At 66.5% G+C, this 57,671-nt stretch carries 44 protein-coding genes (1 of these 44 cut by a window edge); 33 read left to right on the top strand and 11 right to left on the bottom strand.

The features are described 5' to 3' along the window. Window positions 1-135: 135 nt before the first annotated feature. The 3 genes from B9Y82_RS14685 to fdnG are packed head-to-tail and all read right to left on the bottom strand — an operon-like array spanning window position 136 to window position 4,776. On the bottom strand, window positions 136-783 hold the full coding sequence (locus B9Y82_RS14685) for a formate dehydrogenase subunit gamma (RefSeq protein WP_100473796.1): 648 nt from the start codon (window positions 781-783) through the stop codon (window positions 136-138). After that, a complete protein-coding gene (gene fdxH, locus B9Y82_RS14680) occupies window positions 780-1,697 on the bottom strand; it encodes a formate dehydrogenase subunit beta (protein WP_100473795.1) in 918 nt (305 codons plus the stop codon). Before fdxH ends, B9Y82_RS14685 begins: the two co-directional genes overlap by 4 nt. A gap of 10 nt (window positions 1,698-1,707) precedes the next feature. After that, window positions 1,708-4,776 (bottom strand): formate dehydrogenase-N subunit alpha, encoded by a 3,069-nt coding sequence (gene fdnG / locus B9Y82_RS14675; protein WP_157804643.1) that lies wholly within the window; start codon window positions 4,774-4,776, stop codon window positions 1,708-1,710. Between the two features lie 290 nt (window positions 4,777-5,066). On the opposite strand from fdnG, the gene gmk reads away from it, so the two are divergent. From gmk to recG, 5 genes are all read left to right on the top strand, one after another. Then, entirely contained in the window at window positions 5,067-5,732 is a 666-nt protein-coding gene (gmk, locus tag B9Y82_RS14665; RefSeq protein WP_032956072.1) for a guanylate kinase, read from the top strand. A gap of 110 nt (window positions 5,733-5,842) precedes the next feature. Beyond that, complete coding sequence (gene rpoZ, locus B9Y82_RS14660) at window positions 5,843-6,142, top strand: DNA-directed RNA polymerase subunit omega (RefSeq protein WP_005410877.1); 300 nt, start codon at window positions 5,843-5,845, stop codon at window positions 6,140-6,142. 106 nt (window positions 6,143-6,248) lie between these two features. Then, complete coding sequence (locus B9Y82_RS14655) at window positions 6,249-8,411, top strand: RelA/SpoT family protein (RefSeq protein ID WP_100473792.1); 2,163 nt, start codon at window positions 6,249-6,251, stop codon at window positions 8,409-8,411. 147 nt (window positions 8,412-8,558) lie between these two features. Next, window positions 8,559-8,945 carry a RidA family protein gene (locus B9Y82_RS14650; protein ID WP_049461736.1) on the top strand — a complete coding sequence of 129 codons (387 nt, stop codon included), beginning with the start codon at window positions 8,559-8,561 and terminating at the stop codon, window positions 8,943-8,945. A gap of 7 nt (window positions 8,946-8,952) precedes the next feature. Continuing rightward, the gene (gene recG / locus B9Y82_RS14645) at window positions 8,953-11,064 is read left to right on the top strand and encodes an ATP-dependent DNA helicase RecG (protein ID WP_100473791.1); all 2,112 of its coding nucleotides are present in this window, start codon (window positions 8,953-8,955) and stop codon (window positions 11,062-11,064) included. Between the two features lie 115 nt (window positions 11,065-11,179). On the opposite strand, the gene B9Y82_RS14640 is transcribed toward recG, so the two are convergent. Beyond that, on the bottom strand, window positions 11,180-12,508 hold the full coding sequence (locus B9Y82_RS14640; RefSeq protein WP_100473790.1) for a Fic family protein: 1,329 nt from the start codon (window positions 12,506-12,508) through the stop codon (window positions 11,180-11,182). A gap of 225 nt (window positions 12,509-12,733) precedes the next feature. On the opposite strand from B9Y82_RS14640, the gene B9Y82_RS14635 reads away from it, so the two are divergent. The 10 genes from B9Y82_RS14635 to B9Y82_RS14590 all read left to right on the top strand — a co-directional run bounded on the left by B9Y82_RS14635 (window position 12,734) and on the right by B9Y82_RS14590 (window position 27,037). After that, on the top strand, window positions 12,734-13,672 hold the full coding sequence (locus tag B9Y82_RS14635) for a nucleoside hydrolase (protein WP_100473789.1): 939 nt from the start codon (window positions 12,734-12,736) through the stop codon (window positions 13,670-13,672). An 88-nt stretch (window positions 13,673-13,760) separates the two neighbouring features. Continuing rightward, window positions 13,761-14,003, top strand: coding sequence for a type B 50S ribosomal protein L31 (locus tag B9Y82_RS14630; protein ID WP_100473788.1), 243 nt, complete (start codon window positions 13,761-13,763; stop codon window positions 14,001-14,003). A gap of 296 nt (window positions 14,004-14,299) precedes the next feature. Then, entirely contained in the window at window positions 14,300-15,577 is a 1,278-nt protein-coding gene (locus B9Y82_RS14625; RefSeq protein WP_014038331.1) for a citrate synthase, read from the top strand. Window positions 15,578-15,835: 258 nt separating this feature from the next. After that, window positions 15,836-16,198, top strand: a complete 363-nt coding sequence (locus B9Y82_RS14620; protein ID WP_100475242.1) for a NirD/YgiW/YdeI family stress tolerance protein — start codon at window positions 15,836-15,838, stop codon at window positions 16,196-16,198. 343 nt (window positions 16,199-16,541) lie between these two features. After that, complete coding sequence (locus tag B9Y82_RS14615; protein WP_100473787.1) at window positions 16,542-17,051, top strand: CS1 type fimbrial major subunit; 510 nt, start codon at window positions 16,542-16,544, stop codon at window positions 17,049-17,051. 51 nt (window positions 17,052-17,102) lie between these two features. Next, the gene (locus B9Y82_RS14610; protein ID WP_100473786.1) at window positions 17,103-19,832 is read left to right on the top strand and encodes a TcfC E-set like domain-containing protein; all 2,730 of its coding nucleotides are present in this window, start codon (window positions 17,103-17,105) and stop codon (window positions 19,830-19,832) included. Further along, window positions 19,829-20,974, top strand: coding sequence for a CfaE/CblD family pilus tip adhesin (locus B9Y82_RS14605; RefSeq protein ID WP_100473785.1), 1,146 nt, complete (start codon window positions 19,829-19,831; stop codon window positions 20,972-20,974). The genes B9Y82_RS14610 and B9Y82_RS14605 overlap by 4 nt, the downstream gene beginning before the upstream one ends. A gap of 18 nt (window positions 20,975-20,992) precedes the next feature. After that, a complete protein-coding gene (locus tag B9Y82_RS14600) occupies window positions 20,993-21,700 on the top strand; it encodes a pilus assembly protein (protein WP_100473784.1) in 708 nt (235 codons plus the stop codon). Between the two features lie 60 nt (window positions 21,701-21,760). After that, on the top strand, window positions 21,761-26,224 hold the full coding sequence (locus B9Y82_RS14595; RefSeq protein ID WP_100473783.1) for an ESPR-type extended signal peptide-containing protein: 4,464 nt from the start codon (window positions 21,761-21,763) through the stop codon (window positions 26,222-26,224). Between the two features lie 69 nt (window positions 26,225-26,293). After that, entirely contained in the window at window positions 26,294-27,037 is a 744-nt protein-coding gene (locus tag B9Y82_RS14590; RefSeq protein ID WP_100473782.1) for a hypothetical protein, read from the top strand. A gap of 101 nt (window positions 27,038-27,138) precedes the next feature. Here the strand turns inward: B9Y82_RS14590 and B9Y82_RS14585 are convergent, their stop codons facing one another. After that, window positions 27,139-27,783, bottom strand: a complete 645-nt coding sequence (locus B9Y82_RS14585) for a hypothetical protein (RefSeq protein WP_100473781.1) — start codon at window positions 27,781-27,783, stop codon at window positions 27,139-27,141. A 109-nt stretch (window positions 27,784-27,892) separates the two neighbouring features. After that, complete coding sequence (locus tag B9Y82_RS14580; RefSeq protein ID WP_100473780.1) at window positions 27,893-30,304, bottom strand: penicillin-binding protein 1A; 2,412 nt, start codon at window positions 30,302-30,304, stop codon at window positions 27,893-27,895. A gap of 219 nt (window positions 30,305-30,523) precedes the next feature. Here B9Y82_RS14580 and B9Y82_RS14575 point away from each other — a divergent pair, with 219 nt between their 5' ends. The 13 genes from B9Y82_RS14575 (at window position 30,524) to tkt (ending at window position 46,352) form a co-directional block, all read left to right on the top strand. Further along, window positions 30,524-31,582 carry a pilus assembly protein PilM gene (locus tag B9Y82_RS14575; RefSeq protein WP_014038321.1) on the top strand — a complete coding sequence of 353 codons (1,059 nt, stop codon included), beginning with the start codon at window positions 30,524-30,526 and terminating at the stop codon, window positions 31,580-31,582. Then, the gene (locus B9Y82_RS14570; protein ID WP_100473779.1) at window positions 31,582-32,454 is read left to right on the top strand and encodes a PilN domain-containing protein; all 873 of its coding nucleotides are present in this window, start codon (window positions 31,582-31,584) and stop codon (window positions 32,452-32,454) included. Before B9Y82_RS14575 ends, B9Y82_RS14570 begins: the two co-directional genes overlap by 1 nt. Further along, window positions 32,451-33,107 carry a type 4a pilus biogenesis protein PilO gene (locus B9Y82_RS14565; protein WP_100473778.1) on the top strand — a complete coding sequence of 219 codons (657 nt, stop codon included), beginning with the start codon at window positions 32,451-32,453 and terminating at the stop codon, window positions 33,105-33,107. Before B9Y82_RS14570 ends, B9Y82_RS14565 begins: the two co-directional genes overlap by 4 nt. Continuing rightward, window positions 33,107-33,640 carry a pilus assembly protein PilP gene (locus B9Y82_RS14560; RefSeq protein WP_005418914.1) on the top strand — a complete coding sequence of 178 codons (534 nt, stop codon included), beginning with the start codon at window positions 33,107-33,109 and terminating at the stop codon, window positions 33,638-33,640. The genes B9Y82_RS14565 and B9Y82_RS14560 overlap by 1 nt, the downstream gene beginning before the upstream one ends. A 21-nt stretch (window positions 33,641-33,661) precedes the next feature. Next, entirely contained in the window at window positions 33,662-35,632 is a 1,971-nt protein-coding gene (locus B9Y82_RS14555; RefSeq protein ID WP_100473777.1) for a type IV pilus secretin PilQ, read from the top strand. Window positions 35,633-35,804: 172 nt separating this feature from the next. After that, window positions 35,805-36,830, top strand: coding sequence for an AAA family ATPase (locus tag B9Y82_RS14550; RefSeq protein WP_100473776.1), 1,026 nt, complete (start codon window positions 35,805-35,807; stop codon window positions 36,828-36,830). An 8-nt stretch (window positions 36,831-36,838) separates the two neighbouring features. After that, window positions 36,839-37,768 carry a DUF58 domain-containing protein gene (locus tag B9Y82_RS14545; protein ID WP_100473775.1) on the top strand — a complete coding sequence of 310 codons (930 nt, stop codon included), beginning with the start codon at window positions 36,839-36,841 and terminating at the stop codon, window positions 37,766-37,768. After that, on the top strand, window positions 37,765-38,214 hold the full coding sequence (locus B9Y82_RS14540) for a DUF4381 family protein (protein ID WP_100473774.1): 450 nt from the start codon (window positions 37,765-37,767) through the stop codon (window positions 38,212-38,214). Before B9Y82_RS14545 ends, B9Y82_RS14540 begins: the two co-directional genes overlap by 4 nt. Beyond that, entirely contained in the window at window positions 38,211-39,215 is a 1,005-nt protein-coding gene (locus B9Y82_RS14535; RefSeq protein ID WP_100473773.1) for a vWA domain-containing protein, read from the top strand. Before B9Y82_RS14540 ends, B9Y82_RS14535 begins: the two co-directional genes overlap by 4 nt. Further along, window positions 39,212-41,050: a VWA domain-containing protein gene (locus B9Y82_RS14530; protein WP_100473772.1), complete on the top strand. Its 1,839-nt coding sequence runs from the start codon at window positions 39,212-39,214 to the stop codon at window positions 41,048-41,050. The genes B9Y82_RS14535 and B9Y82_RS14530 overlap by 4 nt, the downstream gene beginning before the upstream one ends. Next, a complete protein-coding gene (locus B9Y82_RS14525) occupies window positions 41,047-42,762 on the top strand; it encodes a BatD family protein (protein WP_100473771.1) in 1,716 nt (571 codons plus the stop codon). Before B9Y82_RS14530 ends, B9Y82_RS14525 begins: the two co-directional genes overlap by 4 nt. A 57-nt stretch (window positions 42,763-42,819) precedes the next feature. Next, complete coding sequence (locus tag B9Y82_RS14520; protein WP_100473770.1) at window positions 42,820-44,139, top strand: dicarboxylate/amino acid:cation symporter; 1,320 nt, start codon at window positions 42,820-42,822, stop codon at window positions 44,137-44,139. 215 nt (window positions 44,140-44,354) lie between these two features. Next, window positions 44,355-46,352: a transketolase gene (gene tkt / locus B9Y82_RS14515; RefSeq protein WP_100473769.1), complete on the top strand. Its 1,998-nt coding sequence runs from the start codon at window positions 44,355-44,357 to the stop codon at window positions 46,350-46,352. Between the two features lie 145 nt (window positions 46,353-46,497). Here tkt and B9Y82_RS14510 read toward each other — a convergent pair whose 3' ends face one another. Together B9Y82_RS14510 and B9Y82_RS14505 are read right to left on the bottom strand one after the other, a co-directional pair. Next, entirely contained in the window at window positions 46,498-48,450 is a 1,953-nt protein-coding gene (locus B9Y82_RS14510) for an acetyl-CoA hydrolase/transferase C-terminal domain-containing protein (protein WP_100473768.1), read from the bottom strand. 35 nt (window positions 48,451-48,485) lie between these two features. Beyond that, entirely contained in the window at window positions 48,486-49,043 is a 558-nt protein-coding gene (locus B9Y82_RS14505) for a flavin reductase family protein (RefSeq protein WP_100473767.1), read from the bottom strand. A gap of 118 nt (window positions 49,044-49,161) precedes the next feature. Between B9Y82_RS14505 and B9Y82_RS14500 the strand changes: the two genes are divergently transcribed. From B9Y82_RS14500 to B9Y82_RS14490, 3 genes are read left to right on the top strand one after another with little or no spacing between them, the layout of a single operon-like run. Beyond that, window positions 49,162-49,527, top strand: coding sequence for a BlaI/MecI/CopY family transcriptional regulator (locus tag B9Y82_RS14500; RefSeq protein WP_010484077.1), 366 nt, complete (start codon window positions 49,162-49,164; stop codon window positions 49,525-49,527). Further along, window positions 49,520-50,722 (top strand): M56 family metallopeptidase, encoded by a 1,203-nt coding sequence (locus B9Y82_RS14495; RefSeq protein ID WP_100473766.1) that lies wholly within the window; start codon window positions 49,520-49,522, stop codon window positions 50,720-50,722. Before B9Y82_RS14500 ends, B9Y82_RS14495 begins: the two co-directional genes overlap by 8 nt. After that, complete coding sequence (locus B9Y82_RS14490; protein WP_100473765.1) at window positions 50,719-51,282, top strand: hypothetical protein; 564 nt, start codon at window positions 50,719-50,721, stop codon at window positions 51,280-51,282. Before B9Y82_RS14495 ends, B9Y82_RS14490 begins: the two co-directional genes overlap by 4 nt. 56 nt (window positions 51,283-51,338) lie before the next feature. Here B9Y82_RS14490 and B9Y82_RS14485 read toward each other — a convergent pair whose 3' ends face one another. The 3 genes from B9Y82_RS14485 to B9Y82_RS14470 form a co-directional block, all read right to left on the bottom strand. Continuing rightward, the gene (locus B9Y82_RS14485) at window positions 51,339-52,139 is read right to left on the bottom strand and encodes an MBL fold metallo-hydrolase (protein WP_100473764.1); all 801 of its coding nucleotides are present in this window, start codon (window positions 52,137-52,139) and stop codon (window positions 51,339-51,341) included. Between the two features lie 11 nt (window positions 52,140-52,150). Continuing rightward, window positions 52,151-52,969 carry a S1/P1 nuclease gene (locus tag B9Y82_RS14480; protein WP_100473763.1) on the bottom strand — a complete coding sequence of 273 codons (819 nt, stop codon included), beginning with the start codon at window positions 52,967-52,969 and terminating at the stop codon, window positions 52,151-52,153. Window positions 52,970-53,525: 556 nt separating this feature from the next. Beyond that, on the bottom strand, window positions 53,526-54,155 hold the full coding sequence (locus tag B9Y82_RS14470; RefSeq protein ID WP_100473761.1) for an OmpW/AlkL family protein: 630 nt from the start codon (window positions 54,153-54,155) through the stop codon (window positions 53,526-53,528). Window positions 54,156-54,348: 193 nt separating this feature from the next. Here B9Y82_RS14470 and gap point away from each other — a divergent pair, with 193 nt between their 5' ends. Beyond that, the gene (gap, locus tag B9Y82_RS14465; RefSeq protein ID WP_005414333.1) at window positions 54,349-55,353 is read left to right on the top strand and encodes a type I glyceraldehyde-3-phosphate dehydrogenase; all 1,005 of its coding nucleotides are present in this window, start codon (window positions 54,349-54,351) and stop codon (window positions 55,351-55,353) included. 125 nt (window positions 55,354-55,478) lie between these two features. Then, window positions 55,479-57,671, top strand: the 5' portion of a protein-coding gene (locus tag B9Y82_RS14460) for a DUF2339 domain-containing protein (RefSeq protein WP_100473760.1). It continues 495 nt past the right edge of the window; 2,193 of the gene's 2,688 nt are visible here — the first part of the coding sequence; the start codon lies at window positions 55,479-55,481; its stop codon lies off the right edge, out of view.

The raw sequence follows: 57,671 nt of genomic DNA, 5'->3' as shown, positions 1-57,671 counted from the left end.
CATGGATGCGGCGACCGAGCTTACATGGATGTACTTGCAGCGCCCCCCGCAACCTGACCCACCCCGCCATCCCACGGATAGCCGCTGTTGCTGTTGCCTTGGCTCGAGGCGGGTGCAGGGCCGCAGGCCCTGCCGCTAACCCTGTTCCCGTCGTCCGCGCAGGATGTCCCGGAACCACTGCCGGTGATGCTTGTACGCCCACCCGTAGGTCACCTTGCCCTGGGTCATTGCCCGCACAGACCCCTTGATCCAGATCGCCGCATAGATGTGCACCACGATCGCGCAGACCAGCACCCAGCCGAACAGCGCATGGGCAAGTACCGAGAAGCGGATCACCCCGATCGGGAAGAAGTGGCTGAAGTACTGCCGCCAGATCACGAAGCCGGTCAGCAGCAGTGCCGACAGGCAACCAATGATCGCCCAGAACAGCAGTTTCTGGCCGGCATTGAAGCGGCCCACCGGCGGCAGCCTCTCGTCCTCGTTGCGCAGCACATCGCGCATGCCGCGCATCCACTTGCCATCATCGGCGGTCGGCAGGTTGTCGCGCCACATGCGGAACGCCAGCAACGTAAAGCCGATCACCATGGCCAAGCCGATGAACGGGTGCAGGATGCGCGTCCACGGTCCGCCACCGAACAGCTGGGTCAACGGGAACAGGGCAGGGTGGAACAACGCCAGCCCGGACAGCGCCGTCAGCACGAAGCAGATCGCCACGATCCAGTGGTTGATGCGGGTCGGCGCGCGGTAGCGGATGATCTGCCGCGGGTGCGGGGCGTACTTCATGGCCGCTGCTCCTCTTCGATCTGCTTCGCCTCGTGTTCGGCTTCCTCTTCTTCCTCGTCATTGACCGTGTTGCGGCCGATGCCGATGTAATGCAGGAAGCCGGCGAAGGCGGTGGCGGCGATCGCCAGCACGCCCAGTGGCTTGGCCACGCCCTTCCAGACTTCCACCATCGGGCTGATGCGCGGGTCCTTGGGCAGGTCGGCGTACAGCTCGGGCTTGTCCACATGCTGCAGCACGTACATCACGTGGGTGCCGCCCACACCCTGCGGGTCGTACAGGCCGGCGTTCTCGTAGCCGCGCGATTTCAGGTCTTCCACGCGGCCGGCGGCATGCTCGGTCATCGCCTGCTTGCTGCCGAAGGTGATCGCACCGGTCGGGCAGGTCTTCACGCAGGCCGGTTCCTGGCCTACCGCCACCCGGTCCGAACATAGCGTGCACTTGTAGGCCTTGTGGTCCTTCTTGGAGATGCGCGGCACGTCGAACGGGCAACCGGTCACGCAGTAGCCGCAGCCGATGCAGTTCTCTTCCTGGAAGTCGACGATGCCGTTGGCGTACTGGATGATCGCGCCCGGCGACGGGCAGGCCTTCAGGCAGCCCGGGTCGCTGCAGTGCATGCAGCCTTCCTTGCGGATCAGCCATTCCAGCTTGCCCTTCTCGTCCTCGTACTCGCGGAACTTCATCACCGTCCACGACTGTTCGCTCAGGTCGGGAGGGTTGTCATAGCTGCCGACGCAGCTGCCGACCTCGTCGCGCAGGTCGTTCCATTCCATGCAGGCGACCTGGCAGGCCTTGCAGCCGATGCACTTGCTCACATCGATCAGCTTGGCGACCTGGCCGGTGTGCGCACCGCGCGCCTCCGGCGAGGGCGTGGTGGTGGCCGAGCGGCGGATGATGTCCAGCGATTGCAGTGACATGGCGTGTCTCCTACACCTTCTCGACCTTGACCAGGATGCACTTCGATTCGGGCGTCTGCGAGTTGCCGTCACCGATGGCGTTGGTCAGCGTATTGGCGATGTATCCGGGCTTGGCCGCACCGAGGAAGCCCCAGTGGATCGGCACGCCCACCTGGTGCACGGTCCGGCCATCGATCTGCAGTGCCTTGATGCGCTTGGTCACCATCGCCACCGCTTCGATGTGGCCACGCTTGGAGCTGACCCGCACGCGGCTGCCGTTGTTGATGCCGAGCTCGTCGGCCAACGCCGCGCCGATCTCGACGAACTGCTCGGGCTGGATGATGGCGTTGAGCTTGCCGTGCTTGGTCCAGAAGTGGAAATGCTCGGTCAGGCGGTAGGTGGTGGCCACATGCGGGAACTCGTCCGGCGAACCGATCTGTGCACGATCGCTGGCGAACACCCGTGCCGCCGGATTATTCAGCGTCAGTGCCTGGCCGGGGCTGAGCGGGTTGCTGCGCAGCGGTGTATCGAAGGGCTCGTAGTGCTCCGGGAACGGTCCCTCGGCCATGCCGGCCTTGGCGAAGAAGCGGGCGATGCCTTCCGGGTTCATGATGAACGGGCCCATCCCGCCGGCCGGATCTTCATCGGCCTTGAAGTCCGGCACGTCCACACTGCCCCAGTTCTTGCCGTTCCAGGCCAGCAGCGTGCGGCGCGGATCGAACGGCTGGCCAGCCACGTCGCACGAAGCGCGGTTGTACATCACCCGGCGGTTGGCCGGCCACGCCCAGGCCCAGCCCAGCGTGTTGCCGATACCGGTGGGGTCGCTGTTGTCACGCCGCGCCATCATGTTGCCGGTCGGGCCCCAGGCGCCGATGTAGATCCAGCAGCCAGAGGAGGTGCTGCCGTCGTCGCGCAGGTCGCCGAATGCGGCCAGCTGCTCGCCGGCCTTGCGCACCAGCTTGGTCGGATCCTTCGGATCGAACACGTCGGCCAGCGCCTTGCCGTTGTATTCCATCGCCAGTTCTTCCGGCGTCGGCAGTTCCGGGTTGGAATACTTCCAGGCCAGGTCGCGCACCGGCTCCCACCATGCACCACCGTCCTTCTCGTACATCGCTTTGATGCGATGGAACAGCTCGGACATGATCTCGATGTCACTGCGCGCTTCGCCCGGCGGATTGGCGCCCTTCCAGTGCCATTGCAGCCAGCGCGAGGAATTCACCACCGCGCCGTTCTCCTCGGCGAAGGAGGTGGTCGGCAGGCGGAATACTTCGGTCTGGATCGTACTCGGATCGACGTCGTTCAACGCACCGTGGTTCTGCCAGAAAGCGATGGTCTCGGTTTCCAGCGGGTCCATGCTGACCATGAACTTCAGCTTGGAGAACGCGCTGATCAGCTTGCCCTTGTTCGGCGCCGAGGCCAGCGGATTGAAGCCCTGGCAGATGTAGCCATGGATCTTGCCCTCGTTCATCAGTTCGTACGCCTGCAGCATGTCGTACGGCTTGTCGAGCTTGGGCAGGTGGTCGAAGCACCAGTTGTTGTCGGCGGTGGCCGCGTCGCCCCACCACGACTTCATCAGGCTGACGTGGAACTTCGGGTAGTTCTGCCAGAACGACATCTGGTTGGCGCGCAGCGGCTTCTGCGTGCGCTTGGCGATGTAGGCGTCGTAGTCCTGCTCGTCCTGTTTCGGCAGCGTCAGGTAGCCGGGCAGCAGGTCGGACATCAGGCCGATGTCGGTCAGGCCCTGGATGTTGGAATGCCCGCGCAGCGCGTTCATGCCGCCACCGGCCACGCCGATGTTGCCCAGCAGCAGCTGCACCATGGTGCCGGCACGCACGTTCTGCGCGCCCACCGAATGCTGCGTCCAGCCGAGCGCGTACAGGATGGTCATCGCCTTGTCCTTGCCGGCGGTGGAGGCGATCATGTCCCACACCTGGCGGATGCTGTCGGCCGGCGTGCCGCAGATGCGTTCGACCATCTCCACGGTATAGCGCGCGTAGTGCTGCTTGAGCAGGTTGTAGACGCAGCGCGGGTCCTTCAGCGTCGGGTCGCTGCGCACGAAGCCATCGTCACCGTAGGCATAGTCCCAGCTGGAACGGTCGTAGCTGCGCTTTTCCTCGTTGTAGCCCGAATACAGGCCGTCGTTGAAAGCGAACTCGTCCTTCACCAGGAACGACATGTCGGTGTAGTTCAGCACGTACTCGTGCTGGATGCGGTCCTCGGTCAGCAGGTAGTTGATCAGGCCGCCCAGGAACACGATGTCGGTGCCGGTACGGATCGGCGCGTACACGTCGGCCACCGCGGCCGAGCGGTTGAAGCGCGGATCGACCACGATCAGCCGGGCCTTGTTGTGTGCCTTGGCCTCGGTCACCCATTTGAACCCGCATGGGTGTGCCTCGGCGGCATTGCCACCCATGATCAGGATCAGGTCGGCATTCTTGATGTCGACCCAGTGATTCGTCATCGCACCACGGCCTAGCGTCGGGGCAAGACCTGCCACCGTCGGGCCGTGTCAGACACGTGCCTGGTTGTCGAATGCCAACATGCCGAGGGAGCGCACGACCTTGTGGGTCAGCACCGCGGTTTCATTGCTGGTGGCCGAGGCCGCCAGCATGCCGGTGGTCAGCCAGCGGTTGACCGTCTGCCCGGCCTCGTTCTTCTGCACGAAGTTTGCATCGCGGTCTTCCTTCATCAGCCGCGCGATGCGGTCCAGCGCATCGTCCCAGCTCAGCCGCTTCCACTCGTTCGAGCCCGGCGCGCGGTACTCGGGGTAGAGCAGGCGCGACTTGCTGTGAATGATGTCGGCCAGGCCGGCACCCTTCGGGCACAGCGTGCCGCGGTTGACCGGGTGGTCCGGGTCGCCCTCGATATGGAAGATGCTCGGCTCGGCGTTCTTGGCACCGTCGCCGAGGCTGTACATCAGGATGCCGCAGGCCACCGAACAGTACGTACAGGTGTTGCGGGTCTCGGTCGCGCGGGTCAGCTTGTACTGCCGAACCTCCGCGAGCGCGACGCCGGGCGCGAAGCCCATCAGTGCCAGGCTGGAGCCGACCAGGGTTGTCCCGGTCACTTTCAGGAACTGGCGGCGGCTCATCGATGGCATGCCGTTCTCCTGGGATGGCGGGGAGGCGCAGGCCTCCGGGCTGTCGTTGGGTACGGCCCGGTTATAGCACAGGCCCCCGGATGCCCATGTGGCACAAGGCCCGGCGCCTGCCGGGAGGGCGCGCAACGGGGTTGCTCTGGTAAAGTTGCGTGCCCGCACCCCGGGGAAGCGTCTGCCGGGCCTGGTTCCAGGATGTTCCGCGCAGCTCCCGCCGTCCTGGCGCGATCCTCCGCGCCGGATCTGGAACACCGAGGAAAAATTTTGCGAAATCAACCCGTTGGATCCCCCGCATGAGCGCTCCGTCGAAGCCGTCGGACGCCGTTGCGCGCGGCACGCTGTACATCGTTGCCGCGCCGTCCGGCGCCGGCAAGAGCAGCATCGTCAACGCCACCCTGGCGCGTGACCCGCAGATCGCCCTGTCGATCTCCTTCACCTCGCGCGCGATGCGCCCGGGTGAAGTGAACGGCCAGCACTACCATTTCGTCTCTGCGGAGAGGTTCGAGGAAATGATCGCCGCCGGCGACTTCTTCGAGCATGCCTGGGTGCACGGCGACTGGAAGGGCACCGCCCGCCAGTCGGTGGAGCCGCAGCTGGCTGCCGGCCAGGACGTGCTGCTGGAAATCGACTGGCAGGGCGCGCAGCAGGTGCGCCAGCTGGTGCCGGGCACGGTCACCGTGTTCATCCTGCCGCCGTCCAAGCAGGCCCTGCAGGACCGCATGCGCAAGCGCGGCCAGGACAGCGAGGCGGTCATCGCCCAGCGCCTTGGCGCGGCCCGCGACGAGATGCTGCACTTCAATGAGTTCGACTACGTCATCGTCAACGAGGTCTTCGACACCGCCGTCGATGAGCTGTGCGCCATCTTCACCGCCAGCCGCCTGCGCCGGGAGGCCCAGAAGGTCCGCCACGCCGGCCTGATCCAGGCCCTGCTGACCCCCGATCCGGGTGCAACTGACTGATTCCAAAAGAATCGGGTGGGGGTTGGCTTGATTTTGTCCAGCCCCTGCCGGTACACTTCGCCCCCTTTCCCTCATTCGACTGAGCGGCCGACCGGTCGCCGGGAGCCCGTATGGCCCGCATCACCGTAGAAGATTGCCTGGAAGTCGTTAACAACCGTTTCGAACTGGTCATGATGGCTTCCAAGCGTGCCCGCCAGCTCGCCAACGGCGTGCAGGCCACGCTGGACAACAGCGAGACCGAGGACAAGCCGACCGTGCTGGCGCTGCGCGAAATCGCCGCCCGCAAGATCGACAACGCGCTGATCGACGAAGTCGAGAAGGCCGAGCGTGAGCGCGCCGAGCGCGAAGCGCTGGAGTGGGCCGCCGCAGAAGTGGTCGCCGACGAAGACATGTCCAAGAACGACGATTGATCGCATCGATCAACGTAATCGTTGGATGTGCCGAACAGCCCGCCCCGTGCGGGCTGTTTCGCATTCAGGATTTGCCGTAAACGTCGCGCTGGAATAGGCTGCGGGCATGAACCCAGGCCCCACTGCCAAGGTCGCCGCAGCCCCCACTGCCGCCGTACCCGACTACGTCCTCCAGCTTGAACGCGCCGCCCATTACCTGCCGCCGGAACAGCTGCCGCTGTTGCGCCGTGCCTGGGAAGTCGGAGCCTCCGCGCACGCTGGGCAGACGCGCAAGTCGGGCGAGCCCTATATCACCCATCCGGTGGCCGTGGCCCAGGTGCTGGCCGAGCTCGGCCTGGACGTGGAAGCGCTGATCGCCGCGATCCTGCACGACACCATCGAAGACACGCCGCTGACCCGCGAGGCATTGGCCGCCGAGTTCGGCGAAGCCGTGGCCGAACTGGTCGACGGCGTCACCAAGCTGGACAAGCTGAAGTTCCGCGACCGCCAGGAGGCGGCCGCCGAGAGCTTCCGCAAGATGCTGCTGGCGATGTCGCGCGACCTGCGCGTGATCATGATCAAGCTGGCCGATCGCCTGCACAACATGCGCACGCTGGGCGCGCAGAGCCGCGAGGCACGCGGCCGCATTGCCCGCGAGACGCTGGAGATCTACGCGCCCATCGCCCAGCGCCTGGGCATGAGCCTGGTCAAGAGCGAGCTGCAGAACCTCGGTTTCAAGGCGCTGTACCCGTGGCGCCACGCCATCATCGAAAAACACATCCGCAGCCAGCCGGTGGTGCGCCGCGAGGCGATGGCGCAGGTGGAGGTGCAGTTGTCGCAACGCTTGGCCAAGGAGGGGATCGAGCATCGGCTGATCAGCCGCATCAAGACCCCGTGGAGCATCTACAACAAGATGCGCGACGAGAACAAGACCTTCGACCAGGTGATGGATGTGTTCGGCTTCCGCCTGGTGGTGCGCAGCGTACCCAGCTGCTACCACGCGCTGGGTTCGGTGCATGCCACCTTCAAGCCGCTGGATGGCCGCTTCCGCGATTTCATCGCCATTCCCAAGGCCAACGGTTACCAGTCGCTGCACACCGTGCTGTTCGGGCCGTATGGCTCGCCGATCGAAGTGCAGATCCGTACCGAGGAGATGGACCTGATCGCCGAGCGCGGCGTGGCCGCGCACTGGACCTACAAGTTCGGTGGCGATTCGCCCAACAGTGCGCAGAGCCGCGCGCACGCCTGGATCGTCGAGCTGATCGACTCGCAGCGCGCCGCCGGTTCCTCGCTGGAATTCCTCGACAACGTCAAGGTCGACCTGTTCCCGGACGAGGTCTACCTGTTCACGCCGAAGGGCAAGATCCTGGCCCTGCCGCGCAACTCGACCGCGCTCGATTTCGCCTACGCCGTGCATACCGACGTCGGCAACATGGCGGTGGCCTCGCGCGTGGACAAGAAACTGGTGCCACTGCGCACCAAGCTGGTATCGGGCCAGTCGGTGGAGATCATCACCGCGCGCTCGGCCACGCCGAAACCGCAGTGGCTGGAATTCGTGGTCACCAGCAAGGCGCGCACCGCCATCCGCCACCAGCTCAAGCAGCTGGAGCACGAAGACGCCGTGCAGCTGGGCCACCGCATGCTCGACCGGGCGCTGGAAGCGATGGATTCGTCGCTGGAGCGGCTGCCGAAGGGGCGCCTGGATGCGTTCCTGGTCGAACACCGCTTCCCCCGCCTGGAGGCGCTGCTGGCCGAGGTCGCGCTCGGCAACTGGATGCCGACCCAGGCCGCGCAGGCGTTGATGGCCTACGCCGAACTGCGGGGCGGCCCGCATTCGCGCCACCACTCGCAGGAAAAGATCCTGATCAACGGTAGCGAGCGCGGCGTGGTCACCTTCGCCGGCTGCTGCCAGCCGATTCCCGGCGACGAGATCATGGGCTACCACACCGCCGGCAAGGGCATCGTGGTACACCGCATGGACTGCCCGAACCTGGCCGAGCTGCGCAAGTCGCCCGAGCGCTGGGTGCCGATCGGCTGGGACACCACCGTCTCCGGCGATTACGACACCTCGCTGGTGGTGGAAGTGGAGAACGGCACCGGCGTGCTGGCGCAGCTGGCCGCCGCCATCGCGCAGAGCCATTCCAACATCGAGCGCGTGGACTACCTGGACCGCGATTTCAACGCCGCCGTGCTGGCGTTCAACATCCAGGTACGCGATCGCAACCACCTGGCCGAGGTCATGCGCCGCCTGCGCCGCCTGTCGGTCGTGCAGTCGGTGCGCCGCCAGTAGGTCCACGCCAGGCGTGGATGATGTCCCGCGCACACGACGCATGGGATCGGATCCATTTCCCGCCGGGAAACGGATCCGATCCCAGCCGATACCGCCCCCACCCGGTACAATCACCGCTCTGTTTTCCCCCAAGCACCGGAGCGTCCCATGTCCCGCCAGATCATCAACACCGAAAAGGCTCCCGCCGCCATCGGCCCGTACTCGCAGGCCGTGCGCGCCGGCAACACTGTGTACTTCTCCGGCCAGATCCCGCTCGACCCGGCCACCGGCGATGTCGTTGGCGCTGGTGACGTCGAAGCACAGGCCCGCCGCGCCTTCGACAACCTCAAGGCCGTGGCCGAAGCCGCTGGCGGCTCGCTGGACAAGGTCGTGCGCCTGGGCCTGTACCTGACCGACCTGGGCGAGTTCGCCAAGGTCAACGCGGTCATGCAGGACTACTTCCAGGCGCCGTATCCGGCCCGTTCCACCATCGAAGTCTCCGGCCTGCCGAAGGGCGCCAACTTCGAGGTCGACGCGGTGATGGTCATCGACTGACCGCCACGTGGCACGCAAGGCGGCGGTCACCCCGGTCCTGTCACCGTCCGGCGAAGCATCCCTGGCGATGCTTGCGGGCGTGGGCCCGGCCGTGGCCGCCAAACTGCAGGCGCGTGGCCTGGCCACCCTGCAGGATCTCTGGCTTCATCTGCCGCTGCGCTATGAAGACCGGACCCGGCTGACCCGCATCGAAGACCTGCGCAACGGCGTGCCGGCGCAGGTGGAAGGGCGGGTGGTCGCGGTCGAGCGTGGCATGCGTTACCGGCCGATGCTGAAGGTCGCGGTGGAGGACGAAGGGCAGGGCACCCTGGTGCTGCGCTTCTTCCATTTCCGCCAGCAGCAGGTCGGCCAGTTCGCGGTCGGCAACCGGCTGCGCTGCTTCGGCACCCCCAAGCCCGGTCATCTTGGCCTGGAAATCGTCCATCCCAGCTACCAGGTGCTGGGCCGCAACGACGATCCCGAACTCGGCGACCGCCTCGACCCGGTGTACCCCACCGTCGAAGGCGTGGGCCCGATGACGATGCGCAAGCTGATCGGCCAGGCCCTGGATCGCCTGCCCGAGGAAAGCACGCTGGAACTGCTGCCCAGCGGCTGGCTGGATGGCCTCGGCCTGCCGTCGCTGCGCAGTGCGTTGCTGACCGTACACCGTCCGCCGCCGGATGCCGATCTGGCCGCGTTGGCAGCAGGCACGCACCCGGCGCAGCGTCGCCTGGCGATGGAAGAACTGCTGGCCCATCACCTCAGCCTGCGTCGCCAGCGCATTGCCTTGCAGGCGCACCATGCGCCTCCGCTGGCCGGCCCCGGCACGCTGGCCAAGGCGCTGCTGAAGCAGCTGCCGTTCGCGCTGACCGGCGCGCAGGAGCGCGTGTTCAAGCAGATCCGCGAGGACCTGGCGCGGCCCAGCCCGATGCTGCGGCTGGTGCAGGGCGATGTCGGCTCCGGCAAGACCGTGGTGGCCGCACTGGCCGCGATGCTGGCGGTGGAGCAGGGCAAGCAGGTCGCATTGGCCGCCCCCACCGAACTGCTGGGCGAGCAACATCTCAACAACCTGCGTGGCTGGCTGGAACCGCTGGGCGTGCGCATCGCCTGGCTGGCCGGCAAGGTCACCGGCAAGGCGCGCGCCAAGGTGATGGAACAGGTCGCCAACGGCGAAGCGCAGGTGGTGGTCGGTACCCATGCACTGATGCAGGAAGCGGTTGTATTCCAGGATCTGGCCCTGGCCATCGTCGATGAGCAGCACCGCTTCGGCGTGCACCAGCGGCTGGCCCTGCGCGACAAGGGCGCGGGCGGCAACAGTGTGCCGCACCAGCTGGTGATGACCGCCACGCCGATTCCGCGCACGCTGGCGATGTCCGAATACGCGGATCTGGATGTCTCGGCCATCGACGAACTGCCGCCAGGCCGCACGCCGGTGCAGACCGTCGCACTCAACAATGACCGCCGTCCGGAGCTGATCGAACGCATCGCGCTGGCCTGCCAGGAAGGGCGGCAGGTGTACTGGGTGTGCACGCTCATCGAGGAAAGCGAGGAGCTGGATGCAACGCCCGCGCAGGCCACCTTCGAATCGCTGCAGGCGCTGCTGCCGGGCGTGCGCGTTGGGCTGGTGCATGGCCGCCTGAAGGCCGCGGAGAAGCTGGCGACGATGGTGGCGTTCAAGGCCGGCGACATCGACCTGCTGGTCGCCACCACCGTCATTGAAGTGGGCGTGGACGTGCCGAATGCCTCGTTGATGGTGATCGAGAACGCCGAGCGCCTGGGCCTGGCCCAGCTGCACCAGCTGCGCGGCCGCGTCGGCCGTGGTTCGGCGGTGTCGCGCTGCGTGCTGCTGTACCAGGCGCCGCTCTCGCAGATGGCGCGCGAGCGCCTGCAGACCATGCGCGAAACCAACGATGGTTTCGTCATCGCCGAGAAGGATCTGGAGCTGCGTGGCCCGGGTGAACTGCTGGGTACGCGCCAGACCGGCCTGGCCGGTTTCCGCATTGCCGACCTGGCCCGCGACGCCGGCCTGCTGCCCGGCGTGCACGCGCTGGCCGAGCGCCTGCTGGACCAGCAACCCGCGCTGGCCGACCGCGTGGTGCAGCGCTGGATCGGCACGGCCGTGCGCTACGCCTCGGCGTAAGTGAGGTGTCAGATCCCTTTGCACTGCAAAGGGCTCTGACCCCATGTCCCGGCGCTCATCCACGCCGCATGGGTGGGTGTGGACCTTGATCCATACATCCACGCATGGCGTGGATCTACAGCGCCAAACGTTCCGACAGGCCGGGAAGCACGAGATACTCGGAGGCCTTCCCGACGCGCTCTTTGCTGACAAGCCCAGACGCCACCAATCCATTCAGATCCTTCAACGCGGTCGGATAGGTAATGGTGTGTGCCGCCTGGTGGCTGGCGACGGTGTAGGTCCGGTCAGGATCCTTCAGCGCGTTGGCCAGCAAGGCGCGCTGACGATGATTGAGCTGCACGCCGCCAAGCCGGGCGGTTCGCAACATGCGTCGCGCTGCCTGATCCTCTGCATGCTTCCTGGCGATGTAGGCATGCAAGCCCTGGATCGATTGCTCAATGACCTCCAGTTGTTGCGCCACGAAGTAGCCAAGATCCCGATTGTCACTTTCGGTGTAGAGGTAGGCCCGCATGTACTTGCCTGGGGACTTCTTCAGCACGCTGGAAATGGAGAAATACTCAGTCATCCAGTACCCGGCATTCATCATCGCCCAGTAAAACAGTGCGCGCGCCGTACGGCCATTGCCATCCACGAAAGGATGGTCGTAGCCAATCTGGAAATGCAGTGCGATGGCTTTGGCGACAGGATGGATGAACGGTGTGCTTTCCTCATTGATGAACGTGCACAGCCGCTCGATCCGCGCAGGCACTTCCTCGGCCGGAGGAGGGATGTGCAGCAGCGTAGGTGGTGAGCCGCGATCGAAGATCGCAACGTTGTCTTCGGCGGTTCTGAAACGCCCGCTGTCGGTGGGTAGCTCCAGTGTGCCGTCGGTGAGGATGCTGTGCAGCTCCAGAATCTCGCCGGGAGTGATCGGGCGTATGCCGCGCTCGCGGATCACGTTCATTGCCACGTAGTTGTTGTAGATCATGCGCTCGGACTGGTCGCGCGGCGCACGGCCCGTGCTGAGCATTTCCTTCGCCACGGCCCGTGTGGTCGAGGCGCCCTCCAACTGCGATGAGGTCATCGCTTCCTCAATCAGCGAGCGGATCAGGAACCGTCCTTGGCCGCTGGCGGCATCCACACCCTTCACCGAGCCTGCGGCCTCCCGGTCGATGTAATGCAGGTGCCGCTGCATCGAATCGGTGAGTGCGAGCTTGAAGGGTTGCTGCGTCTTGTCCAGCAACAGCGGTAGCGGCTTCAGCAATGCTGCGCGCGTCCACGTGATGCCCAGCCACCACTGCTCCGCGTTCAGGCCCGCCGGTGGCGCTCTGTGGCGGACTCTGTCCCAATGCTCATAGGCGCCGTTCACCTCGGGCCCGATCCGGGCGTCCAGGATGGTACCGAGGGTCTCCATGTACTTCCGGGTGAGGGTTGCCAGATCGGGAGCTGGCGCGGGCAGCTTCATGGTTGTTTTCTATAAAATGTGCATAACTTTTTATAGCAAATGATGTTGGGCGCTCCAAGCGACCCGGAACTAAAATCTGTTCATGTTCGTGAGTGCGCTGGCCAGGGCGTTGGTGGGGGCAACGGATCCAACCCTCTCCCCCACATCTTTGCCGCTGGGGCAGGCCGGTATTGCAACGGTCATCATCCCGGTCCACACTTCGTTGCCGATCTGAAGACGGCAACGATGACCCACAAGATCCCCCTGTTGATCGACACCGACCCCGGTGTGGACGACGCCCTGGCCCTGCTGATGGCCTTTGCCGATGAACGGCACGATGTGGTCGCCCTGACCATCGCCGCCGGCAATGTCGGCCTGCAGTACACCGTCCGCAACGCCCTCAAGCTCTGCGATATCGTTGGCCGCGCCGACGTGCCGGTGTTTGCCGGAAGCCCGGATCCGCTGCTGCATCCCTCCGTCGACGCTGCCCACGTGCATGGCCGTGATGGCTATGGCGACGTGGACCTGCCGCCGCCGAGCCGCCAAGCTGAAGCCGAGCACGCTGCGCTGGCCATCCTGCGCCTGTCGCACGAGCATGCCGGCGAACTGATGCTGGTGATGCTTGGCCCGCTGACCAACCTGGCGCTGGCACTGAAGCTGGACCCGACCCTGCCCCAGCGCATCAAGCGCATCGTGGTGATGGGCGGGGCGGTCACCTGCCACGGCAACATCACCCCGGCGGCCGAATTCAACATCGCCTTCGATCCGGAAGCGGCGCACGTGGTGTTCACCTCGTTCAAGCACCTGCTCGTGTCGGACTGGGAGGCTACCGTCGCCCACGGCCTGCCGCTGGAAGAAGCCGAGAAGTGGCTGCAGGCCGACTCCGATCGCGCCCGCTTCTATGAGCTGATCTCGCGCAAGACCCGTGCCCTGTCCGAAGACAGCAAGGGCGGCCGCTGGTACACCGCCGATGCGGTTGCCATGGCCTGGGCGCTGAACCCGGAAGGGCAGTTGCAGGTCGAATCGCGGCCGCTGAACGTGGAGCTGAACGGCACGTTCAGCCGCGGCGCCACCATCGTCGACTGGAACCGCCAGACCGGCCAGCCGGACAACTGCGATCTGCTGATGGCCTACGACCAGCAGCGTTTCGAGGCCCTGGTACGCCACGCCCTGGGCGCGAACTGAAGCCGATCGACCGGCACCGGTTGCCCCGGGCGGCAACCGGTGCTTATAATGCCGCTCTTGACCACCAGCCCATTTACGGTGTGAGCCCATGAAGGCCGATATCCATCCGAACTACCGCGACGTCGTCTTCCATGACGTCACCTCCGATTTCAAGTTCCTGACCCGCTCGACCATGGGCACGAAGGAAATCATCCAGTGGGAAGACGGCAACGAATACCCGCTGGTCAAGGTTGAAATTTCCTCTGCTTCGCACCCGTTCTACACGGGCAAGCACAAGGTCATCGACACCTCGGGCCGTATCGACAAGTTCCAGAAGCGCTACGCGCGCTGATCTGTCGATCCCGCTTCGAACCGACGGCCGCGCTCTGCGCGGCCGTTTGTTTTTCCCCGACGCCTACCCAACGGGCGTTTGGATGGGCGGAACACTGCGTTCGTATGACAACGCTTTTGCCGATCCGGGCCGCTTGCTGGCCGGGTTCTGGCCGCCTGCCGTCTACGACTTCTGTCTAGCGCCGGGCAAATGCTGCTGTGCGATAATGGCGTGATCCACGACACAGGTCGTGGACGTCATTCACGTGCCTGACCAATGCGCTTGGGCAGGCGCCTTCCCATGAAGGAGCGCACACAGTGTCCGATCTTGATCAGGTCACGCTCAACGCCGGCGATAAGTCGGTCGTTCTGCCCGTCATCAAACCCACCCTTGGCAACGACTGCGTCGACATCGCGAAGCTGACCAAGGAAACGGGGTTCTTCACCTACGATTCCGGCTTCACCGCGACGGCCAGCTGCAAGTCCGCCATCACCTACATCGACGGCGACAAGGGCGTGCTGCTGTACCGCGGCTACCCGATCGAACAGCTGTCGGAAAAGTCGAGCTACGTCGAAGTGGCCTACCTGCTGATCAACGGCGAGCGCCCGAGCGCCGAGCAGCTGAAGGCCTTCACCGATGAGCTGACCGCCGAAGCCAACGTCGATGATTCGATCAACACCCTGATCGGCAGCTTCGCCAAGGATGCCCACCCGATGGCCATCCTGGCGGCCGCGATCGCGCAGCTGTCGGCCATCTACCACGACTCGCTGGACCTGTCCGACGCAGAACAGCGCCGCCAGGCCGCCGTGCGCCTGATCGCCAAGGTGCCGACCCTGTCGGCGCTGATCTACCGCCACGGCAAGGGCCTGCCGGCCAACAAGCCGGACACCTCGCTGGACTACGTCAGCCGCTTCCTGAAGCAGACCTTCGAGTCGGCTGACGGCCAGTACGATCTGAACCCGGATGTGGTCAAGGCGCTGGACCTGCTGTTCATCCTGCACGCCGACCACGAGCAGAACGCCTCGACCTCGACCGTGCGCCTGGTCGGCTCGACCGGCGCCAACCCGTACGCGTCGGTCGCCGCTGGCGTCACCGCGCTGTGGGGTCCGGCCCACGGCGGTGCCAACGAAGCCGTGCTGAAGATGCTGGAAGAGATCGGCAGCGCCGACAACGTCGAGTCCGCCGTGGTCAAGGCCAAGGACAAGACCTCCGGCTTCCGCCTGATGGGCTTCGGCCACCGCGTCTACAAGAACTTCGACCCGCGCGCCAAGGTCATCGGCGAGATGACCAGCAAGGTGCTCAAGCAGCTGGGCGTGCAGGACCCGCTGCTGGACGTGGCCGTGAAGCTGGAACAGGCCGCGCTGCAGGACGAGTACTTCGTTGCCCGCAAGCTGTACCCGAACGTCGATTTCTACAGCGGCATCATCTACAAGGCGCTGCAGATCCCGACCGAAATGTTCACCGTCATGTTCGCCCTGGGCCGTACCTCCGGCTGGGTCTCGCATTGGCTGGAACAGCAGGTTGATCCGGAAATGAAGATCGGCCGCCCGCGCCAGGTCTACACCGGCAGCGACGTGCGCGACTACCAGGGCTGATCGCCCCGCGTAGGTTGTGCCAAGAACGCCCCGCATCCGCGGGGCGTTTTTTTTGGGGGAGCGGACCTGACAGGTGCGGACCGTGGGACCGCACGATCCTCTGGGGTCGAGCACGGACTCGCCGCTGCACGCGCGCGCTTCAGGATCTGAATGCTTTCTGACAATGAATGTCGCTTTCACATCTTTTCGGATCTATTGCATAGGCATCACATCCGAGGCGATAGAACCTGCGGGTACCACTCAACCATGGAGAACACCATGAACCGACTGCTTGCCGTTGCCCTCATCGCCACGCCGCTGGCCGTGCTGAGCCCGCAGGTGTCCGCGCAGTACACCGGCCCAGGCGCAGGAACCGCTGTCAGTACCGTCAACGACGCGCGCGCCCAGCGCGACGACCACCCGGTGGTGCTGCGTGGCAACCTCGTCACCAAGCTTGGTCACGAGCGCTACCAGTTCCGCGATGCGAGCGGCCAGATCGAAGTGGAGATCGACGACGAAGACATGCCGCCGCAGGCCGTCGGTGCCGATACCGTGGTCGAGCTGCGTGGCAAGGTCGATACGCATCGGTTCAAGCCGACCGACATTGATGTTGATCACGTTACCGTGGTGCCCGCGGGCTGAGGCTCGCTTGTGGTGGCGACATGGCGTGAGTCGAGCCACGCTCGACTCACGCGCCAAGCGCGTATCAGAAGAGCAGCCGACTAACAGTCGACTCTACAAAAGCAAGGCAATGAGGTTTCTTGCATTCCACAAATGAGGGGAATTGCATAACTCTCAAACGTTGAACGCCCTCAAGGATTCTCCTTAACGTTCAGTGTTTTAGGAAAGCTTGAATGGTCTGCATAGCAAGGGGTTTCTAACATTCTCTCCGTCGCCCGCACCCATCCCCGCGGGCGGCGCTTCCCTCCCTTTTCTCCTTGGGGAGGGGAGCTTTCATATTCCCCCTTGTCCGAGAGAGACAACAATGCACGCCATTCTCAAGAAGGCCGCGCTCGCTGCAGCGCTGGCCACGGCTTCGCTGTCCGCGCATGCCGTGGAAACCAAGATCTCCGTCTACGCCGACGTCGACCCGACCCTGGCCCTGCTGCGTGATGACGGTACTCCGCTGCCGGATATGGTCACCCTGACCCACGACCCGCTGCGCGGGCTGATCCCGGATACCCAGCGTGTGCGTATCCATTCCAATGATGAGAAGGCCGACATCGAGGCCCGTATCGACGGCCCATTCGTCCTGGCCAACGAGACCGGCACCGTCACCATCCCGATGACCGTCAGCCTGAACAATCGCACGCTGGATGCCACTGCGATCGAGTACAAGGCGGCTGATCTGTTCACGGGTGCTGGCTCTACCCCGGGCGCCTCGATTTCGATGCCGTTGACCATCGCCCAGACTACCCCGGCGCCGATCACCACCAAGGGCCGCTACGGCGGCATCGTCAGCGTCGTGCTGAACCAGAAGGCCACCACGCCTTAATTCCCGCGCCGGCCCGCACGCCGGGCCGGCTGCTTTTCCAGCGGTACCCCCATGACATCACACGCCCCCGCCATCACCCGGCTGGCGGTCGCGCTCGCCCTGGCGTTGTCCACTCCACTGGTGGCCGCACGCGGCGTCCCGCCCGGCTTCGAGGATCTGGTCGAAGGCCAGACTGAACAACTCGACATCCAGCTGTTCGGCCGCTCGGCCGGGCTGTCGCCGGTGCGCGTGACCCTGGAGCACGTACAGCTGGAAGATCCCGCCCGCGTACTGCAGGCGCTGGACCTGCCCGCCGAGGCGCAGGCCGCGCTGCTGCCCGCATTGTCACAGCCCATGCCGCGCAACAGCCACCTGGCCTGCCGCTACGGTGGCGCCACCGCCGGCTGCGGTTATCTCGATCCACCGGAAGACCCCGCCGCCGTGCGCGCGCTGTACGACGAAGGCGAGGGCGCGCTGCGCCTGTTCGTCGCCCGCCAGTGGATTCCCGGCAAGCCGGCCGCCGAGCGCTTCCACCGCGTCAGCGCCAACGCCGAGAACGCCTTCCTGCACCAGCAGGTGATCAATGTGAGTGGCAGCCGCGACTACCAGACGCTGTCCGCGCGAGGCACCGGCGTGCTGGGCCTGTTTGATCGCGGGCATGTCTCCGCCGAATGGAACTTCAACCAGCAGCGCTACCGCAGCCGCGGCAGTGACAGCGCCTTCGAGTTCGACAACGTCTATTACCGCCACGACCTGGGGCAGGCGCATTATCTGCAGGCCGGGCGCATGGATCGCCGCAACCTGTCCAGCCCACAGGGCGGCACCTTCAGTTTCAGCATGCTGCCGCTGGACCGCTTCCAGGGCCTGCGAGTGGGCACCACCCAGGCCTACGTGGACGCTGATGCTGCCGTGCAGGCCACGCCGCTGACAGTACTGCTGGCGCGCGACGCACGCGTGGATGCCTACGACGGCACGCGCCTGCTGCAGACCTTCTACCTGCAGGCCGGCATCAACCAGATCGACACCCGCAACTTCCCGTTCGGCAACTACAACATCACCCTGCGCATCTACGAAGATGGCGTGCTGGTGCGCAGCGAAGACGCGCCGTTCGACAAGGGCGGCGACTGGACCAACAGCCAGTGGCAGTGGTTCGTGCAGGGCGGCAAGCGCAGCGAGCGCCGCAGTGATCGCTTCGATGGCGAACGCGTGGCGGTGGCTGGCATGCGTGTGCCGCTGGGCCGCGACGTGGCGGTGGTGGCCGGCGCTGCCGACCTCGGCGGCTTCCGCTACGGCGAACTGCGCGTGGACCTGCGCCGCCTGTACGCCACCCAGGAACTGCGCGCCAGCTTTGGCGGCATGCGCGGCAGCGATGGCAGCACCGGCCAGCAACACCAGCTGTCGTACCGCCGCACCGCGTCCTGGAACATCTACCAGCAGCGCATGCGCGGCAAGGCCTGCCAGTTCGAGGCCGACGCGCGCGACCAGTTGGGTTGCACCAACTCGCTCAGCGCCTCGATGGCGCTGCCGCTGGCCGGTGGCAGTGCCTATGTGGGCTACACGCGGCGCCAGACCTGGCGCGCAGGACGGATCCTGCCGGGCGCAGAAGACGATCCGCTGGCCGGGCTGGACCCGTTGCTGCCGCCGCCGGCACCGTGGCAGCGGCGCGAGCCGCAGCTCAGCCGCACCTGGCAGGCCAGCTTCAGCCGCAGCCATCGCTGGCAGGATTTCAGCGTCTCCACGCGCCTGGGCGTGTGGCAGCAGCGTGCCAGCGACAGCCTGCGCGGGAGTGATCAACGCGACCGTGGCATCTACTTCAACCTGAGCCTGACCCGCCTGCTGCGCGGCACCGCCGGCAGCGGCCAGCGCCGCTACAGCGTGGACGTGCGCCAGCCGCAGCATCAGCGCCCAGACATCAATTACAGCGTCGGCCACAGCCTGCGCCAGGACGTGGACGCGCAGTACCGCGAGCTGTCGGCCGAACTGCGCGCCAACAACAGCGACCGCTACAGCGCCACGCTCAGCGGCCAGCTGCAGAACAGCCTGGGCCAGAGCGGCGCCACGCTGGCGCACTACCAGCAGCGCGGCCGCAGCGAGACCGCCTACAGCGGCATGCACAGCTCCGGTTTCGCACTGGGCAAGCGCGGCTTCTACTGGAGCGGCAGCAGCGGTGCCGACGCCGGCCTGGCCGTGCAGGTGGCCGACACCGATGACGTCGACTTGCGCGGCGTGGCGGCCGAACTGCAGGTGGGCGGCCTGCGCCGCCAGCGCCTGCAGATCGGCGAGCGCCGATTGCTGCCGCTGTCGTCGTACCAGTCGCACCGCGCCGAAGTACAGGATGCCAGCACGCTGGACAGCATCGCCGCCATCCGCGTGACTGGCGTGGGCGGTGCACGCCCAATGTTCCTCAGCCCCGGCCGCCTGATGCGCATGCCGGTGCCGATCGAGGTGACCTACACCTTCATCGGCAACGCCAAGGATCTTGCCGGAGCGCCGCTGGGCGGCGCCCGCATCCTCAACGCGCCGGTGCCCGGCACCAGCGCCAACGGCGGCTTCGTTGCCGACTTCCCGCGTCGCGAGACAACGCTGTACCTGCTGCAGGACGACCGCCTGCTGCACTGCCCGCTGCAGGTGCGCGAGCGCCGCCAGGTGGTGCTGCTGGTCGGTGCCGTGCACTGCGAGCCGCTGGCCGTGGCCCAGCTGCCGCCGCAGATCCGCCAGCAGGCCCGCGTGACCCGCCTGCTGCAGGAACGCGCGTTGATTGCCGCCACGCCCCAGACCGCTGCTGCAGGAGGAACGCCATGAACCGGCGTGTGTTGTTGGTGTTGATGCTGATGTGTGCGCTGGTGGTGTTGGCGCCCAGGGCGTGGGCGCAGTGGCCGCCGGAAACGCACCCGACGGATCAGAGCAGGGACATCGTGATGTCGTGGGATCGCTCGGCGGTGCCGGGTGATGTGGAGCTGTGGGCGCCGCGGACGGTGTTGGGGTTCAGCCACGACCTCGCGCTGAAGTATGGGCAGATCCATGTGGTTTGTGGGTCTGCTTCTGATGCTGAGTTTGGGCGGTGTCCAACAGTAGGCGAGCCCTCCCTTGCATCCGGAGCATCTGAAGTTGTGCTGCGTCTTGCAGAGCGCAGGACGGGGCTGATTGCGGAAGTCCGTGCAATTGGAAGCATGCGGAGAGTCATGTCAGGACGGATATGCACTGGTGACTTCTGGCACGACCGGGTGCGCCCCTTAGACTCAGCATTCTGGTTTCGATGCGGCGTAGGGGGAGGCGCAGATGATCCGCTTGGAACCGGCGTCGAGCTGATCCTGCCTCAGCGCGAGATCTCGCGGCTCGTCGCTGGCCACTGGAAGGCTACGATGCGCCTGAACATCAAAGCCGACCCTGCCGCAGCACCAGTAGCCACAGCCACCTTCAATTTCGATTTCACCGTCACCGACTACGACGCGATATCGATCTACTTCCCCGGCTTCGACGGCGTTGCACCGCTGGTCAACATGGACCTGCGCTACGACCCCATTCGCAAGGTCGTCGCCGGGCGCAAGGACGTGGACATGTGCCTCTACGACGGCGTGGGTTCGCAGAGCGAATTCCTCGGCGTCACCGTGCGCGACAGCGGGCCGCGCCCACCGCCGGGGCGCGACTTCGCGGTCTGGCATCAGGACGGCGGCAGCGACGACACCCAGCGCCTCGACTACCAGGTCGGCCTGAACTACGGCGGCAACCTGCTGGCGATGAAGCACGGCGAAGAACAGCTGCTGCGCGGCATCGACAGCGCGCAACTGCGCATGGTGCTGCTACCCGGCATCAGCCAACCCGTGTACTGCGTGCCCACGCCACTGACGCTGGAAACGCCGCCCACACCCATCGCCAGCAAACGCCCCGGTCTCTACGAGGGCGAGCTCACGGTAGAGCTGCGCGTGCCGACCGCCAAACCCTGATCACCACGGAGGCTCATCATGAAGAAGCTGCTGTTCTGCCTGCTGCCGCTGAGCGCACTGCTGGCCCCACCGGCACAGGCCAATCTGTCCATTCATCCGATGCGCGCAGCGGTGGATGCCAAGCACGGCACGCAGATTCGCGTGTATTCGCAATCCACCCAACCGCAATACGTGCAGGCGCGCCTGTTGCGCATCTCCAACCCGGCACAGGTGGGTGAAGAAGAGATCGAAGTAGAGGCCGCCGATGCGGCGATTGCCATCACGCCCGGCAAGTTCGCGCTCAGCGGCGGCAGCAATCGCCTGATCCGGGTGATTCCGCTGCAGACCGTCGAAAAAGAGGCGGCCTACCGCATCTACTTCGAGGGGGTGAAGGGCCCCGACGGCACGATCCTGGAAGGCGACGAGCAGGCGGCGCAGGCCAACGTCGGCGTCAGCCTGGTCTGGGGCGCGCTGGTGAACGTGGTGCCTGCCAAAGGCCACGTGGATCTGAAACTACAGGGCAACACCCTGCGCAATACCGGCACGCTGCGGGTGGGCATTACCGGTGCTGCCGAATGCAACGCCGGTGGCGCGTGCACGCCGCGCGAGCTGTCCACAAGTCTCTACCCCGATGCTGCGCTGACCTTGCCCTTCCAGCTCCAGCCGGGCAACACCCTGCAGTTGCAGTACCGCCTGTCGAACGACGGCTATCGCGATCACGTGACGACCCTGGCGCCAAGCGCCTGACCTTCTATTGCCCCGCGCACGCGCGGGGCTTTGTTTCCCTTGTCCTGTTAAGGAAAGAACATGAATCACATCTATCGTCGTATCTGGAGTCATGCAAAGCAATGCTGGGTAGTTGGTAGTGAGCTGAGCGCATCGTGCGGCAAGCGGTCGTCAACCAAGCTCAGGGCGCTTGCTTTGCTGGTTGTCGCGTCGACGGCGCTCGCTGCATCGGCGAGTGAGAACGCGGAGCCTGTGTCTGAGAGCGAGCGGACGGTGGAGTGGGAAGCCGCGCGCTTTCTGGCTCATTCTCCGATGGTGTCTTCGCTCTTTGCAGCGCAACCGCGTGCGATCCACACCCAGCTGGCATTGCTCAACGATGCCTACTACAAGGACGCCACGCTCAACGGCGACATGCAGATGATTCTTGGATCCAGGTCCAGCATCAACGGTTGGGGCTCAGTGGTCTACGGGACAGCGTCCTCATTGTCAGGAAAAGGCAGTGTTCTGGTAGGGAATGAAGCAGTCGCAAAAGGGGATAGAAATGTAGCGGTTGGCTACAAGGCAGAGGCAAAGAGCGGCTACTCGACGGTACTGGGTGCGAGTTCGGTTGCCTCGGGCGTCGGCACCACTGCTGTCGGTCACGATGCTCGTGCCTACGCTCAGAACTCCATAGCAGTAGGTAGTGGCGCCCGCACAGTTGAAAGCACGGCAGGTGTGTCCCGCATCGCTATCGGAGGGAATGCATTTGCGGGAACCGCTGGCTATTCCGGAGCCATTGCAGTGGGTGGCAACGCGCGTGCAGAGTTCAGCGGCGTTGCGCTCGGTCATCATGCGAAGGCACTGGCTAATGGATCTGCAGCCATCGGCGCCAACTCAGAAGCGACCGAGGCAAACTCGGTCTCCGTTGGCAACGCGTCTACCAAGCGACGAATTGTCAACGTGGCCGATGCGCGCTTGAGTGCGGCAAGCACGGATGCCGTTACCGGCAAGCAGCTGTTTGCAACGCAAACCCTTGCGCAATCGGTCAACAATCGGGTGGATGCGACGGCACTGGCGCTTGGCAAGGGAGCATTGGCAGAGTCGAATACCACCTATGGCGCAAGCACGGCAGTCGGCAACAACGCCAAAGGCTACAACGGCGCGAGCGTTGCGCTCGGCGATGACGCGCGCGCCGGCGTCGATGTGGCAGGAAACAAGGTCAATGGCAGGGCGGGCGGCGTCTCGGTGGGGTCCGGTACCCGGAGTGCGCACGGTGCCGTGGCCATGGGTCACAAGGCCGTTGCGGGTGGCAATTTCTCTGTTGCGATCGGCTCAGATGCCGTCGCCAATGAAGAGCTGAGTACCGCTCTCGGGAAAGCCAGTATCGCCGGGGCCCAGCAGACGACGGCCCTGGGGCGAGGAACGCAGGCAACGGCGAAGTTCGCCACCGCAGTGGGCAATCTTGCGAGGGCAACGGGCGTCAGTTCACTGGCCCTTGGAAACGGTACACATGCAGGGCACGAAAACGCAGTTGCGCTGGGGGCTGGTTCGGTCACCGCCTCGGCCAATTCCGTGTCCGTGGGCAACGCGAAGTCCACGCGGAAGATCCAGTACGTCGCCGATGGTGTGGTGGGTGCCGGCAGCACCGATGCCATCACTGGCAACCAGTTGTTCCAGACCAATACCCGGCTCACGGCCGTGGAGAAGACCGCAGGCGATGTGACGGGTGAGCTGGCCGCGGTGAAGTCAATTGCACAGGCCGCGACGAACCGCATCGATGCAACGACCTTGGCTTTGGGCAAAGGTGCCACCGCAGAGAATGGTAGCTACGGCGTCAGCACCGCACTCGGCAACAACGCCAAAGCGTACAACGGCCGCAGCGTAGCGTTGGGCGACGACGCGCGCGCTGGCGTGGATGCGGACGGCAACAAGGTGGCGAACCAGAACGCGGGTGTCTCGGTCGGTGCCGGAACCCGTAGCGCCAACGGTGCCGTTGCAACCGGCTTCCGTGCAAACGCAAGCGGAAACTTCTCGATTGCTGTAGGCGGTGACGCTAAAGCCCAGGCTGAGCACGCTACGGCGGTCGGCTATCTGAGCAAGGCAGTCGCCAGCCAGGCAACGGCACTGGGTCGCGGTAGCGAGGCGACGGCAAAGTTCGCCAGTGCGCTGGGCAATCTGGCCAAGGCTTCGAACACCAGCTCCGTGGCGCTGGGTGACCGCGCTCAGGCCTCACATGAGAATGCCGTTGCGCTGGGTGCAGGTGCGGTGACCGCGTCAGCCAATTCGGTATCGGTCGGCAGCGCCAGCAGGAAGCGGAAGATCCAGTACATCGCCGATGGCGCAGTGGGGGCCGGCAGCACAGATGCCATCACCGGTAACCAGCTTCATGCCACCAACCAGGCCGTGACCAAGGCCCAGACAGCAGCTGACGGAGCGACGACCACCGCCAACGCTGCAAAGGTGGAATCGGGCAATGCGCTGGCCGAAACGGTGGCGCTGGGTGGCCTCGTCAGCCAGACCGCTGCCAATGAGAGTGTTCGCCTGGGACAGAAGAACAGTGGCACGCAGCTGGATGTGCGCAACAGTGCCAATGCGAACCGCAGGATCGTCGGCGTCGCCGACGGGGCCATCAGCGCGACCAGCAACGATGCCGTGACCGGCAAGCAGCTCCATGAAACCAACGCGAACGTGAACTCGGCACAGACGGCAGCCAGCGCAGCGAAGGACAGCGCGGACACGGCATTGGCTGATACTGGAGTCTTGAAGGGTCTTGTCGGTCAAGTGGCTGTCAACGGCAACGTTCGTGTTGGCGAGAAGAACAGCGGCGCCGTGCTGGATATACGCAACAGCGCAAACGCGAATCGGAAGCTGACCGGTGTGGCTGATGGAGTAGTCAGCGCCAGCAGCTATGAGGCCGTCAACGGCAGGCAGCTAAACGTGACCAATGACAAGGTGGCGACGGTGGAGGGCATTGCCAGGTCTGCGGGTACGGAAGCTGGCGTGGCAAAGACGGATGCCGCCAAGGCGCTGGCTGAGACAACGGCACTGGGCGGGCTGGTGGCCCAAGGATCTGCGTCTGGGAGTGTGCGTTTGGGCGAGAAGAACAGTGGCACGATCTTGGATGTGCGCAACAGCGCCAATGCCAATCGGAAGATCAGTGGTGTTGCGGATGGCTCCATTGATGCCAGTAGCACAGAGGCCGTGTCGGGCCGTCAGCTCCACTCGACGAATAGTCGAATTGCGGATTTGGAGAGCGCCAATCACTATGTGAGCGTGGGTGTTGACTCATTCAGTGAGCGCGCAGAGGCGGCCTTGCTTGGAGTGGCTATTGGTGATTCAGCGAAGGCCGGAGCTGAAGGAGGCACCGCATTGGGAGCATTCGCAACAGCCGTTGGAAAGAACTCAGTGGCAGTGGGCCGTGGAGCTGGAGTCGCTGGTGGCGCCTCGGATGGTTTTGCGATGGGAGCAGGTGCTCAGGTGCATGCAAACAACGGAGTTGCGATCGGAGCGGGCGCTGTGGTTGGAGACTCTGCTATTGGCTCCATGGCATTGGGTGCAGACTCCGCTGCAGACGAGCCTGGAACCGCGTCTTTTGGCAATGCTACAACTCAACGTCGTCTGACCAACATTGCCCGAGGTACAGCCGACCACAACGCCACCACTGTCTCCCAGCTCAAGGATTCCCTCGCCACTCTCGGGGGCGGCGCAGGCATGGACGGCAACGGCAACATCATCGCCCCGACCTATACGGTGCAAGGCGGAACGCAGAGCACCGTCGAAGATGCACTGATGGCACTCGATGGCGCCGTCATCACTGCCGGCCGTCGCGCGGACAAGGTGGAAGGTCAGCTCAGTTCGATTTTCCAGGATTCACCTTCGGTCCGCGCCGACGGCGTCAACCAGCTCACCCTCGCCGGCGCCAACGGCATGGTCATCTCCAACGTGGCCAACGGCCTGATCGCGGCCGGCAGCCGTGATGCGGTCAACGGTGGCCAGCTGCATTCGATGCAGCAGCAGCTCAATGGCCGCATGGACGGTCTGGAGCAGCGCATCGACGATGCCCCGGCACCGCGTGCCCTGGCGTCGTCCTCGGTTCCGAAGCCGCAGGCCGAGGAAACTCCTGTGGTACCGGAAGGCAAGGACTCCCAGCAGGTTGCCTCGGTAGGCGAGGGTGACAAGCCCACGCCGCAGCCGAAGGCCAACAGGGACGAATCGCCGAAGCCGCAGGTCGACACCGCCGAGCTGGAGAAGATGCTGGCCCGCGCCAACGAGTACACCGATGGGGCGATCAGCAACTTCGAGCGCCGCCTGGACAAGATGGACAAGCGCTTCAACCGCATGGCGGCGATGAGCAGTGCGCAGACGGCGATGGCGATGAACACCGCCGGCCTGGCGACCTACAACCGCCTCGGTGCGGGTGTGGGCTACAGCGAGGGTGAGTCGGCCATGGCGGTGGGCTACCAGCGCGTGCTCAACGAGAAGGGCTCGGCCACCTTCAGCCTCAATGGTGCGTTCACCAACAGCGGTGAGCGCAGCATGGGCGTCGGTGTGGGCATCGGCTGGTAAGTCATGGAGCCCTGGCGTGACGCGCGTAATCCACCCCGTCGCGCCGGGGTCCTTGCCGAGGAGATGGCGATGTACCGATGGGTGAGTCGATTCATCAGCTACCGCACGTTCTATCGGTGGCGGGCGCGGTACTTCTACTACACCCGCAATCTGGACAGCTGGGTCCTGTTCACCCTGCTGTGCCTGACCGGCATGGTGCTGGTGCTCTGGTACCACTGGCGGGTGGTGAGCGTGCCGCCGCCGCGCGTGCACCCGGAGGTGGCAGCGCTGCGCGTGGAGAACATCACCGGCGAGGCGATCCATCGCATCGTGCTGGTGCAGCATGGCGGCACCACACCCGGTGAGCCGTTCACCACGCCAGAAGAAGTCCGGGCCGGTACGCTGCGCACGATGCGGGTACGGGAGCTGCTGGACAGTGCGATGGTGTGGCAGCTGAAAGCCCATATGCTGGCCGACATGGCGGCGTACATCGAAGCCACGGGCAGCTGCTTCCCATACCCGTGCTGGCAGCTGAAGCATCGGCTGTCACTGCTCCGCGCAGCGCAGGCGGAAAACACCGCCATCAACGAGGGGCTGGCGCCGGTGCTGGAGGTACCGCTGGACAGGATGCCCAATCTCAACGGGGGGGAGCGCGCGCGGATACAGACGGCCTGGTCCGACGCGTTCGGCGACGTCTACAACCAGACCTGGCTGTTGGCTGACCTGCAGGACATGCACGCCCGGATGATGATGGAGTATCCACGGCGCGCGGGTGCGCCGTGGCTGGCACGCCTGCTGACCGGCGATGCCAAGGAGCCGCATGAGCTCCGGTAGGGGAGGCTGGAGCCATGCTCGACTGCTCTTCGGTCAGGTATCCGGACGCCTGAAGCGCCGTGCGGACCAACGGCCCGCACCGACCAAGGCCGGAGCTACCGTCACCCGCCGATGTACGCAGTGATCTCCACCTCGGCCAGCACCTGCCGCAACTGCGCCACGGACGCGCGCCGCATCGGCTTCTCATCCACCGGCGACAACGGTGCCTGGCGCAGGGCGTCATACGGCAGCACGGCCAGGTCGAAGGTCAGCTCCTCGGCACTGAACACCCACACCGGCACGTCCAGGCATCGCTCGCGGTCCATGCGCAGGCGACGCGTGCGCGATTCGGCAGGAATGCCGTGTTCGTCCAGGAAGCGGTGCACGGCCTCCGGGTCGTCGCTGTGCAGGTGCAGCTGCACGGGGCTGTTCGCGTCGGCGGTGCCGTCCAGCACGGGACCGGCCAGGCGCGGGGCGAAGCCGTGCAGGAACTCCAGCGCGCGCATCGCGGCCTCGCGGCGGCGCTGCAGTTCGTTGCCGTGCCGGGGCCCGGAGAACAGCCGCTGGTACTCGCGCAGGGCGTCCTCGATCTCGGTGTTGCGGGGCAGGGAGGCATCGTCGTGGATGCCGAGCCGGCTGGCGGCCTTCAACTTGGCCTGGTGGTAGTCGCGGATGCCGCCTTCGGCCATCAGGCGGGCGGCTTCGTGGGCGAGGCGGTGGCGCCGCTCGCGGGTCTGGCTGGCAGCATGCTGACGGGCGCGATGCATGCGATGACTCCCTGTTGCGACCTGGCTACAGACTAGCGCACGGATGTGACATCTGCGTGGGTATTCCGCGGAGGTGCCAACCCACGGTTGGCACCCCCAACATTCTTCCTCAGAAAATATCGAACGCGGCGGCGTCGGCCTGCGGCGTATTGAGGTTCAGGTCGTAGTCGGTCAGGCGGTCCATGTCTTCCACCTTCACCCACTCGGTAGCACCGTTGAGGGTGGCCTGGACCATGCCGCTGGGCGGGTCGTTCTGCGCGATCGGGGTGTCCTTCAGCGCGGTGCGCATGTACTCGATCCATATCGGCAGGGCGGCCTTGCCACCGTATTCGCGGTAGCCCAGCGAGCGGAAGTCGTCGCGGCCCACCCACACGGTGGTCACGTACGGCCCGCCGAAGCCGGAGAACCAGGCATCGCGATGGTCGTTGGTGGAGCCGGTCTTGCCGCCCACGTCCTCGCGGCCGAGCACCTTGGCCTGGACACCGGTACCGCGCTGGACCACGTCGCGCATCATCGACACCAGCTGGTAGGCCGTGCGGGCGTCGATCGCGCGCGGGGCGGTGCGGGCATCCGGGTTGGCCGGTGCCGCCGGGGCTTCGACCTTGGCTGCGGCGGCCGGGTCCACCTTCGGGGCCGGAGCGCCGAAGTTGAAGCCGTCCACCACCTGGTTGACCGGCTGGTCGCTGCTGCCGGCGCAGTCGCGGCAGGCCAGCGCCGGGTTTTCCTTGAACACCAGGTTGCCGTCACGGTCGTTGACCTGGTCGATCAGCCAGGTGTCCACGCGCGAGCCGCCGTTGGCGAACACGGCGTAGCCACGCGCCACCGACAGCGGGGTCAGCGAGGCGGTACCCAGCGACATCGACAGGTTCGGCGGCAACTCCGATTCGGCAAAGCCAAACTCGCTGATGTACTTGCGGGCGTAGTCCACGCCCATGCCATCCAGCAGGCGCACCGACACCAGGTTGCGTGACTGCACCAGCGCCTCGCGCAGGCGCATCGGGCCGCGGAATCCGCCGCCGTCGTTCTGCGGGGCCCAGGTCTTGCCGCGGCGGTCGCGGAACACGACCGGGGCATCGAGCACGATCGAGGCCGGGTTGTAGCCCTTGTCGAAGGCGGCCGCATAGACGAACGGCTTGAAGCTGGACCCCGGCTGGCGACGGGCCTGGGTGGCGCGGTTGAACTTGTTGCCGGAGAAGCTGAAGCCACCCACCAGCGCCTTCAACGCGCCGTTGTGGGCGTCCAGCGAGACCAGTGCGGACTGGCCGCGCGGGATCTGGTCCAGCAGCCACTCACCTTCCTTGGCACCGGCGCGCACGCGCACGATGTCACCGCGCTGCACCAGCTTGCCCGGGGTCTTGTTGGTCCACTTGGCAGCACCGGCCGGCAGCACGATCTCGGTGCGGTTGGCGAGCACCACGGTGGCGCTGCCATCGGCGCCGGTGCTGGCGACGATCGCCGGTAGCAGGCCGGCCTGGCCGACCATGCCACGCAGGTGCTCGGCCAGGGCCGCGGTGTCGTCACCGGCGCCTAGCTGCACCTGCTTCTCCACGCCGTGCCAGCCGTGGCGGTGGTCGTACAGCAGGAGGCCGTCGCGCACCGACTGGTTCGCGGCGGTCTGCAGGGTGGAGTCGATGGTGGTGGTGACGTGATAGCCCTTGTTGACCACGTCGCCGCCGAACCGGGCGATCATTTCCTGGCGCACCAGCTCGGCCACGTACGGGGCATCGACCTGCACCGGCGGCTCATGCGCGGTGGCGTGCATCGGCACGGCCTTGGCCGCGTCGGCCTCGGCCTGGCTGACGAACTTCAGGTCGGCCATGCGCTGCAGCACGTAGTTGTCGCGGCGCTGGCGGGCACGTTCCGGGTTGGAGATCGGGTTGCCCGAAGAGGGGAACTTGGGGATGCCGGCCAGCGAGGCCATCTCGTCCAGGTCCAGCTCGTTCAGCTTCTTGCCGTAGTAGAACTCGGCGGCAGCAGCCACGCCGTAGGCGCGGTTGCCGAAGAAACTCTTGTTCAGGTACAGCTCGAAGATCTCGTCCTTGCTCAGCTCGGACTCGATCTTCCGCGCCAGCAGGATCTCAGCCAGCTTGCGGGTATAGCTGTACTCGGAGCTGAGGAAGAACTGGCGGGCGACCTGCTGGGTGATGGTGGAGCCACCCGGCACGCGCTTGTCGTTGGTGGTGGCCAGCAGCCATACCGCGCGGCCGATGCCCTTGTAGTCCACACCGCCATGCTCGTAGAAGCGGGCGTCCTCGGTGGCCAGGAACGCCTGCTTCAGCTTCTCGGGCACGTCCTTCATGGTGATCGGGGTGCGCCGGGTCTCGCCGAACACCGCCATCAGCTTGCCATCGGCAGCATAGACGTACATCGGCTCCTGCATTTCCACGTCGCGCAGGGTCTGCACGTCGGGAAGCTTGGAGGAAACGGCATAGTACAGACCGCCCACGGCGGCCGCGCCGATCAGCGCCAGGACCAGGACAATCAGGAAGATCCAGCGCAGCCAGCGGCGGAGTCGAGTCATCGGGTTCAGATTCCGATTGCGAATTTCGTGGTCGCAGAGTATAGATTACGCAAGGTGGCGGCTGGGGTCGGCACCGGGGAGCGCAAGGGGAATTGCCAGGGGCTGCATCGTGAATCCGTGAGGGATTTCACAGCAGGGCGGTTGCCATTTGCTAAGAATACGTTATTAATGCGCGGACGCAGCTCTTGCGTCCAAGTGCCCGTCGGCAGGGGAGAAACCGTGGGGCTCATCCCAAAAAGTCAGTCGCCGCTTGTGGGCGTCGACATCAGTTCGACTGCGGTAAAGCTTTTGCAGCTGTCCCGCAGTGGCAATCGTTTCCGCGTGGAACATTACGCTGTGGAACCTCTTCCACCGAATGCGGTGGTGGAGAAGAACATCGTTGAAGTGGAGGCCGTGGGTGAGGCCATCCGCCGGGCGATGAACCGCTCAGGCAGCAAGGCGAAATTGGCCGCTGCCGCCGTCGCGGGGTCGGCGGTGATCACCAAGGTGATCCCGATGCCGGCCGATCTCGACGAAAACGACATGGAAGCCCAGATCGAGCTGGAAGCGGTCAACTACATTCCGTATCCGATCGAGGAAGTGAACCTGGACTTCGAGGTGATCGGGTCGATCCCGAACAACCCGGAGATGGTCCAGGTGCTGCTGGCCGCGTCGCGTTCGGAGAATGTCGAGCTGCGCCAGTCCGCGCTGGAACTCGGTGGCCTGCAGGCCAAGGTGATGGACGTGGAGGCCTTCGCGGTCGAGAACGCCTACGCCCTGGTCGCCAGCGAGCTGCCGGTGTCCATCGACGGCGTGGTCGCGCTGGTCGACATCGGCGCCACCATGACCACCCTCAACGTCCTGCGCGGCGGCCGTAGCCTCTATAGCCGCGAACAGGTGTTCGGTGGCAAGCAGCTGACCGACGAGATCATGCGCCGCTACGGCCTGAGCTACGAGGAAGCCGGGCTGGCCAAGCGCCAGGGCGGCCTGCCGGAAAGCTACGAGATGGAAGTGCTGGAGCCGTTCAAGGAAGCCACGGTCCAGCAGATCAGCCGCCTGCTGCAGTTCTTCTATGCAGGCAGCGAATTCAACCGCGTCGATCACATCGTGCTGGCAGGCGGCTGTGCCGTGCTGGGTGGCTTGCCGGAGATGGTCGAGGAACAGCTGGGTGTGCCAACCGTGGTCGCCAACCCGCTGGCGCAGATGACCCTGGGGCCGAAGGTGAACGCGCACGCGTTGGCCCAGGATGCCCCCGCGCTGATGATCGCGACCGGTCTGGCGCTGAGGAGCTTTGACTGATGGCACGCATCAATCTATTGCCCTGGCGCGCCGAGCGGCGCAAGCAACGCCAGCGCGAGTTCTACGCAATGCTGGGCATGGCCGCTGTCGGTGGCCTGCTGCTGTCGCTGATGATCTGGTTCTATTACGACCGCCAGGTGAGCGGCCAGATGGACCGCAACGCCTATCTGGAAGCCGAGATCGAGAAGGTCAAGGAACAGAACAAGGAGATCGACCGCCTCGACGCGCAGAAGGAACGCCTGCTGGCCCGCAAGAAGGTGATCGAGGAGCTGCAGGCCAAGCGCTCGCAGATGGTCCACCTGTTCGACGCGCTGGTGCGCACCATCCCCGACGGCGTGGTGCTGACCGCGCTGAAGCAGGAAGGGGATGTGCTGACGCTGGAAGGGCGCACCCAGTCCAATGCCCGCGTTTCGGCGTACATGCGCAACCTGGAGACGTCCGGCTGGATGACCAACCCGGAGCTGTCGATCATCGAAGCGCGTGACCCGGAGAAGGACAAGGACGGCAAGGTCGGCCCGCTGGCCGACATCAAGGCGCTGCCGTATGTGTTCGTGGTCAAGGTGAAGCTGCCGGCACAGAGCGAAGAGGTTTCGGCGACGCCGGGCCTGAACGCCGATGGCTCGGTGGCGACGGCTGCGCCGGCCCCGGTGGCTCCGTTGGCCGCAGGTCCGGATGCCGCGACGCCTGCGGCTCCCGCACCGGGCCAGCCGGCAGCGGCTCCCGCCGCACCGGCCGCTGCACCGTCGGCCACTCCGGCCAAACCGAACCAGCCGGCCGCTCCGGCCCCGGCACCTGCCCCGAAGCCCGAGGGCAGCCGCCTGGCGCAGCCGCCGCAGGCCTTCAATGCGCTGCTGCAGGGGGACCGCGCATGAGCCAGAAGATCGACCTCAAGAACCTGGATTTCAACGACATCGGCAACTGGCCGCAGAAGGCCAAGATCGTCTTCTGCTCGTTGCTGGCGCTGGTCATCATGTTCGTGGCGTGGATGCTGCTGATCAGCGGCAAGCGCGAGGAACTGGCCGGGCTGGAATCGAAGGAAACCGAGCTGCGCGCCGAGTTCACCAAGCAGCAGGAACGCGCGGTGAACCTGGGGCCGCTGAAACAGCAACTGGCGCAGATGGAGCAGGTGCTGCAGCAGATGCTGCGGCAGCTGCCGAGCAAGACCGAAATGCCCGACCTGATCATCGACATCTCGCAGACCGCGCTGTCCAGCGGCCTGACCAACGAGCTGTTCGAGCCGGAGCAGGAGCAGATCAAGGAGTTCTACGCCGAGAAGCCGATCAAGCTGCGCATGGTGGGCAGTTACCACCAGTTCGGTGCGTTCGTCAGTGGCGTGGCCTCGCTGCCGCGGGTGGTGATCCTGACCATGCATGACATCAACCTCAAGCCCAAGGAAAAGACCGGCGGCAACGTCCGCAGCGGTGCACTGGAACTGTCCGGTACGGTCAAGACCTACCGCTACCTGGACGAGACCGAAGTGCAGGCGCAGCAGGCATCCGACGCTGGCAAGGAGGGCAAGAAGTGATGCGCGCGCAGACCGTACGTGGTGCGATGGTGCTGGCTGTGCTGCTGCTGGCCGGTTGCGGCCGTGGCGTGACCAGCACGCCCGGCGACGCACCGAACCTTGAGAAATGGGTGGAAGGCGAGCGTGCGCGACCGGCGCAACCGCTGGAGCCACTGCCGGTGATGCAGCAGTTCGAGACCTTTGAATACTCCGCGCAGGGCATGCGCGATCCGTTCACCGATGCCTGGACCAATCCGCAGCAGGGGAATGGCGGATTGCGACCGGACCCGAACCGGCGCAAGGAGCCGTTGGAAGGCTTCCCGCTGGATGCGCTGGACATGGTCGGCACCATCGGCACCGGTGCAGGCACCGTGGCGCTGGTGATGGGGCCGGACAAGGTTACCTACCGGGTTCGCCCGGGCGGTTACCTGGGGCAGAGCGACGGGCGGGTCACGGCGGTCTTCGAAGACCGCGTGGAGCTGATCGAACTGGTGCCGGATGGCGCGGGTGGCTGGCTGGAACGGCCGGCAACGCTCTCGCTTGAAGATCAATGATCGTTTACTGGGGATAGCACGATGACCTTTCACCAAGCCAAGGGGCTGCGTCCCATCCGGCGCTCTACCTTGAACCGTGTCAGCGCGCTGGGAGTCGCGCTGATGCTGGCCTGCGCTCCGGCGCTGGCTGCCGCACCGGCGGAAAAGCCGGTGGGCGCCACCGTGGCACCGGCCGCCGCGCCGGCTGGCCTGTCGGTGTCCAAGATCGATTTCAAGCGTGGCGATGACGGCGCCGGGCGCCTGATCGTGCAGTTCGACGGGCAGGGCGCGATTCCTGACCTGCGCACGCAGGGCAACAGCGTCGTGGTCGACGTTGGCAATGCCCGGCTACCGGCCAACCTGCAGAAGCCGATGAACGTCACCGACTTCGCCACGCCGGTGCAGCGCATCGACGCCAAGCCGTCCGGTGCCGGTACCCAGCTGGTGCTGAGCACTGGCGGCGCCGTGGAATCGCTGGCCTACCAGAGCGGCAACGAGTACGTGGTCGAGATCAGCCCGCGGCAGGCCCAGGCCGCCGTGGGTGCGGTCACCGCCGGCAGCGTCACCCAGGCGGCCAAGGCCGTCGGCCAGCGCGGCTTCACCGGCAAGCCGGTGACCTTCAACTTCCAGGACGTGCCGGTGCGCACCGTGCTGCAGTTGATCGCCGAGGAGTCCAACCTGAACGTGGTGGCGTCCGACTCGGTGCAGGGCAACGTGACCCTGCGCCTGGTCAATGTGCCGTGGGACCAGGCGCTGGACATCGTCCTGCGCGCCAAGGGCCTGGACAAGCGTCGCGACGGCAGCGTGATCTGGGTGGCGCCGCAGGCCGAACTGGCCAAGTTCGAGCAGGAAAAGGAAGACGCGCGCATCGCCATCGAGAACCGCGAAGACCTGCAGACCGACTACATCCAGATCAACTACCACAGCGCCACGCAGATCTTCAAAGCGCTGACCGAGGCCAAGGGCATCGGCGGCGGCGGTGGTGGTGGCAGTGGTGGTGGTTCGGGCAGCTCCTCGCAGGAAGACAGTGGCTTCCTGTCCTCGCGCGGCCGCATCGTGGCCGACGAACGCACCAACACGCTGATGATCAGCGACATCCCGAAGAAGATCGCGCGCATGCGCGAGCTGATCAACGTGATCGACCGCCCGGTCGACCAGGTGCTGATCGAAAGCCGCATCGTCATCGCCACCGATACCTTCGCCCGCGAGCTGGGCGCGAAGTTCGGTGTCAGCGGCAGCCGTGACAACGTGTACTTCAGTGGCAGCCTGGATGCCAATGCCGAGACCCGCAAGTCGCAGGTCGCAACCGACCTGGCCAATGCCAAGGCCGAGCGTGACTGGGAAGCGGGTGGCCGGATCGGCCCGCCGCCGGTGAAGTCCGGCTCGGCGATCACCCGTGGCCTGAACTGGAACCTGCCGGTGGCTGCCGCCAGCAACCCGGGTTCGCTGGCGCTGTCGATCCTCAATGCCGGTTACCTGCTGGACGTGGAGCTGTCGGCCATGCAGCAGGAGTCGCGAGGCGAGGTGATCTCCAACCCGCGCGTGGTCACCACCAACCAGCGCGAAGCGATGATCAAGCAGGGCAAGGAAATCGGCTACGTCACCATCAGCGGTGGTACCGCTGGCGGCGTGGCGACCCCGAACGTCCAGTTCAAGGAAGTGGTGCTGGAGCTGAAGGTCACCCCGACCATCACCAACGACAACCGCGTGTTCCTCAACATGCAGGTGAAGAAGGACGAAGTCGACCAGCTGATCCAGCTGGAGGGCTACGGCACCGTGCCGTCGATCAACCGACGCGAAGTCAACACCGCGGTGCTGGTCGAGGATGGGCAGACCGTGGTGATCGGTGGCGTCTACGAGTTCACCGATCGCAACAGCATCAGCAAGGTGCCGTTCCTGGGCGACGTGCCGTTCCTGGGCAACCTGTTCAAGAAGCGCGGTCGCAACAAGGACAAGGCCGAGCTGCTGGTGTTCGTCACCCCGAAGGTGCTGCGCGTGGCCAAGCAGAACTGATCCAGCGCACTCAGGTGTTCGAAGAAGGGCCGCCTCGTGCGGCCCTTCTTCGTTTCCGCCAGGGGAACCACGCTCTACGCGGAGGGCTGTTCAGCCGTTCTTGATGCCAATCGCAAGGCACCCTGCGATGATGTCGGGAACCCGTGCCGTCCTGCGCCGGTCAAAGGCCCCCATGAACCTGCCACCGCCGATGCCCGAATCCGTCTCGCCGCCGCCCGCGCCGGCCACCTCCCGCCTGCATGCGGCATTCACCCAGCTGCGCGATGCGTTGTCGGCCGAGATCGTCGGCCAGGCGGCACTGGTCGAACGCCTGCTGATCGCGCTGCTGGCCGACGGCCACCTGCTGGTGGAGGGCGCGCCGGGCCTGGCCAAGACCACGGCAATCCGTGCACTGGCCTCGCGCCTGGAAGCGGACTTTGCCCGCGTGCAGTTCACCCCCGACCTGCTGCCGGCCGACCTCACCGGTACCGAGATCTGGCGCCCGCAGGAAGGCCGCTTCGAGTTCGTGCCCGGCCCGATCTTCCACCCGATCCTGCTGGCCGACGAGATCAACCGCGCGCCGGCCAAGGTGCAGTCGGCGCTGCTGGAAGCCATGGGCGAGCGCCAGGTCACCGTTGGCCGCCATACCTATGCGCTGCCGTCGCTGTTCCTGGTGATGGCCACGCAGAACCCGATCGAGCAGGAAGGTACCTTCCCGCTGCCGGAAGCGCAGCTGGACCGCTTCCTGATGCATGTGCGCATCGGCTACCCGGACCAGGCGGCCGAATCGGAAATCCTGCGGCTGGCCCGCGAGCGTGCCCGTGGCGCGTTGGGCGAGGCCGCGCCGGCGCCCGACAAGATGCCGATGCAGGACGTGTTCGACGCCCGCCGCGAAGTGCTGGACCTGCACATGGCGCCGGCGCTGGAGCGGTACCTGATCGAACTGGTGCTGGCGTCGCGCGACCCGTCGCGCTACGACGCCGGCCTCGGCCGCCGCATCGCCTGGGGTGCCAGCCCGCGTGGCTCCATCGCACTGGAACGCTGCGCACGTGCGCGCGCCTGGCTGGCCGGCCGCGACTTCGTCACCCCCGACGACGTGCGTGCGGTGGCCGCCGACGTGCTGCGCCATCGCGTGCTGCCCAGCTATGAAGCCACCGCCGAAGGCTGGGACGGCGAGCGCCTGGTGCAGGAGCTGCTGGCCCGGGTGCCGGCACCCTGAGCCTGCGCATGACCGATCCATCCCTGGAACAGGCACCGTCTGCGCTCGAAGGTGACGGGCTGCGCCCGCAGCTGGCCGAACTGGTCGTGCTGCGCCGGCTGGCACAGCGTCCGCCGCCGCCGCGGCGTGGCCGCACCGGTAACGCAGGGCAGGCACCGTCTCCGCTGCGCGGCCGCGGCATGGAGTACGCCGAGTCGCGCGAGTACGTGGCCGGCGACGACGCGCGCCACATCGACTGGCGCGTGACCGCACGCACCGGCCGCGCCCACACCAAGCTGTTCCAGGCAGAACGTGAGCGGGTCAGCCTGATCGTGGCCGATACCTCGCCGGCGCTGTACTTCGGCACCCGCGTGCGCTTCAAATCGGTGCAGGCCGCCCGCGCCGGCGCTGTTGCGGCATGGTCGGCGCAGCGCCGTGGCGACCGCGTGGGCGCGCTGCGTGGCAGCGACCGCGAAGCGCCGATCGCTCCCGCAGGTGGGCCACGCGGCGTATTGCGCGTGCTCGACGCGCTTACCCGCTGGTATGCACAGCCGCCGTCCGATGATCTGGGCCTGGAGCGCGCGCTGGATCATGCCGGTCGCGTGCTGCGCCCCGGGGCACGCATGCTGGTGCTGGCCGATCCGCAGCAGGCCATCCGCATTCCACCGGCACGCTGGAGCGCGCTGGCCCAGCATCACGACCTCAGCCTGGTGCTGCTGGTCGATCCGCTGGAGCTGCAGCCGCCGTCGGCCGCACTGCAGTTCCAGACCGCGCAGCAGCGTATCGGTCTCGACCTGCGCCGCAGCGAAGTGCAGGCGCACTGGCAGGCGCATTTTGTCGAGCCGCTGCAGGAACTGCGGCGCCAGCTCAGCGCGCGCCGCGTCGACGTGCAGGTGCTGTCCTCCGATGCACCCAGCGACGCCTGGCTGGCGCCGTCGCCGACCGAGGTGCCGGCATGAGCGCCGCTCTGCCGCTGCGCGATGTACATCTGCCACCGGCACCGTCATGGTGGCCGCCAGCCCCCGGTTACCTGATGATCGGCGCAGCGGTCGTGCTGGTGCTGCTGGTGATCGCCGTGGTGATGTTGCGTCGTCGCCGTCGCCGCCAGCGCTGGTTGCAGTTGTTCGATCAGGAGCTGGCAGCCACCACCGACGCTGCAGCAGAACTGGCGGCGATCGCAGGACTGCTGCGCCGGGCCGCGCGTCATGCGGCGCCGGGCAGTGAATCGCTGCGCGATGACGCCTGGTGGCAGCGTGTGGACCCACAGGGCACGCTGCCCGCTGCACATCGCAGCCTGCTGGCCGAAGGCGCCTATCGCCCGCGCGTCGACAGCAACGACGTGGCCGCCGTGCGCAGCTGGGCCCGCGAACGCTACCTGGCGATGCTGCTGGAGCGCCGCCGATGAACCTGTGGACGACCTATTGGCCATGGCCGGACCTGCAGCTGGCATGGCCGCTCGCCCTGCTGGCGCTGCCGTTGCCGCTGCTGATGCGCTGGTGGAAGCGTCGCGCAGATCCGGGCGCCGCACTACGCGTGCCCTATGCCGCTGCCGAACTGGAAGCGCTGTCTGATGGTGGTCGGGTTGACGTGTCGTGGCTGCGCACGCTGCTGCTGTGGCTGGGGTGGTGCGCGCTGTGTGTCGCGCTGGCGCGACCACAGCAGCTGGGCGATGCCATCACGCCGCCGCAGCAGGGGCGGCAGATGATGCTGGCGATGGATGTGTCCGGCAGCATGGGCGAGGGCGACATGGTGCTGGGCGGCCAGGCCGTGGATCGCCTTACCGCAGCCAAGGCCGTGCTGGCCGACTTCCTGGATCGCCGTGCCGGCGACCGCGTCGGCCTGCTGATCTTCGGTGACCGTGCCTACACGCTCACGCCGCTGACCGCGGACCTGGCCAGCGTGCGTGACCAGCTGCGCGACAGCGTGGTCGGCCTGGCCGGACGCGAGACCGCCATCGGTGATGCCATCGGCCTGGCGGTGAAGCGCCTGCGCAGCCAGCCGGAGGGACAGCGCGTGCTGATCCTGTTGACCGACGGCGTCAGCAATGCCGGTGTGCTGGAGCCGCTGCGCGCGGCGGAAGTGGCGCGCGCCGAAGGCGTGCGCATCCACACGGTTGCATTTGGCGGCGATGGCAGCATGCGGTTGTTCGGCATTCCGATCTCCACCGACCAGGATCCGGTCGACGAGGCCACCCTGAAGAAGATCGCCAGCATGACGGGCGGCCAGTTCTTCCGTGCGCGTGACACCGCGCAGCTGGCCGGCATCTATGCCGAGCTTGATCGCCTGGAGCCAGTGGCCGCAAAGGGCCCGAGCCTGCGCCCGCGCGAAGAACGTTATGCGTGGCCGTTGGGCCTGGCGTTGCTGCTGGGCGCATTGGCATGGCTGTGGCCGGAGCGTCGCCGATGATCGCGTTTGCTTCGAATCTTCCCGACTGGAACACACTGCACTTCCTGCGGCCCGAGTGGCTGTGGGCGCTGTTGGCGCTGCCGCTGATCATCGCGTTTGCGCTGTACCGGCAACGGCGCAGTGATGTGTGGCGGCAGGCGGTGGACGCACATCTGTTGCCGCACCTGCTGGCCGCCGGTGCAAGGCGGCGGGCACGTCTGCCCTGGGCGGTGCTGCTCGGCTGGACGCTGGCATCGCTGGCCATGGCCGGTCCGAGCTGGCGGCAGCAGGCACAACCGATGTTCCAGGCCAGCGCACCGTTGCTGGTGGTGCTGGACCTGTCCAGCCGGATCACCGCGACCGATCTGCCACCGTCGCGCCTGCTGCAGGCGCGAGCGAAAGTGGGCGAGCTGCTGCGCGCACGCCAAGGCGGGCAGGTGGGGCTGGTGGTGTACGCCGATGATGCCTACACCGTGGCACCGCTGACCGACGACGGCAGCAATGTTGCGCTGTATCTGGATGCGCTGTCGCCGGACGTGATGCCGCGCGATGGCCAGCGTGCCGACCGCGGCATCGATTGGGCGACACGCTTGATGCGGCAGATCGGTGCGTTGCAGGGGCAGATCCTGCTGGTCAGCGATCAGGCGGACAGCGAAGCTGCACTGGCGGCGGCACAGGCGCGCGGCCTGGGCCTGCAGGTGTCGGTGCTGGGCCTGGGCACGCCTGCCGGTGCGGCCTACCGCGATGGCAGCGGGCAGATCCGCCAGGCTGCGCTGGATGAGGGCAGCTTGCGCGCGGTGGCCACGGCCGGCGGCGGACGCTATGCACGCATTTCGGCCGATGGCAGCGATCTGCGTGCGCTCGGCGTACTCGACGCGCGCGAAGGCACGGCGGCGCAGCGGCCAGGCGAAGGCAAGCAGTGGCGTGACGAAGGCTTCTGGCTGCTGCCGCCGGTGATGCTGCTGGCATTGCTGGCCTTCCGTCGTCGCGCGGTGCTGGCCGCGGTGCTCGCGGTCGGCCTGCTGCCGTGGATGAATGACGCGCAGGCGCAGGCCCCTGCGACGCCTGCCTCCCAGCCGGCGCAGGGCACGCTGTGGAAGCGTAGCGATCAGGTGCAGCACCAGCGACTGGCCGACGGGGTGCAGGCCTACCGCAGGGGCGACTTCGCCACTGCACGCAAACAGTTCGAAGGCATCGACAACGATGCCGCTTGGTACAACCTGGCCAACACGCTGGCACGCGAAGGCCACTACGACGACGCGATCGCCGCCTACGACCGCGCGCTGGCACTGCATCCGGGCATGGCCGATGCGGTGGCCAACCGTGCCGTGGTCGATGCTGCACGCAAGCGCAGGCAATCCGGTGGCGGCCAGGGCCAGGATCAGCAGAAGCCGCCGCAGAACGGGCAGCAGAAGCAGGCGCAGGGCTCGCAGGGCCAGCGGAATCCACAGGGGCAGCCGCAGCAGGGCCAGCAGAATCCCGGCCAGGGCCAGCCGCAGTCGGGCCAGCAGGACCCGCCCAAGGCGGGTGACACCAACGCGCAGTCGAAGCCTCAGCCTGGCGAGCGCGGCCGCGATGGCCAGCAGGCACCGCCGCAGGTGGAAGATGCCAAGGCACAGGCGCAGGCCGACGAACAGCAACGCCAGCGCATGCAGCAGGCAATGCAGCAGGCACGCGAGGGCAAGGGCGAACAGGAGGGCAAGCCCGTGCCAGGCAGCGAAGGCGCCACCCCGCGCCAACGCGAGGAGCAACAGGCCGTGGAGGCGTGGATGCGACGTGTGCCGGATGATCCGGGCGCATTGCTGCGGGCCAAGTTCCAGCTGGAAAACGAACGCAGGAAGAGGGAAGGGCGATGACGCGGGCGATCAACATGCACGGGCGCTGGCCACTACAGGTACTGGTGGCACTGCTGCTGTGGCTGCCGCTGCTGGCGTGGGCTCAGCCGCGCGCGTGGTTGGATCGCGACCGCATCGCGATGGGCGATACGGTCACCCTCAATGTCGAGAGCGACCAGGGTGTCCCGGACTTCACGCCATTGCGAAGCGACTTCGATCTTAGCGGGCAGACCAGCAGCCGCCAGGTGGAGTGGAGCAATGGCAGCATGCAGCAGCGCAACCTGTATGGCGTGGCGCTGACCCCACGGCGCAGCGGCGCGCTGGTGGTGCCGGGCCTGCAGGTGGGCAGTGTGCGCACCGCGCCGCTGACGCTGCAGGTGGATGCGGCCACCGTGGCCGGGCCGGACAGCAATGCGATGGCCTTCATCGAAACCGTTGTCGATGACGATACGCCGTATGTGCAGCAGAGCGTGGGCGTGGTGGTGCGCTTGTATTTCGCCTCGCAGCTGGCCTCCGGCGAACTGGTGCTGGATACCCCGGCGGGTGCGTCGCTGCAGCGCGTGGGCGAGGACCGTACCGATGTGCGCCAGGTCAACGGCCGCCGCTACAACGTGGTCGAACGGCGTTTCCTGCTGATCCCCGAACGCAGTGGCGCGTTGAAGCTGGCCGGCGCGCGTTTCAGCGGACGCAGCGCCGGTGGCTTTTTCGATGACTTCTTCGGTGGTGGCGACGGCCGCATGAGTGCCACCAGCGCCGACCGCACACTGCAGGTGCAGGCACAACCGGCGCAGGCGCCGCAGCCGTGGCTGCCCCTGCAGAGCCTGCAGTTGCGCTACACCAGTGCGCCGACCAGCGCCCGCACTGGTGAGGCGGCCAACGTGGTGGTCGAAGCGATTGCCGAAGGCGCGACGCGCGCACAGTTCACCGATCTGCCGGTGCCGGATGTCGGCGCCAATGCGCAGGTGTTCGCCGAACCCGCGCAGTACGAAGAGACCTTCAACGGCAGCACGCCGCGCCTGAAGATCACCCGCCGCTATTCGATCGTGCCGCGCCAGCCGGGTTCGCTGGTGGTACCGGGGCCGCGCCTGCCCTGGTGGGATGTACGCAACGGCAAGGCACAGGAAGCGAAGCTGCCAGACCTGACGCTGGCCGTTGCAGCTGGCACGGGCGCGGGCACTGCCTCGCCGGCATCGCTGCCACCGATCGACACCGCTGCCGCGCTGCCCGGCAGCGATGGGCAGGATGCGCGTATCGCCGCGACCGATCCACGCGCCAGCGGGCTGTCCGAGCGTCCGTGGCCGTGGATGGCGGCGGCCATCGGCCTGGCGTTGCTGTGGCTGTTGACCCTGCTGTGGGGCTGGCAGCGAGGCCGGCGCCCGCGTGCCGTGGCGCCTGTAGCCGGCAAGCCCTCTGTGCCGACGGTGGCGAGCGGGCGTGCCGGCCTGGCCGAACTGCGCCGCGCGCTGGATGGTGAAGGTTTCGACCAAGTGGAAGCACAGCTGTGTGCGATGGCCGGCGTTGAACGCATCGAGCAGGTCATCGCGCGGCTCGGGGATGCAGCCCAGCGCCAGGTGCTGCAGGACCTGCAGCAGGCGCGCTGGGGCGGGCAGGGTGATCTGGCGCCGCTGCGTGCGCGCCTGCGCGAAGTCTTCCGTGACGGACCGCACTGGTCGGCGGCCGCGGGTACCGCTGACACTGGCCTGGCGCCGCTGTATCCGCCGCGGCGAACCTGAACCGGCGCCGCTTGCGCGCTTTGTTAGAGTGCATTCATTTTTCGAGGAAACCTGCGTATGACAGCAGCTGCTGCCGACAAGAAGAAGTTGCCCCTGCATTGGAAGATGGGCATCGGCTTTGCGATCGGCCTGGTCCTGGGACTGATCGTGCACGCCCTGGGCGGCAGCGTCGATGGTCTGCAGGCCGGTGCCAAGTGGGTAATGGACTACGTCACCACCCCGGCGTCGGGCCTGTTCCTCAACCTGATCTTCATGCTGATCGTGCCGCTGATCTTCTCTGCGCTGATCATGGGCGTGTCGGAGATGGGCGACATCCGCGCCCTCGGCCGCATCGGCTGGAAGACGCTGGCCTACACCGTGCTGCTGTCCGGCATCGCGGTGGGCATCGGCCTGGTGCTGGTCAACCTGCTCAAGCCGGGTGCGGGCGTCGATCCGCAGACGGCGGCACTGATGCTGTCGGAGAACGCCGAGCGCAGCAAGGAGATCGTCGCTGGCATCCATGGCACGCCCAAGGGCATGGACATGCTGCTGTCGATCGTGCCGAGCAACGTGCTGCAGGCGGCGTCGGACAATGGCGCGATCCTGTCGCTGATGTTCTTCGCGTTGATGTTCGGCATTGGCATGGTGCTGACCGACAACGAGAAGGTCGCCCCGCTGCGCCGCGCCATCGAAGGCGTGTTCGAAATCTCGATGACCCTGATCAACCTGGTCATCCGCCTGGCCCCGTACGCGGTGGCCTGCTTCATGTTCAACCTGGCCGCGCTGTTCGGTTTCGAGCTGATCATCCGCCTGGGCGCCTACGTGGGCGTGGTGGTGCTGGCGCTGGGCCTGCACATGTTCGTGACCTACGGTACCGCGGTGTGGCTGTCCGGTCGCTCGCCGCTGTCGTTCTTCCGCGATACCCAGGAAGCGACGGTGATGGCGTTCTCCACCGCCTCCAGCAACGCCACCCTGCCGACCGCGCTGCGCGTGGCCGACCAGATGGGCCTGCCGCAGCGTGTTTCGCGCTTCGTGCTGACCGTAGGCGCCACCGCCAACCAGAACGGCACCGCGCTGTTCGAGGGCGTGACGGTGATCTTCCTGGCCCAGTTCTTCGGCGTGGACCTGAGCATTGGCCAGCAGATCATGGTGATGGCCGTCTGCATCCTCGGTGGCATCGGTACCGCCGGCGTGCCGTCGGGATCGCTGCCGGTGGTGGCGATGATCTGCGCGATGGTTGGCGTGAACCCGCTGGGCATCGGCCTGATCCTGGGCGTGAACCACTTCCTGGACATGTGCCGTACCGCGCTGAACGTGACCGGCGACCTGGCCCTGACCACGCTGGTGGCCAAGGGCGAGTCCCACGACGGCCCGGCGCTGGGCCCGCAGCAGGACTGAGTCCGGGACCACTGCTGGCGACCTGATGGGGGGCGGATCCCTTTCCGCAAGGAAAGGATCCGGCCCCCTTTTCACATGCGGAATCCAGCGTCGATCATGCAGGTGCCGGCCAGCGGCCGGCCCCACCTGGCAAGGTGAACCGACCCCCCGCCCGGCGACTATGGGACAATAGGCCGCCCGCACGTCCGCGGCCGCCTCCCGATTCCGACAGAACCATGACGCAGCCTACCCGTCGCCAGTTGGCCAACGCCATCCGCTTCCTTGCCGCCGATGCGGTTGAAACCGCAAAGTCCGGCCATCCCGGCATGCCCATGGGCATGGCCGACATCGCCGAAGTCCTCTGGAACGACTACCTCCGCCACAACCCGAGCAACCCGCACTGGTTCAACCGCGACCGTTTCGTGCTGTCCAACGGCCACGGTTCGATGCTGCAGTACGCGCTGCTGCACCTGAGCGGCTACGACCTGCCGATCGAGCAGCTGAAGCTGTTCCGCCAGCTGGGCAGCCACACCGCCGGCCACCCGGAACGCCATGAGACCCCGGGCGTGGAAACCACCACCGGCCCGCTGGGCCAGGGTTTCGCCAACGCCGTGGGCTTCGCCCTGGCCGAGAAGCTGCTGGCACAGCGCTTCAACCGCCCGGAGCTGGAAGTGGTCGACCACCGCACCTGGGTGTTCATGGGCGATGGCTGCCTGATGGAAGGCGTGTCGCATGAAGCCGCTTCGCTGGCCGGTACCTGGGGCCTGCACAAGCTGGTCTGCTTCTGGGACAACAACCACATCTCCATCGACGGCAACGTCGAGGGCTGGTTCACCGACAACACCCCGGAGCGTTTCGAGGCCTATGGCTGGAACGTGGTTCGCGACGTCGATGGCCATGACCCGGAAAGCATCAAGGCCGGCATCGAGGCCGCGCTGTCGCAGAGCGACAAGCCGACCCTGATCTGCTGCCGCACCACCATTGGTTTCGGTTCGCCGAACAAGGCGGGCAAGGAATCCAGCCACGGCGCACCGCTGGGCAAGGACGAGCTGGACGCCACCCGCAAGCAGCTGGGCTGGGAGTACGGCCCGTTCGAGATCCCGCAGGCGATCTACGACGGATGGCGCGCCAATGGCGCCGGCACCCTGCGCCAGGCCGAGTGGGAACAGCTGTTCGACAAGTACGCCAGCCAGTACCCGGCTGAAGCGTCCGAGCTGACCCGCCGTTCGCACGGCGAGCTGCCGGCCGACTTCGTTGCCAAGGCCGATGCCTATATCGCCCAAGTGGCCGCTGAAGGCCCGACGATCGCCTCGCGCAAGGCCTCGCAGCTGGCCATCGAAGCCTACGCCCCGCTGCTGCCGGAAATCGTCGGCGGCTCGGCCGACCTGGCGCACTCCAACCTGACCCTGTGGAAGGGCAGCAAGTCGGTCGCCAGCGACGACGCCAACGCCAACTACGTGTATTACGGCGTGCGCGAGTTCGGCATGACCGCGATCGCCAATGGCCTGGCCCTGCACGGTGGTTTCATTCCGTTCGACGCCACCTTCCTGGTGTTCAGCGATTACGCCCGCAATGGCGTGCGCATGAGCGCGCTGATCCCGGCCCACGCCATCCACGTCTACACCCACGACTCGATCGGCCTGGGCGAAGACGGCCCGACCCACCAGCCGGTGGAGCACCTGGCCTCGCTGCGCTACATCCCGAACAACGACGTGTGGCGTCCGTGCGACGCGGTCGAGTCGGCAGTGAGCTGGAAGGCCGCGATCACCCGCCAGGACGGCCCTAGCTGCCTGGTGTTCAGCCGCCAGAACCTGCCGCACCAGCCGCGCAACGCCGAGCAGATCGCACAGATCGAGCGCGGTGGCTACGTGCTGGCCGATGCCGCAGGTACCCCGGACGTGATCCTGATCGCCACCGGTTCGGAAGTCTCGCTGGCCACCGAAGCCAAGGCCCAGCTGGACGCGGCCGGTATCAAGACCCGCGTGGTCTCAATGCCGTCCACCGACGTGTTCCTGCGCCAGGATGCGGCCTACCGTGAATCGGTGCTGCCGAACGCCGTGCGCAAGCGCGTGGCCGTGGAAGCCGGCGTCACCGGTTTCTGGCGCCAGTTCGTCGGCCTGGACGGTGCCGTGATCGGTATCGACACCTTCGGTGCCTCGGCCCCGGCCGACCAGCTGTACAAGCACTTCGGCATCACCACCGCCCACGTGGTGGAAGCCGCCAAGGCGCTGTAAGCCGCCTCGCGGTGCAACCTCGCGGTGCAACAAGGGAAAGGCCGGCGCAAGCCGGCCTTTCTCGTTCTCCAGAGTAGAGAAAAAGGGGACGGAGGGGATTAAGTCGTTTGTGCAAAAACGACTTAATCCCCTCCGTCCCCTTTTCTCAGGCGGTGCGCGCCAGCGCCAGGCGCAGCAGGCGCGCATCCAGGCGTTCGGCAAAGTCCTTCGGTGCCTGCAGGCCCATGCGCTGCAGGTACACCGCATCGCCATCGCCGGCAGGTTGGCGCAGCGCTGCCCAGACGGTACGCAGCTTGTCGCCGCGGGTCTGCGTATTGGCCTTCAGCCACGCCAGCGCTTTCACCAGCACCTGCTCGATCTCGTTGAAGTCACTGCCCAGCGGATAGTCCGGCAGGCTGCCGTCGGCGCGGAAGGGGGCCAGTGCCGCGGCCAGTGCCTGCGGCGTATTGCGCTGCTGGCGCTGCGGATCCGGTTGCGCGGCTGCCAGCAGCTTGCGCGAGCCGTGTGCCTGCTGCAGCAGGCCGCCCTGGAACGGTGCCTCGGTGATCGCGGTCATCGCATGCACGCAGTCCTCGTCGGTCAGGCCGCGCAGATCGGCGATGCCGTATTCGTTGAGGTAGATGTCGCGCAGGTGGCGCGGGATGGTGGTGTGGCCGTAGTTCCAGCGCACATTGGATTCGCGCCGACCCCTGTCATCGCGCGCGGCGCGGAACATCAGCACGCTGCGCGCCTCGGGCAGCGCATGCGCCATCGCCACGAAGTTGTACTGGCCGCCCACGCCGGATACCACGCGGCCATCGTCCAGCGCATCCGACACCGCCGCGCCCAGCGCGGTGGCCATCATGCAGGAGTTGAAGAAGCGCGCATGGCGGCGCTGCAGGCGTTCCAGCGTCTCGTTGCCACCGTACAACTGGTTGATCTCGCTGATCCGGCGCATGCCGATGGCGCGGCACTCGTCTTCCGGCAGCGTGCGCAGCCACTCGTAGAATTCCGGGGAGCCCAGGTAGAACGCGCCGTGCAGGTACTCGCCTTCAGCGGCCAGGGTGGCATGGTCGATGGACAGGGTGCTGCCGCTCTCGATGCGCTGCATCAGCGCCAGGTCGTCGTGCACCTTGCGCTTGATCACCCCGGTCTGCACCAGCCGGCGGAAGCCCTCGTTGAGCATCTCGCTGCAACCGTACAGGCCTACCTCGAACGGGTCCACGCCGCCGATTTCCTGCACCAGCGGGTGGCTGGCCAGCTGCGGATCCAACGCATGCAGCACGCGGCGGTAGCGCGCGTTGTCAGTGTGGCGCAGCACCAGCGCATGGCTGAGCGCGTCGGCCAGCGTGCCGATGCCAATCTGCAGGGTGCCGCCGTCGCGAACCAGCGTGCTGGCATACAGGCCAATGGCGTAATCGGCGTCGCCGACCGGCTGCCGCGGCAGGCCGAACAGCGCTGGATACGGCGGCGGCGGGGTGATCACCAGATCGAAGAACGACACATCGACCGTGGCCGAGCCACCCATGTAGGGCAGTTGCGGATCGATCTCGGCGACCAGCAGTGGGCGCGGCAGCCCACGCGCAGTCATCGCATCCAGCGTGTCCTGGGTGATGTCGTTGTTGCACGACAGCGAGAGCCGGCGGTCATCGGGCCGCATCGCCACCTTCTGCACGATCACCTGCGGTGCGCGCTGCGCCACCGCGTCGGCGGCGTGGGTGTAGTTCAGGCTGGTATAGCTGGACTGCGCCTGCCGTGAGCCGAGCAGGGCACCGGACTGCATGTAGAACTCTTCCACCTTCACATGTGCCGGCAACGCGTCGCGCGCGATCGCATCGGCATAGGCCAGCCGCGGGAAATCGTCGCCGAAATGGCGCTGCGCGAACGGCGCCAGGAAGCGTGCTTCCAGGCCGTTGCCGCGTGCCTTCGGTGGATTCAGTGACAGCGCGGTATACAGCTGCAGCGGCCGCGCAGGATCGTGCTCCACACGCGCATAAAGGGCATTGAGCAGCCGATGCGGCTTGCCCAGCGCCAGCGGTGCCCCGATCCGCAGCGGCCCGTCCACGCGCGCAAACAACCAGTCGACGGCGGCGTCCAGGTCGGTGAGGTGTTCGGTCATGCGCGGCGGTCCTGCGTGTGGGGGGAGTGCGGGCATTACAGCATGTCGGGCTTGAACCGCCGTCGACGCGAGGCTTCCGCGCCGGACACCATGAACTGCCCATCGCCGCGGTAATGCACGGTGCGCGGCAGTTTCGGCCGGGGCGCAACATGGGCGCGCACGATTTCCCAGATGAACAGGTTGCTCGACGCCACCTGGCTGTCGTCGTAGAGGCGGCATTCGAAGCACGAATGGCATTGCCCGACCAGCGGCGCGCCGACCTCGCGCGCAGGCAGTGCGTCGAGCCCGAAACGCGCGAACTTGTCGACCTCGCGGCCGCTGCAGTTGCCGATGTCCACCACGGTATCGAGCAGCTCCACGCCGGGCACGTTGATCACGCACTCGCCGCTGCCGTGCGCCAGCCCGTGGCTGTGGTTCTCGTGCCACAGGTAGGTGGCGACCAGTGAAGGCGAGAAGCCCATCACCATGTGCCAGCCCATCGTCATCAGGTTGCGCTGGCCGCGCCACGCCGTGCTGACCAGCACGATCGGGCCGGGCTCGAGGAAGCGGCGGGCCTGCTCGACCGGGAAATCCTTCTTGGGCAGCGCTTTCATCCGGGGCCAAGGGCGGGAGGCATCGATGCTGGCGCAGCCGGGATGAACCTGGAGTCGAGGGGCTTGACAGGGAGTCTGATTACGCGCGTAATCAAATCGTCGATTACGGATGTAAATCATGACCCCGATCAGTGAAGCCGAAGCCGTTGTGATGGAGGTGCTGTGGCAGCAGGCACCGCGCAGCGCCGATGACGTGGTGGCCGCGCTGGCCCATCGCGACTGGGCCGAGCCGACCATCAAGACCCTGCTCAACCGCCTGCTGACCAAGGGCGCGATCGCCGCCGAGCGCGATGGACGGCGTTACCTGTACCGGCCGCTGCTGCAGCGACAGGCGTGGGTGGAGGCGCAGAGCCAGGACTTCATCGGCCGTGTCTTCGAAGGGCGTGTGGCGCCGCTGGTGGCGCACTTCAGCGAACGGGGCCAGCTGAGTGCGCAGGACATCGCTGAACTGAAGAAGCTGATCCAGGAGCTGGACCATGACTGAGCTGCTCGACGGACTGTGGCAGGCCAGCCTGTGGCTGGCCGTGGGCGTGGTCCTGCTGGCGGTGCTGCGACCGCTGCTGGTGCGGTTGGGGGGCGCTGGGCTGGCCTACCGCAGCTGGTGGCTGCTGCCGCTGCTGCTGGTGGCCCTGTTGCTGCCGCTGCCACAGGCTGCGCTGTTGCAGCATGTGCCGACGTTGCCGTTGAACGTGGTGCCGGGGGCCGCCGACGGTGTGGCTGCGCGGTCGTTGCCTGGGGCGTGGTTGTTGCTGATGGCCTGGGCGTTGGGCATGGGCATCTGCCTGCTGCGCGACCTGTGCGCGCAGCGTCGCTTTGAACGCAGCATGGGGCCACTGAGGCCGCGCGCCGATGGCAGCTGGCAGGCCAGTGGCGATCCCGGCTTGCCCGCACTGGTCGGTCTGTGGCGCCCCCGCATCGTGGTTGGCCCCGACTTCGACCAGCAGTTCACCGCACAGGAACAGAGCCTGATCCTGCAGCACGAGCGCAGCCACCGGCGCAATGGCGATCACTGGGCCAACGGTGCGCTGCTGCTGGTGCGCGCGGTGTTCTGGTTCCACCCGCTTCTGCCGTGGGCTGCGGGCCGCTTCCTGCGCGACCAGGAACTGGCCTGCGACGCCCGCACCATGGCCCCGCAGCCGGCGCTGCGCGGCCTCTACGCCAGCACGCTGCTGAAGGCGCAGCTGGTCCACCCGGTTGCGCCGGCGGTCTGCCATTGGCGCAGCCAACCCGTGTTGAAGGAGCGTATCGCCATGTTGAAACAGTCCAAGCGGAAGGCATTGCCGTGGGTGTCGGGTCAGGTGCTGGTGGTCGGCCTGTGCCTGGGAATGGGAGCGGTGGCGTGGGCCAGCCAGGGCAATACGATGGCCGGCAGCCCGGCAGCGGCGGCCATGGATCGGGAGATCCAGGTCGACAAGATGCCACCGCCGTCCTACCCGAAGTCGGCGATCGATCAGCGCCAGGTAGGCGTGGTGAACCTGCGCGTGGAAGTGGATGCGCAGGGGCGTCCCACCGATGTCCAGGTGCTCAGTGCCACCAATCCGGGCGTGTTCGACGCGGTGTCGATCGCTGCAGCGCGCAGCTGGACCTATCGTCCGGCAATGAAGAACGGCAAGCCGGTGGCAGGTGCAGTGAAGATTCCGATCACCTTTGCCATGGACGACACCGAGGACGCGAAGTGAAGTGCGCGCCGCTGTTGATGGCGGTGGCGTTGTTGGCCGGATGCGCGAGCCAGGAGCGGCTGGCCACGGTGGATACCCGCAGCGAGAATGTCGGTCACCAGCGCCTGCAGCCGCAGGCGGGCGGCGGCAGTGGGCAGCTGCAGGTGTATTCGCTGGGTGCGACCGAGGGCTACCGGATGCCGCAGCTCTACGCGGCACCGGACCCGGAGGTCGGCGATCGTGATCCGCGCGCGGAACTGGCGCCGACCACCATCTGCCTGCAGGTGGTGGTGGATGCGCAGGGCAGCGTCGAACGCAGCATGCCGCTGACCGATCGGCAGGACTGCGCCGCAGGGGCTGCACGCGAGAATGCGCCCCTGCTGCAGGCTGCGCAGGACGCCGTGGCGATGTGGAAGTACTCGTCCGCAGCGGTCTGCCACTTCGCGGCTGGCAAGGTGCCTGCCGACCGCGGCGACTGTCGCGGCGCCGAACGGGTCGAGCCGGTGGCGGTGACCCTGCAGTACGCCTTCACCTTCGAGATCGTGAAGGGCCAGCACGTGGTGCGTACGCAGGGGAAATGATCGCTCGCGATGCCCGGGTAGCACCGGGCCATGCCCGGCGAGCACAACCGCGTGGTTCAGGCTCCGCCCTGGATGTTGGCCTTCACCGCCGGTTGCATCAGCTTGGGTTCGTCCAGCGTCGCATCGCGGGCCTGGCGCACACTGACGAACTCCGCTTCGTCCACGCCGTCGTGCACGTGGATGTTGTGCGCTCGCTGTTCACCGATGGTGGTTTCGTTGGCGAAATCACGGCCGCCCGGGCCGTAGTCGTGGCAGACGAACACGCGGGTGGCATCGGGCAGCGCCAGCAGGCGCTGGATCGAGCGGTACAGCTGCGCGGCATCACCGCCCGGGAAGTCGCAGCGGGCAGTGCCGCCGTCGGGCATGAACAGTGAGTCGCCGGTGAACAGCGCATCGCCGATCAGGTACGCGATGCTGTCGCTGGTATGGCCCGGTACCGCGATCACCTGGCCACGCAGCTTGCCAACGGCAAAGGTTTCGCCATCGCTGAACAGGTGGTCGAAGATTTCATCCGCAGCAGGAAGCTGCAGGCCATAGTGCGGTGCGAAGGTGGCCTGCACCGCACGGATGCCTTCGCCGATGGCCAGCGTGGCCTGCGGAAAGCGCTGCTTGAGCCGGCGCCCGGCCGACACATGGTCGGCGTGGGCGTGGGTTTCCAGCAACCAGCGCAGCTGCAGGCCCTGTTGTTCGATGGCCTGCAACGCCGCGCGCAGCGGCGATTCGCTGCTGGCGTCGGTATCCGGGTCGTAGTCCAGGACCGGGTCGATCAGCGCCGCTTCGCCGCTGGCCGGGTCGCTGACCAGGTAGCTGAAGGTATTGCTGTCGCGGTGGAAGAACGACTGCACCTGGACCGACATCGGAACCCTCCTCAGCGCGTGCCGAGCACGCGGTTCAGCAACTGCGCCAGGTTCTCACCGGCCAGTCGCAGCTGCGCTTCGGCCAGCGGCCGGTAGCGCTCGGTGTATTCGTCACCGATTTTACGCGAGGCCGGATAAACGCCAGCCTGCATGGAAATGCGGCAGCTGGCCTCGGCCCAGGCCTGCGGGTCGCGCTGCGGGTTGGACTGGCGCGCCAGCTTCGGTGCGCGCTGGCTCTGCAGCAGCGGCAGATAGCCAGCATCGTCCAGCTTGCGGGTATTGAGCATGCCGCTGTCCCATAGCGAGTGCAGGTTGGTACCGCGGTTGCCGAACTGCAGCTGGAAATCGTTGCCACCCTTGTCGTGGGCGTAGCCCGCATGCATCGGCTGGTGGATGTCCCCGACCAGGTGCACGACGAACTTCAACGCCTGCAGGCGCTCGCCGTCGGTCAGGCTGCGATCGCCGAGGATGGCACTCTGTGCTTTCAGGGCTTCGACGATGCAGTTGCCGTTCCTGCAGTGCTTCGGTGCTTCGTAATGGCAGTCGTCTTCGGCGATGTTGACGTAGTGCCAGCCGGCCGAGCGACGGCCCAGCCCCGGGTCCTTGGCGCGCAGCTGGTCGGCCCACGGCGCGATGCTGGCCAGGGTGGCATCCGGCTCGGTGGCCAGCAGGCGATCCACTTCGGCGCGGGCGGTGGGGTTGAGGCGGGCGTCGGCGACTTCGGCGACCAGACGGTGGCCTTGCGCGCCCCAGGCATGGGCGGGAGCGGAGACGGACAGCAGGGCCGGCGCCAGGGCGGCGGCGAGGAAGAGGGAGTGCAGGGCTTTCATGCGCACATTCTAGCGGGGTAGGTGGATTGAAGAGCGGCGCGTTCCTGTCTGCTGGGGGCGGGCTGCAGGGGCAGGCGCTGCGGGACACGCTGCAAGTACGTCCCTGTAAGCTCGGCCGCGGCATCCATGCCGCGGACGGTCCCGCAGCGCCTGCCCCTGCAGCCCCCATCCAACATGGCCGCGGAGGCGGATGCAAACGTCAAAGGCAACATCAAAAACAAATGCAGGATCAAAATCGGCCTCCTGCAATTACAGGCAATCATTGCGCCTCGGATGCTCGGGTTCTGCTCTTGCCTTTGCTTGAGCTGGCACGCGCGCGCAGATGGGAAGGGCGGAGAGGGTGGGGTGATCGGGACCGTTCGCCGCACGGATGCGGCGATCGAGCCTACAGGGACGTATTTACGGCGTGTCCCGATCACCCCACCCTCTCCACCCAATTCCAGAAGCCGGTGCTTTTCGCGAAAAAAAAAGCCCCGGCAATCACCGGGGCAACATGCTGCGAGGGTTTTGCGTGTAGCGGGGAGCGGGGGCGAAGCCCCCGCACTCAAACACCGCTTTAGAACTTGAAGACGTACGAAGCGCCGTATACCAGCGGATCGATGTTGACCGTGCCGATCTTCTCGCCGTTCAACTTCACCTTGCTGTCGATGTCGATCCAGCGCATGTCCACGCGCAGGGCGCCCTTCTCGCCGATCGCGAAGTCCACGCCGGCGTGTGCGGCCAGGCCCCAAGAATCCTGCAGCTTCAGCTTGCTGCCGGCCAGCGCACCGGTGGTGTCTTCGCTGAAGAAGGTTGTGTAGTTCACGCCTGCGCCGACGAACGGCGACACCTTGCCCTTGCTGTTGAAGTGGTACTGCAGGGTCACCACCGGCGGCAGCTGCTTGGTGCTGCCCACGCGGCCCAGGCCATCGATGTTGATGTCGTGCTTGAACGGCAGCGCGGCCAGCACTTCGAGGCCCAGGTTGTCGGCGATGAAGTACTCGCCGGTGATGGTCGGCTTGACGTCGTTGTCGACGTCGACCTTCAGGGTGCCGCCGGCCAGCCAGCCGTTGTTCGACTTCGGCGCCACCTGGTGCACGCCGGCCGAGAGGGTCCAGTCGCCCTTGGACTGGGCCATGGCCGGGGCGGCGGCCAGCGACAGAGCGGCGGCCAGGCTGGCCACGATCAGGGGGGAGGTCTTGCGCATGGGGGTGTTCTCGTTGCTGGGTGGATGGGGCCAGTGTCGGCCTCACGCCGCGCTAACGCTTTGATCCGGATCAAATCCTGTCCGTCGGCCTGCTGCCGGCCCCGGCTGGCCCACGGTGGCCAGCCCCGGTTTGCTAGACTTGTGGGCCCTATCCATCCCGCCGCACCTGTCGCGGCCGCAGGAGCTTGAGAACATGGCAATCAAGGTTGGTATCAACGGTTTCGGTCGCATCGGGCGTAACGTCCTGCGCTCGGCGGTGCTGAACTTCGGCGACGACATCGAAATCGTGGCCATCAACGATCTGCTGGAGCCGGACTATCTGGCGTACATGCTCAAGTACGACTCCGTGCACGGCCGCTTCAAGGCCGACGTGGCGGTGCAGGGCAACGACCTGCTGGTCAACGGCAAGAAGATCCGCCTGACCCAGGAACGCGACCCGGCCAACCTGAAGTGGGACGAAGTCGGCGCCGACGTGGTGCTGGAAGCCACCGGCCTGTTCCTGACCAAGGAAACCGCGCAGAAGCACATCGATGCCGGCGCCAAGAAGGTCATCATGTCGGCCCCGTCGAAGGACGACACGCCGATGTTCGTGTACGGCGTGAACGACAAGACCTACGCTGGCCAGGCGATCATCTCCAACGCGTCGTGCACCACCAACTGCCTGGCGCCGCTGGCCAAGGTCATCAACGACAAGTGGGGCATCAAGCGCGGCCTGATGACCACCGTGCATGCGGCCACCGCCACCCAGAAAACCGTCGATGGCCCGTCCAACAAGGACTGGCGCGGCGGCCGTGGCATCCTGGAAAACATCATTCCCTCGTCCACCGGTGCGGCCAAGGCCGTCGGCGTGGTCATTCCGGAACTGAACAAGAAGCTGACCGGCATGAGCTTCCGCGTCCCGACCTCGGACGTGTCGGTGGTCGACCTGACCGTCGAGCTGGAGAAGGAAGCCACTTACGCCGAGATCTGCGCTGAAGTGAAGGCACAGAGCGAAGGCCCGTTGAAGGGCATCCTGGGCTACACCGAAGACAAGGTCGTGGCCACCGATTTCCGCGGCGAAACCTGCACCTCGGTGTTCGACGCCGATGCCGGCATCGCCCTGGACGGCACCTTCGTCAAGCTGGTGACCTGGTACGACAACGAGTGGGGCTACTCGAACAAGTGCCTGGAAATGGCCAAGGTCATCGCCGCCAAGTAAGGCCGGCGCAGATCGCAGACGAACCCCGGCCTGGCCGGGGTTCGTCGTTTACGGGACCCACCCTGTCGTAGCATGGGGCGGTCGACCGCTGCCGCTGGGGCGCGGGAACGCAATGGAAGCACGCAATGGAAGCACTGATAGCCCTGGTCGTACTGGTCCTGCTGGCCATCCCGCTGCTGCTGGTAGTGGCGCTGGTGATGATCGCCGGCCTGCGCCGCCGCGTTGCTGCGCTGGAAAGCGCGATGACCGCCGCGCCTGCCGCCGCCAGGCCGGCCGCGACCGCGCCCGCGCCTGAACGGCCTGTGGCCACACCCGCAGCCAGTGCCGAGCCACCGTTCCTGCGGCCGGTCGCCGCTGCTGCGCCGCCCCCCCCGCAGCCACCGGTGCGCGAAGCCGCGCCCACCGAGGCGCCTGTTGCCCAACCTGTCGCGCCACCACCGGTACCACCGGTGCCGCCGGTGCCGGTGCAGCCGCCGCTGCCATCCGAACCGGCACTGCCCAACGTCATCGAGCGCGGCATCGGTGCGGTCAAGCGCTGGTTCACCGAAGGCAACGTGCCGGTCAAGATCGGCATGCTGGTGCTGCTGGCCGGCGTCGCTGCACTGCTGAAGTACGTCAGTGACCAGGGCTGGCTGGTATTGCCGATCGAACTGCGCCTGGCCGGCGTCACCGTGGGTGCGCTTGGCCTGCTGGCCTTCGGCTGGCACCAGCGCGAGCACCGCCGCCTGTTTGCGCTGGCCTTGCAGGGCGGTGCCATCGGCGTGCTGCTGCTGACCATCTTCGCTGCATTCAAGCGCTTCGACCTGATTCCGCCGGGCGTCGCCTTCGCCAGTTCCATTGCACTGGTGGCCGGGCTGTGCGTGCTGGCGGTGGTGCAGAACTCGCGCACGCTGGCCGTGCTGGGCATCCTGGCCGGCTTCATGGCACCGCTGTGGCTGTCCACCGGCAGTGGCAACCACGTGGGGCTGTTCAGCTATTACGCGGTGCTCAACGCGGGCATCTTCGCCATCGCCTGGTTCCGCCCATGGCGCGCGCTGAACCTGCTGGGCTTCGCCTTTACCTTCGGCATTGGCACCTTCTGGGGCGTACTGCAGTACGCACCTGGCAAGTTCAGCAGCACCGAGCCGTTCCTGGTGTTGTTCTTCGTGTTCTACCTGCTGATACCGCTGCTGTACGCGCGCCGCCAGCCAGCCGGCCGGCGCGACCTGATCGATGGCAGCCTGGTGTTCGGCACGCCGCTGGTCGCGTTCTCGCTGCAGGCGGGCATGCTGCACGAGCAGCCGATGACGCTGGCACTGTGTGCGCTGGGCCTGGCCGCGATCTACGCGGTACTGGCACGGGCACTGATCGCGCGTGCGTCGTACACCATGCTGGCGCAGTCGCATGCCGTGCTTGCGGTGGGCTTTGCCACGCTGGCGGTGCCGCTGGCATTGTCGGCACGCGCCACCGGTGCAGTGTTCGCGTTGGAAGGTGCCGGCCTGGCCTGGCTGGGTCTGCGCCAGAAGCGCTGGCTGCCGCAGGTGTCTGGCGCGTTGCTGCAGATTGGCGCCGCATTCGCTTTCGTCGCCGGCGGCGACCACTGGCATGAGGATCTGCGTTTCCTGATCAACCCGACCGCCATTGGCGCGCTGTTGCTGGCCCTGGCCGGCTTCGCGTCGGCGTGGAGCTACCAGCGCAGGCCGCGTCATGAGATCGCACTGGTGTACTACCTGTGGGGCCTGCTGTGGTGGCTGGGTGGCCTGGTCCATGAGATCACCCGCTTCTTCCCCTACCGCACCGAAGCGGACGCGTTGCTGGTGCTGGCTGCGGTGACTGCATGGCTGGCCGCCGAAGTGCAGCGCCGCCAGCCGGCGCGTGCGCTGGGCGTGACCGCACTGGCCATGCTCGCGCTCGGTTTCCCGCTGGCGCTGATGCAGAGCGATGCGCACCACCAGCCGTTCGCCGGCTACGGCGCGCTGGCCTGGGCGGTGTTCGCGGTGCTGGGCGTGCGTACCCTGCTGTGCCTGCGCCAGGGCGGCGATACCGTGGCCCGTGTCGCGCAGTTCCTGTGGTGGCTGCTGTGGCCGTCGCTGCTATCGCTGCTGGCCCTGTGGGGCGGTGGCGAAGCCGATCTGGCGCAGGGCTGGACCACCCTGCTGGTGACCTTGCCGTTGCTGCTGATGGCGGCGCTGTCGCTATGGCGCTGGAACGCGCTGCGCTGGCCGCTGGGACAGGCCTTCGACAGCGTGCGCGTGCCGCTGCAATGCGTGCTGTTCGGCCTGCTGTCGATCGGTTGGCTGTTCGGCCAGCTGCTGCCGGGCGACGCCGCGCCGCTGTTG

The organism is Stenotrophomonas maltophilia (assembly GCF_002799155.1).
GTDB classification, from domain to species: Bacteria; Pseudomonadota; Gammaproteobacteria; order Xanthomonadales; family Xanthomonadaceae; genus Stenotrophomonas; species Stenotrophomonas maltophilia_R.
The sequence above is the reverse complement of the archived record's forward strand: the minus strand, read 5'-3'. Positions and strand labels throughout refer to the sequence as shown.

Bases quoted from the DNA above. Each gene is read 5' to 3' on its own strand.
- B9Y82_RS14565 (WP_100473778.1), top strand. From the start codon at position 32,451: ATGAGCCAGAAGATCGACCTCAAGAACCTGGATTTCAACGACATCGGC.
- fdxH (WP_100473795.1), bottom strand. From the start codon at position 1,697: ATGTCACTGCAATCGCTGGACATCATCCGCCGCTCGGCCACCACCACG.
- B9Y82_RS14525 (WP_100473771.1), top strand. From the start codon at position 41,047: ATGACGCGGGCGATCAACATGCACGGGCGCTGGCCACTACAGGTACTG.
- B9Y82_RS14550 (WP_100473776.1), top strand. From the start codon at position 35,805: ATGAACCTGCCACCGCCGATGCCCGAATCCGTCTCGCCGCCGCCCGCG.
- B9Y82_RS14545 (WP_100473775.1), top strand. From the start codon at position 36,839: ATGACCGATCCATCCCTGGAACAGGCACCGTCTGCGCTCGAAGGTGAC.
- B9Y82_RS14540 (WP_100473774.1), top strand. From the start codon at position 37,765: ATGAGCGCCGCTCTGCCGCTGCGCGATGTACATCTGCCACCGGCACCG.
- B9Y82_RS14630 (WP_100473788.1), top strand. From the start codon at position 13,761: ATGAAGGCCGATATCCATCCGAACTACCGCGACGTCGTCTTCCATGAC.
- B9Y82_RS14635 (WP_100473789.1), top strand. From the start codon at position 12,734: ATGACCCACAAGATCCCCCTGTTGATCGACACCGACCCCGGTGTGGAC.
- B9Y82_RS14610 (WP_100473786.1), top strand. From the start codon at position 17,103: ATGACATCACACGCCCCCGCCATCACCCGGCTGGCGGTCGCGCTCGCC.
- tkt (WP_100473769.1), top strand. From the start codon at position 44,355: ATGACGCAGCCTACCCGTCGCCAGTTGGCCAACGCCATCCGCTTCCTT.
- B9Y82_RS14500 (WP_010484077.1), top strand. From the start codon at position 49,162: ATGACCCCGATCAGTGAAGCCGAAGCCGTTGTGATGGAGGTGCTGTGG.
- B9Y82_RS14580 (WP_100473780.1), bottom strand. From the start codon at position 30,304: ATGACTCGACTCCGCCGCTGGCTGCGCTGGATCTTCCTGATTGTCCTG.
- B9Y82_RS14685 (WP_100473796.1), bottom strand. From the start codon at position 783: ATGAAGTACGCCCCGCACCCGCGGCAGATCATCCGCTACCGCGCGCCG.
- rpoZ (WP_005410877.1), top strand. From the start codon at position 5,843: ATGGCCCGCATCACCGTAGAAGATTGCCTGGAAGTCGTTAACAACCGT.
- B9Y82_RS14655 (WP_100473792.1), top strand. From the start codon at position 6,249: ATGAACCCAGGCCCCACTGCCAAGGTCGCCGCAGCCCCCACTGCCGCC.
- B9Y82_RS14600 (WP_100473784.1), top strand. From the start codon at position 20,993: ATGAAGAAGCTGCTGTTCTGCCTGCTGCCGCTGAGCGCACTGCTGGCC.
- B9Y82_RS14590 (WP_100473782.1), top strand. From the start codon at position 26,294: ATGTACCGATGGGTGAGTCGATTCATCAGCTACCGCACGTTCTATCGG.
- B9Y82_RS14470 (WP_100473761.1), bottom strand. From the start codon at position 54,155: ATGCGCAAGACCTCCCCCCTGATCGTGGCCAGCCTGGCCGCCGCTCTG.
- gmk (WP_032956072.1), top strand. From the start codon at position 5,067: ATGAGCGCTCCGTCGAAGCCGTCGGACGCCGTTGCGCGCGGCACGCTG.
- B9Y82_RS14620 (WP_100475242.1), top strand. From the start codon at position 15,836: ATGAACCGACTGCTTGCCGTTGCCCTCATCGCCACGCCGCTGGCCGTG.
- B9Y82_RS14495 (WP_100473766.1), top strand. From the start codon at position 49,520: ATGACTGAGCTGCTCGACGGACTGTGGCAGGCCAGCCTGTGGCTGGCC.
- B9Y82_RS14595 (WP_100473783.1), top strand. From the start codon at position 21,761: ATGAATCACATCTATCGTCGTATCTGGAGTCATGCAAAGCAATGCTGG.
- B9Y82_RS14505 (WP_100473767.1), bottom strand. From the start codon at position 49,043: ATGAAAGCGCTGCCCAAGAAGGATTTCCCGGTCGAGCAGGCCCGCCGC.
- B9Y82_RS14650 (WP_049461736.1), top strand. From the start codon at position 8,559: ATGTCCCGCCAGATCATCAACACCGAAAAGGCTCCCGCCGCCATCGGC.
- B9Y82_RS14615 (WP_100473787.1), top strand. From the start codon at position 16,542: ATGCACGCCATTCTCAAGAAGGCCGCGCTCGCTGCAGCGCTGGCCACG.
- B9Y82_RS14605 (WP_100473785.1), top strand. From the start codon at position 19,829: ATGAACCGGCGTGTGTTGTTGGTGTTGATGCTGATGTGTGCGCTGGTG.
- B9Y82_RS14530 (WP_100473772.1), top strand. From the start codon at position 39,212: ATGATCGCGTTTGCTTCGAATCTTCCCGACTGGAACACACTGCACTTC.
- B9Y82_RS14640 (WP_100473790.1), bottom strand. From the start codon at position 12,508: ATGAAGCTGCCCGCGCCAGCTCCCGATCTGGCAACCCTCACCCGGAAG.
- B9Y82_RS14535 (WP_100473773.1), top strand. From the start codon at position 38,211: ATGAACCTGTGGACGACCTATTGGCCATGGCCGGACCTGCAGCTGGCA.
- B9Y82_RS14485 (WP_100473764.1), bottom strand. From the start codon at position 52,139: ATGTCGGTCCAGGTGCAGTCGTTCTTCCACCGCGACAGCAATACCTTC.
- B9Y82_RS14560 (WP_005418914.1), top strand. From the start codon at position 33,107: ATGCGCGCGCAGACCGTACGTGGTGCGATGGTGCTGGCTGTGCTGCTG.
- B9Y82_RS14480 (WP_100473763.1), bottom strand. From the start codon at position 52,969: ATGAAAGCCCTGCACTCCCTCTTCCTCGCCGCCGCCCTGGCGCCGGCC.
- B9Y82_RS14570 (WP_100473779.1), top strand. From the start codon at position 31,582: ATGGCACGCATCAATCTATTGCCCTGGCGCGCCGAGCGGCGCAAGCAA.
- gap (WP_005414333.1), top strand. From the start codon at position 54,349: ATGGCAATCAAGGTTGGTATCAACGGTTTCGGTCGCATCGGGCGTAAC.
- B9Y82_RS14555 (WP_100473777.1), top strand. From the start codon at position 33,662: ATGACCTTTCACCAAGCCAAGGGGCTGCGTCCCATCCGGCGCTCTACC.
- B9Y82_RS14520 (WP_100473770.1), top strand. From the start codon at position 42,820: ATGACAGCAGCTGCTGCCGACAAGAAGAAGTTGCCCCTGCATTGGAAG.
- B9Y82_RS14510 (WP_100473768.1), bottom strand. From the start codon at position 48,450: ATGACCGAACACCTCACCGACCTGGACGCCGCCGTCGACTGGTTGTTT.
- B9Y82_RS14585 (WP_100473781.1), bottom strand. From the start codon at position 27,783: ATGCATCGCGCCCGTCAGCATGCTGCCAGCCAGACCCGCGAGCGGCGC.